Source organism: Pseudophaeobacter profundi, assembly GCF_029697505.1.
Lineage (GTDB): Bacteria > Pseudomonadota > Alphaproteobacteria > Rhodobacterales > Rhodobacteraceae > Pseudophaeobacter > Pseudophaeobacter profundi.
Genome location: NZ_JARJEF010000005.1, coordinates 112617 through 168412 on the forward strand (window position 1 = coordinate 112617; position 55796 = coordinate 168412).

A 55796-nucleotide genomic window follows, 5' to 3' on the forward strand; every position below is an offset into this window, starting at 1 on the left:
TTCGCCGTAGCCGGATTGACCCGATGTTGGAGGATGTCGAAGACGGGTTTTATGCTGCAGGGGATGCGCTGTCCGAACGGCGCAGCCGTCTGCGGCGGTGGTTTTCCAGCTGGCGCAATTAGCCTGTTGGCGGCCCTGACCGGGAATGAGCGTTTGCCGCATTCCTTTGCAGCCACGAGACGGGCTTTGCCTATTTGATTCCGTCTGTCCTAGACACTGAAATCCGACACCCACCTTTGCGCGACCTGTTTTAGTCGGAAAACAGGTGCGGGCTATTGGCCAGGGTCTGTGCTGTTTCAATCGGCAGGCCGAAGACCTCGGCCAATTGGCTGGCGTTGATCTCGGCACTGTCTGACTGGCGTATCAGGTGGTAATTGGCGAAACCGGCGTCGCGCAGGCGGTCGGCTTCGTAGAGGATGTCATTGCGAATGGTCGGCAGCAGCCGCTTCAGCGCCTGTTGTGGCGTGTGTTCCCCCGCAAGGCCAACCCGGTGCGCATGGCCAATCAGATAGTCATCGGAAAAGTCGCATTCGATCTGCAGCGTGCGGGTGGTAGAGCGATCACTGTTGAAGTCATTCATCAGATCCAGCGCGGTCGGATCCAAGCAAATGACCAGCTGGTTGGTTTCAAAATACTCAAACAGCATCCGCATCAAGGCGCGCCGATGCCGTGTGCGCTTGCTCAGAGAGGCCTGAATGCCACCCAGATCCGGCAGCGGTGTTGCCTCTTCGTGGAACAGATAGTCAATGGCGGCAATATCGGTGTGTTGCCGCAGCTGGGCGATCAGCCGTTTGGCGACGTGCCATTTTTTGCAGACCACGATGATCAGCTCGCGCTCGCGCCCGAGAGAGCTTTCTTTTTCCCAAAACCGGGTGGCAAAGCGGCGCCCAATACGGCCGCGCTGCACCAGGAATTTATAGAGATTGCGTCCCTCGTTTGAGACTTGGAAATCAACGCCTTGGGCCGCATAGAGCCGCCCAAGGCGCAGTTTCAGCTCTTTGGCGTCTGGGCTGATTTTACGGGCAAACAGAAAATCCTGGCTCAGCAGCAGATCGTAGTGATCATTGTAGAAATTCACCGGCATGCCGTAATCAGTAAACATCAGAAATGTCAGTGTACGGCTGTCGATTTCAGTATTGGGAACCAGATGTCGTACCAGAGTCTGGAAAAAGGTCTCATCCGGGATCCAGGTGCGCTGGAAAAAGCGCACCACGTCTTTTCGCCGCTTCACAAAGTCAAAGATGGCTTCAACCGTGCGCCGCCTTAGACACCACCACTGGCTGCCAATCTGCACCTGAATGTCAGCCGGTATTTGTCGCTGTAGCCCCAGCTTCTGTTGCAGGGTGAGGCTGGCGTAGAACAGGGCCTTGTGTTTGCGTTCGTTCAGAAAATGGCGATAAATCAGCCGCTCTTCCTTCAGGCCGGTTTTGATCCAGTCGCTTTCGAAGAAATCAAAGCTCTCGACAAAGTCGCAGTCCTGTTGATCCAGAAAGCCATGGGCGTATTCTGCTGTTTTGATCGCCATGCAGTCGCCGGACAGCATGTAGAAATGGGTGGCGCGCGGAAAGCTATCGAGGGCGCTGTACAGGGCGTTCAGGGTGGCTTGCACCAGCGACCATTCTCCCCAGCCGCATTTGACGCGGGTCTTGGCAAAACAGACGTTCGGGTTGCCTGACAGGGCCTTGCGAATGCTTGCATAGTCTTCTGCACTGGCGCTGCGGTCAAAATGGATGGACATGTAGTCGCCCACCGCGGTGAGCTGCTCTGCCTGCAGGATGATCGCCTCTGGATCCTTATGGCAGAGCAAAATATACGCAATTCTTGCCATTTTGGAGACGATGCATCCTGAAGTGAGTTGATTGTTCCCTTGATAAAGGGGCAAGGCCATTGAATAAACCAGATTATTTTAATTTTATCTGTAGATATTGAGTGTACAGGTTCCGCTGCACAAAAGGAGGAAGGCGATATGGGATACCCAGGTACCTGGATGACCGAGTCCGAGAGCGTCATTTATCGCGTGGTGCCGAAATGCGCCTGTTCGACCATTGGCCAGATCCTCTACTATTCTGACCATGGCGCTTTTTTTGACGGTGACATCCATGATGCGCAGAGTGGACTGCACAAATGGGCGCTAGAGCACAGCAAGGATCCGATCAGCCGCAAGGTGCGGGACAATAGCAGCTATGCTTTTACCTGCGTGCGCAACCCCTATACCCGAGTGCTCAGCTCGTTTTTTGACAAGATCTGCGGCATTCAGCGCAACGGTAAACGCTATCGCGGCAATCTGGTGCCAAAGTTGACCTATGAATATGGCATCGAGGTTGGCGGCGCGGACGGCAAGCAAGAATTCGACCAGATCAAGAGCTTCCGGCGGTTTTTGCTCTTTGTGCGTGACAGTATCCGGTTTCGCCGCCCGATGGACCCGGATATCCACTGGTCCGCGATGTCGGGCCATGTCTCGACCTATGTCGGTAATGGTGGGCGCTACAACAAGATCTTCTGGACCGAGGATTTCAACAGCGGCATGCAGGATGTGCTGGACGCGATTGAAACGCCGCATAGGGTTGATCTGGCAAATATTCCCCGCTTCAACGAAAGCGAAGGCCATGGACCCAAGCGGGCGCACCCGGTTGCAGACTATTTTGACGATCTATCGATGCACCTGATCTATGAGATCTATAAACGCGACTTTGATCTGTTCCGATATGATTTTGAGAATCCGGGCAACAAGATGCCCATTGGCGAAATTGACCTCGACGAGATCCACGCCAAGCTTGCGGAATAGCAGGCGTAAAACAGGCGGCAAACAGGGAGGGGGCGCTCCCGCCCGTCCGGCGGGCCTTGAAAAGGCCCTTGTCCCGTTGGGCCCGGCGCCACGCCAAGGCGTGGCGCGGTTGCGCCAGATGGTAGGGTGTCTCTTTGAACTTGCGAAAACGTCCGGGTCAAGGGCGGCAAAGCCGCCGCGCGATAGCGCGGTTTACCCTTGAGGCGGTCGTTTTATCTAATACTTGATAGGGCGCGTTTGGGGCATACCTGCCCCTAAACCGCTTCTCAGCAGATCTTTTTATTATTGCTCCTGGCGGGCAGGCTGGGGCGGGGTATTTTTTCCAGTTTGGGTGGCGGCAGGCCCCGCGCCGGGCTTTGCCCGGAGCGGGGCCCAAGCTCGCGGAGGGTTTTGCCATCAGGCAAAAGCCGACAGAGAGGGCGGGAGCGCTACGTTGCAGCAGCTACACTTGGCTGCAAAGCCCCCCCCAATATTCAAGATATAGAAGGGGGGGGGCGAATTTGCGGTGCGGTTAGCCGTCGTAGTCTTCCGGTAGTTCGCGCACCGCGCCTTTGGCGGCTGATGTGGCCAGCATGCCATAGGCTTTCAGCGCCTTGGAGACCTTGCGCTTGCGTGGTTTGGCGGGCTTCCAGCCGACCGCATCCTGTGCAGCGCGCCGGGCGGCCAGAACCTCGTCCGAGACCGCCAGATGGATTGTGCGGTTGGGAATGTCGATCTCGATCTTGTCGCCCATTTCAACCAGCCCGATCGCGCCGCCTTCGGCCGCTTCAGGGGAGGCGTGACCAATGGAGAGGCCAGAGGTCCCGCCGGAAAACCGTCCATCGGTCAGCAAGGCGCAGTCTTTGCCCAGACCTTTGGATTTCAGGTAGGAAGTCGGATAGAGCATTTCCTGCATCCCCGGACCACCGCGCGGGCCTTCATAGCGGATCACCACCACGTCGCCCGCCTTGACCTTGCCGGTCAGAATATCGCTGACAGCCTGATCCTGGCTTTCGCAGACATAGGCAGACCCGGTGAATTTGAGGATCGAGGCATCCACACCGGCGGTTTTGACGATACAGCCATCCAGCGCGATATTACCAAACAGAACCGCAAGACCACCATCCTGGCTAAAGGCGTGTTCCTTGCTGCGGATCACGCCGCCTTCACGGTCGATATCCACCTCTTTATAGCGGTTTTCGGTGGAAAACGCCTGGGTGGTGCGCACACCGCCGGGGGCGGCTTTGAACAATTGCTCGGCCTCGGGGTTATTGGCGACCTTGATGTCCCATTTGGCAATCGCTTCGCCCATAGAGGCGGAATGCACTGTGCTGCAATCATTGTGCAACAGGCCTGCGCGGGACAGTTCGCCAAGGATTGAAAAGATGCCGCCGGCCCGGTGTACGTCTTCCATGTGGACGTTTTCGATATTGGGCGCCACCTTGCACAGACAGGGGACATTGCGGCTCAGCCTGTCGATGTCATCCATGGTGAATTTGACTTCGCCCTCATGGGCAATCGCCAGCAGGTGCAGCACCGTATTGGTAGACCCGCCCATGGCGATATCCAGGCTCATGGCGTTTTCAAAGGCCTCAAAGCGGGCGATTTCCCGTGGCAACAGGCCTGGTTCATTGCCCTCGTAGTGGCGTTTGGTTATCTCGACGATCTTGCGGCCGGCCTCCAGGAACAGATGCTTGCGGTCCGCGTGGGTCGCCAGGGTAGAGCCATTGCCAGGCAGCGCCAGGCCCAGGGCTTCGGCCAGGCAGTTCATCGAATTGGCGGTGAACATGCCAGAGCAGGACCCGCAGGTTGGGCAGGCGTTTTCTTCGATATGCTGGACCTGTTCATCCGTCATGGTTTCGCTGGCGGCGGCAACCATGGCATCGACCAGGTCGATCTTTTTCATGTCGAGATCGGCTATGTCGATCTTGCCGGCCTCCATCGGGCCGCCAGAAACAAAGATCACCGGGATGTTCAGGCGCATGGCGGCCATCATCATCCCCGGGGTGATCTTGTCGCAGTTGGAAATGCAAACCATGGCATCGGCACAGTGGGCGTTGACCATATATTCCACCGAATCCGCGATCACCTCGCGTGAGGGCAGCGAATAGAGCATGCCATCATGCCCCATGGCGATGCCGTCATCCACCGCGATGGTGTTGAATTCCTTGGCGACACCGCCGGCCGATTCGACTTCGCGGGCGACCATCTGGCCCAGATCCTTCAGGTGCACGTGGCCGGGCACAAACTGGGTGAAAGAATTGACGATAGCGATGATTGGCTTGCCAAAATCATCGTCTTGCATGCCGGTGGCACGCCACAATCCGCGGGCGCCGGCCATATTGCGGCCATGGGTAGAGGTTCTGGATCGGTACATTGGCATCTGGCTGTTTCCCTTGTCTTTGCCCTCAGACACACGATTTGCGCAACAAACGCAATATCTGCGGACGTGTTTTGGTTCTATTAACCCGGCGCGGGGGCGTCGGGGGTGTTTTGGTCGGCCGTTTGCGCAGGCGGCGGCGTTTGGCTAGGGCGGGTTCTGTCTTAGCCAGTTGGCGGGGCCGGGAGGTGGGGCTGTGTGGCGGTCTGAGCGGTTGGCTGTGCAGTTAGTGGTGCCTGCACCGGGCGGCGATGCAAAAGGCTGTTTACTAGTAGCCCAAACAGCAGCGCCCAAAAGGCGGCGCCAATGCCCCAAAAGCTGATGCCAGAGACTGCGGTCATAAAGGTGATCAGCGCGGCCTCGCGTCCATCTGCACCCTGCAGGGCCTGCGACAGACTGTTGCCGATGGTCGATAGCAGGGCGAGCCCGGCAACCCCGGCGATCAGGGCCTTGGGCGCAATCAGGAACAGGCTGATCACTGTTGCGCCGCCCAGGCCCACCAGACAGTAGAACACACCTGCACTGGCACTGGCCAGATAGCGGGTCCGTGGATCGTCGTCCGCCTCGGGGCCGGCACATATGGCGGCGGTGATGGCGGCAAAGTTGAAGGCAAAGCCGCCAAAAGGTGCCAGGATTAGTGTGGCGATTCCGGTCACGGTCAGGCCGGCTGACACCGGCGGAGTATAGCCGGCCGCGCGCAGGGTGACGACGCCAGGCATGTTCTGCGAGCACATCGTCACGATATAAAGCGGCAGCCCAACCCCAAGCATCACCGGCAGAGAGAAACTGGGTGGTACCGCTTCGGGCATGTGCAGGCTGGTGTCCAGCTGGGCGAGATCGCCAAAACTACCGGCAGCGGCAGCCCAAAGCGCACCAACCAGCAAGACCCCAAGCATGGTGTAGCGGGCAAACCACAGCCGACCGGCCAGAAAGGCGAGCCCCATGCTGGCCACCAGGGCGGTATCCTTATTGAGCGCGAGAAAGGCCGAGAGCCCAAAATTGAACAGAATTCCCGCCAAAAGCGCATTGGCGATGCTGTCCGGGATCAGCCGCGCCAGGCGTTCGAACCAGCCACTGATGCCTGTAAGAGTCAGCAACAGCCCGCAGAACAGAAAGGCACCAACCGCCTGGCTGATGGAGACATCCTTGAGCCCGATCGCCAGCAGTGCCGCACCGGGGGTGGACCATGCGGTCAGTACGGGCATGCGAAACCACAGTGACAGGATCAGGCTGGTCAGTCCCATGCCCAGCCCCAGCGCCATCAGCCAGCTGTTTGCCTGCGCCTGACTGGCGCCGAGGCTTTCAATCGCTTGAAAGATGATGGCAACGGAACTGGTGTACCCCACCAGAACCGCAATCGCGCCGGCCGCCAGATGCGATAGCTTGAGCTGTGAGAGCATTGGGGGGTTTCCTTCCGGGATGCGCGCGGTAGAGTGGTGTGCGTTATAGCGCACGATGTATTTTGCCCAAGATAGGCCTTGTGCGCTATAACGCACAAGAGAAATTTTCAGCCGCGGTCTCTGCGGCGCGATGGAGCACGCAACATGACCGAGGATGCTATTGCGATTAACCTGCGCCAGATCCGCAGGCGGGCAGGGATAAGCCTGTCCAAAGCGGCAGAGACAACCGGGGTCAGCAAGGCAATGCTCGGCCAGATCGAGCGCGGCGAATCCAGCCCGACCATCGCCACCCTGTGGAAAATCGCCAAGGGCTTTCACCTGCCGCTTTCTGCTCTGATTGCCCCGATGCCAGAGCCGCAGAAGGTACGCAGTGCCGGGTTTCAAACGGTGCAGTTTCCCGGCAGCATCGCGGTGAAGATCGTCTTTCCCTTTGAGCCCAGCCTCGGCGCAGAAACCTTTCAGATCAGCCTGACGGCCGGGCAAAGCCATGCCTCGCAGCCACATGAGGCGGGCGTCACAGAAGAGGTTTTTGTCCTGCAGGGTGAGATGGAGGTCCTGCGGGATGGTCAATGGGTTGCCCTGCAACAGGGAGAGGGGCTGCGCTTTCAGGCGGATCAGCCGCATGGCTATCGCGGTGGCGCATCAGGCGCGGTTTTCCTGAATATGCACCACTATCCCCACCATGTGGGCGGGTTTGCCCCCCCGACAACAGCGTAACGGCGCCAGAACGCGGGCGATGGCGGCGAGAGTCATCTTGCACCTGCCCGCGCCTGCGCTTACATCTGCCCATCATGGCCCAGACGAAATCAGACCCGAACTATAAAGTGATTGCCGAAAACCGCCGCGCGCGGTTTGACTACGCCATCGAGGATGACGTGGAATGTGGCATCGTGCTTGAAGGCTCGGAAGTGAAGGCGTTGCGTGAAGGCGGCACCAATATCGCCGAAAGCTATGCGACGGTCGAAGATGGCGAGCTGTGGCTGGTGAATTCCTACGTGCCGCCCTATTCTCAGGCCAAGATGTTCAAACATGTTGAACGTCGCCGCCGCAAGCTGCTGGTTTCGCGCAAGCAGTTGTCCGATATGTGGAACGCGACCCAGCGCAAGGGCATGACCCTGGTGCCCATCGTGATGTATTTCAATCATAAGGGCCGCGCCAAGCTCAAGATCGGCATCGCCAAGGGCAAGAAGGCGCATGACAAGCGCGCCTCTGAGGCAAAGCGTGATTGGTCACGCCAGAAAAGCCGCCTGCTGAAGGATCACGGCTAATTCCCGACCAGCGCGTTGCCGCGACCTCTGGGGCGCTGAACAGATATCCCGTTTCCGAAACTTCGAAGATTGAATGCTGTCTCTGGCCGCCCGGACGCGGGGGGATTGGGCCGTGCTGTGGCCTGGAATATCGCGCTGCGTGAAAAGGGCTTGTGTATTCCGAGTGTTTTTGTCAGATAAGACGCGGCCCAGTCAGATTGATCCTGCGTGATCCCGCCCGGCCTGTCTCGTTTTGCCAAAATGTGCCACCCGTCCAGAGGATCCTGTCATGACACGCCCCCAGAGCATTGCCGCCGCACCGCAATCACCAAAACAGCCGGACCAGCCTGCAGGACCGAACGACAGGCTGCCGCTGGTCTTTTGCGATCTGGATGATTTTGAACAGGGGCTGCTACCCGTTATGCGCCATTTCATGATCAGCCTGGCTGAACCTGAGCGCCAGACCTGGCAGTTCGCCTATCAGATTGCCGCGCAGCGCTGGGGAGAGACCCTGGGCCTGCCTGTGGCGCAGGCGCTGCTGGCGCTGGTGCAGCAGACCAGGCAGGCGCGCCATCACCGCTTTGAATGCCTTGATCCGCTGGATCTTGAAGACCGCAGCCATATAAGCCGGGATGAGCAGGCCTTGTTGCAGATGCTGCATCACATGCGCCGGGACGAAACCCCCCGAGCCCGCGCAGCGCTGGCCAATTTGACTGGTGGCACCATGGACCCGAATGTCATCCGCGCGGGCCTGTCCTTTGCCGCCCGCTTCCCGGCCGGGAACATGGCTGCAAAAGACAGGCCCAGCCGTCCCAGCCTGCGGCTGGTGCGTTAGGGGCGGGGGATCGAAGATTTGTCGCGATAGATTGTTGCGTTCCCGCCCGGCCTCTCTTGCGACTCCCATCGGCGGGTAGTACGCAGGGACAAAGGCATGTGCGGGGAGGCTTTTATGCGCGACGATCCAAAAACCCTTGTATCAACCGAGTGGCTGGCAGCCCATCTGCAGGACCCGGACCTGCGGGTGCTGGATGGCTCATGGTATCTGCCGCAGGAAGGGCGCGACGCAAAGGCGGAATATGACGCGGCTCATATTCCCAATGCGCGCTTTTTTGATATCGACGATATCTCGGATCACCGGTCAGATCTGCCACATATGGTGCCGCCAGTCGAAAAGTTCATGTCCCGTTTGCGCGCCATGGGCGTGGGTGACGGGCATCAGGTGGTGGTCTATGATGGCGCCGGGCTTAAATCTGCGGCGCGGGTTTGGTGGCTGTTCCGCCTGATGGGGCAGGCCAACGTTGCGGTTCTGGATGGTGGTCTGCCAAAATGGGTGGCCGAGGGCCGCGAGACCGAAGATCTGCCACCGGTTATCCGCGACCGGCACATGACGGTGCGGGTGCAAAATCATTTGGTGCGGGATGTGACGCAGGTGTCCTCTGCCGCCAAGCTGGGCGATCACGAAATCATCGACGCCCGCGCCGCGGCGCGCTTTCGTGGCGATGTGCCCGAACCCCGCGAAGGGCTGCGCGCCGGGCATATTCCGGGCTCCAAAAACACACCTTTCACTGATTTGCTCGCCTCTGATGCCACGATGAAAGCGCCGGAAGAGCTGCGCGCCGTTTTCACGGCGGCGGGCGTTGATCTGAACAAACCTGCCATTACCACCTGCGGGTCGGGCGTGACCGCCGCCGTCCTGAGCCTCGCCCTAGAGCGGATCGGCAAGACCGATCATGCGCTTTATGATGGCTCATGGTCGGAGTGGGGCGCGTTTCCCACCCTTCCCGTTGCAACCGGAGAGACCTGATGTTTGAGACCCTAAAGCCGCAGCCTGCGGATAAAATTCTCGCCCTGATGCAGATGTTTCGCGAAGATCCGCGCGACAACAAGATCGACCTTGGTGTTGGCGTCTACAAAAATGCCGAGGGCCAGACCCCGGTGATGCGGGCGATCAAGGCGGCAGAGCACAAGCTCTGGGAGGAGCAGACCAGCAAATCCTATGTCGCTCTGGCTGGCGACCCTGCCTATAGCGATGCGATGATCAAACTGATCCTCGGCGATGCTGTGGCGCGTGACACTGTCGCGGCAGCGGCGACCCCCGGTGGGACCGGCGCGGTGCGCCAGGCCTTTGAGATGATCAAGATGGCCAACCCATCAGCCAAGGTGCATGTCTCGGATCCGACCTGGCCCAACCATGTGTCGATCCTGCAATATGTGGGCATCGAAGCTGTCAGCTATCGCTATTTCGATCGCGAAACCCGTGGCGTGAACTTTGATGGCATGATCGAAGATCTGAAACAGGCGGCCAAGGGCGATGTGATCCTGCTGCATGGGTGCTGTCACAACCCCACCGGTGCCAATCTGAATGCGACGCAGTGGCAAGCGGTGATCGCGCTGATGAATGAACGCGGCCTGATCCCGATGATCGATATTGCCTATCAGGGCTTTGGCGATGGTCTGGAAGAAGACGCGCGGGGTGTGCGCATGGTGGCTGCCGGCTGCCCCGAGGTGCTGATCGCGGCCAGCTGTTCCAAGAACTTTGGCATCTACCGGGAACGTACCGGGCTGCTGATGGCGCTGTCGCAGGATAAGGGCGCGCAGGCGCTGAACCAGGGCACCCTGGCGTTTTTGAACCGGCAGAACTATTCGTTCCCGCCGGATCATGGCGCGCGTCTGGTGACGATGATCCTGAACGATGAGGCCCTGCGCGCCGATTGGGCCGCCGAGCTGGAAGAGATCCGCCTCGGCATGTTGGGGCTGCGTACCGATCTGGCCGCAGAATTGCAGCGCCTTTCCGGGTCTGACCGCTTTGGCTTCCTGGCGCAGCACCGCGGCATGTTCTCGCTCTTGGGGACCACCCCTGATCTGGTCGAGAAAATGCGCGTCGACAATGGCATCTACATGGTGGGCGACAGCCGGATGAATATTGCGGGGCTGAATTCCGCAACCATTCCGAGGCTGGCCAAGGCGATCATAGACGCCGGCGTCTGACCCCAAAGACCTGACAACCCATAGACTGAAAGCGCGCCCTTTGCGGCGCGCTTTTTGCTGCTTAACGAGATGCTGAATTTGAATGGCCGAAGAGGTGGAAAAAAACGCGCCCCCTGAGGGACGCGTTTCTGTAATCTTTCAGGATTTCCTGACGGCTTAGCCTGCCTTGAACTCGGGGTAGGCTTCCATGCCCAGCTCTGCCATGTCGAGACCGTTGATCTCATCTTCTTCGCTGACGCGGATGCCCATGGTGGACTTCAGGACCAACCAGACAATGCCGGAGACGATGAAGGTGAAGGCACCGATGGCAACAAAGCCGGTGATCTGGGTGATGAACGAAGTGTCCGCAGTATAAAAGGGAACCGCGAAGGTGCCCCAGAGACCGGCAACCAGGTGCACCGGAATGGCGCCAACCACGTCATCGATCTGCAGCTTGTCCAGCAGTGGCACAACAAAGACCACGATCAGACCACCCACGGCACCAATCCACAGAGCGCCAAACAGGGTTGGGTCGAGCGGGCCGGCTGTGATGGAAACCAGACCGGCCAGCGCGCCGTTCAGCGTCATGGTAAGGTCGGGCTTTTTGAACATCACCTGGGTCAGGATCAGAGCAGTGACCGCACCGGACGCAGCCGCCATATTGGTGTTGGCAAAGATGCGCGAAATATCAGTGATATCGCCCACGGTGCCCATCGCCAGTTGCGAACCACCGTTAAAGCCGAACCAACCGAGCCACAGAATAAAGGTACCCAGGGTCGCCAGGGCCAGGTTGGAACCCGGCATCGGCACAACCTTGCCGCCTTTGTATTTACCAATACGGGGGCCAAGGATCAGGGCGCCGGCCAGGGCTGCAAAGCCACCTGCCGCGTGTACCAGGGTAGAGCCAGCGAAGTCAGAGAAGCCCATTTCCGACAGGAAGCCGCCGCCCCACTGCCAGGAGGCCTCGATAGGGTAGATCACGCCGGTCAGGACGGCGACAAAAATCAGGAAGGGCCAGAGCTTGATGCGTTCCGCCAGGGTGCCCGAAACGATCGAGGCAGTGGTCGCGCAGAACATCAACTGGAAGAAAAAGTCAGAGCCGACCGAAGCATAGTCCAGCGAAGCATCCGCTGCGGCCAGGCCGACGGGTTCCAGCGAGGTCGGAGCAAAGGCCCCCAGCAGGCCGGGAATGGACCAGGCATCGCCGGGGTACATCAGGTTAAAACCAACCAGCCAGTACATAATGGCGGCAATCGAGAACAGCGCGATGTTCTTGGTCAGCTGCATGGTGACGTTCTTGGAGCGTACCAGACCGGCTTCGAGCATGGCAAAACCAGCTGCCATCCAGAACACCATAAAGCCACCAATCAGGAACAGCAGCGTGGTAAAGATATAGGGCGTGATATCCGCAGGGGCTGCGGCTGCGGCCTCATCCGCCAGGGCCAGGCCCGGCAGTGTCGTCAGCGCAAGGGCCGACAAGGAAAGAGAGAGTTTACGCATCAGTAGTCCTCCAAATGCGGCGCTTAAAGCGCGTCTTGATTGGTTTCGCCGGTACGCACCCGCATGGCCTGCGCAACATCGAGAACAAAGATCTTGCCGTCACCGATCTTGCCGGTTCGGGCAGTGCTGGCGATGGTTTCGACCACCTGATCGGCCATACTGGCAGGCACCACGATTTCCAGCTTCAGCTTGGGTACAAAGTTCACTTCGTACTCGGCACCGCGATAGATTTCGGTATGGCCCGCCTGGGCACCAAAGCCTTTGACTTCAGAGACCATCAACCCCGAGACGCCGATGCCTGTCAGGGCTTCTCGGACGTCCTCCAGCTTGAAGGGTTTGATGGCAGCTATGATCATTTTCATTTCGACATCCTTTCTGGAGGGCGCCTGTCACCTGGGTTGATTGTGTCATCCAGGGCCAAAAGGCGGGCACCCGCATCATTGCCAATGCAGAAAAGCCAAGGGGCCGCGTTGGGGGAACCGAAGGGGCGCTGTGGTATCGCTCCATCTGGTATCGCGGCTAAAAAAAGAGCGGATTATTGCCTGTTCGCCCGCAATTTGAGCAGTTCGCGAAGGCAAATTCCCCGCAAACCCCCTCTCTACAATGCGCCGCGAAGCGGGTAGAGTGGTTAAAACGGGCAAACCGGGCAGGATTATCGAGATGGCGCAAGGAACAGGGCGTAGGCCACTGGTGGCAGAGAAACGCTATGCAAAGAACGGCTCCAAGGGGGCTGCCAGGCGGCCAGCGGGCCAGTCTGGCGGCGGGCTTTGGGCGCGGCTTTTTGGTAAACCAAAGCCGCGTGCGCGGCCAAAGCCCGGCTCCAAACCGGGTTCAGCCACCAGAAAAGGTGCGCCGCGCAGGGCTGTTCGCAGTCGGAAACCCCGTGGCCTGATTGGGACTTTGCTGGCGCCGTTTCGCTGGATCCTGCGCCTGGTCTGGGGCTTTACCTGGCGGGTTGGGATGGTTGTCGTCACGCTGGTTGCCCTGGCGGTGGGCTACCAGACCTCGCAGCTGCCGCCTGTGGCGGATCTGTTGGATGGGCGCGCGCGTGGCTCTGTCACTTTGCTGGACAATACCGGCGAGGTCTTTGCCTGGCGCGGCGATCAATTTGGTGGCGTGGTAACGGCGCAGACGGTTTCGCCCAATCTAAAGAACGCTATTGTCGCCACCGAGGACAAGCGGTTTTACCGCCACTTTGGGATCTCGCCGCGTGGTGTGGCCTCGGCGGTGCGCATCAACCTCAGCGAAGGGCGCGGGCCGCTCTCGGGGCATGGTGGGTCTACCATTACCCAGCAGACCGCTAAACTGCTCTGTCTGGGGCGGGTCTATGATCCGGACGACTGGGAGAGCGAGGCCGCCTATGAGAATGATTGCCGCCAGGGGTCGCTGTGGCGCAAGGCAACCGAGGCAGTCTACGCCCTGGCGATGGAAGTTAAGTACAGCAAGGATGAGATCCTCTCTATCTATATGAACCGTGCCTATATGGGCGGTGGTGCCTATGGGGCCGAGGCGGCGGCGCAGCGCTATTTTGGAAAATCTGCCAACCAGCTGAGTGCCGCCGAAGGTGCCATGCTGGCTGGGTTGCTAACCGCGCCGTCCTCTCTGGCACCGACCAATAATCTGCAGCGTTCGCAGGATCGCGCCGCAACGGTCCTGCGTCTGATGGAGGAACAGGGCTACCTGACCACCGCCGAGGCCCGGTCTGGACAACAGGCCCCGGCAGAGCTGAGCGAGGCCGCCGAGGCCCGCGCGGGTGGCTATTTTGCCGATTGGATCATGGATAGTGTGCCCAATTACTTTGGGGCCCAGACAACCGAAGATGTGGTGATCCGCACCACCATCGATCAGCGGCTGCAAACCGCCGCAGAACAGGCGATGAAGCACGTCTTTGAAAACAAGGTGCGCGAAGGTTCCAAGGCGCAGGCCGCCATTGTTGTGATGAGCGCAGATGGCGCGGTGCGGGCCATGGTTGGCGGGCGCAGAACCCGTGTGTCTGGCGTGTTCAACCGGGCGACCCAGGCGAAGCGGCAGACCGGATCTGCCTTCAAGCCTTTTGTTTATGCCACCGCGTTGGAGCTGGGCTATTCGCCACTCGATGTGTTGCTGGATGCAGAATACTGCATGACGGTGCCCGGCTCGGGCGAATGGTGCCCGAAGAACTATACCCGAAAATACTATGGCGAAGTGACCCTGGCGCGGGCGTTGCGGGATTCGCTGAACATTCCGGCGGTCAAGCTGTCAGAGGCAGTCGGTCGTGACCGCGTGCGCCGTGTCGCGACGGATTTTGGGATCGACAATGACATGGCCGAAGGCCCGGCGCTGGCGCTTGGGGCCTCGGAAAGCACCCTGCTGGAAATGACCGGGGCCTATGCGGGCATTCTCAATGGTGGATCTTCGGTGACACCCTATGGCGTCGCAGAGCTGCGCCTGGTGACAGATGACGTTCCCTTGATGGGCCGTAGTGGCGGCATGGGCGAGCGGGTGATCCGCACCGAGGCTGCGCAACAACTTGTCTGGATGATGGAAAAGGTCATCGCCGAAGGCACCGGTCGCCGTGCCCAGATCCCCGGTTGGCAGGTGGCTGGGAAGTCTGGCACCACCCAGGCGGCACGGGATGCCTGGTTCATCGGCTTTACCGCCGACTATGTGGCTGGCGTCTGGATGGGCTATGATGACAATACCCCCTTGCGCGGCGTGACCGGTGGTGGCCTGCCGGCGGAGATCTGGCAAGAAACCATGGTGCGGGTGCATGAGGGGCTGACCCCGACGCCATTGCCGATGCTGGCACCAGCGCCGATTGCGCCACCGGTTGAAACGACGCGGCGGCGAAACCAGATTCAGCCAGGACGAGAGCTGGGCCGAGCCGTGGATGGTCTGCTGCGGGATATCTTTGGCCGCAACTAGCCCTGGCAGCAGACCCGGAAAAACAATAGGCTCCCCGAGGGGAGCCTTTTTTATGTAGTGTCAGTCTGATGCGGCCACAGAGGGCGCGGGCGATTAGCTCTGGCGCTTCAATTCTGCAATCATTGCATCGATATCGCCCTTGTTGCTGTCCAGAATGGCGCCAATCTCGGTACGTTCCGTCAGCAGCAGGTTCACTCCTTCGATATACATGTTAAAGAAGAGCTCCTTGCCGGAGCGATCAGAGACCAGGAAGGTCACCTCAAACGGGGCCTGGCCCTGCAGCCGTGCAATGGTGCTGACTTCGTACCATTTCTTGACCCGCTTTACGCCTTTTACTTCCAGGCTGCCGCCGATGAATTCGCGGAAGCGCTTGCCGTATTTGCGCGAGATATAGCCCTGAAACGCCTTGGAGAAGGCGCGCTTTTGCCCGGAAGAGGCACGACGGGCATCCACCCCAAGCGCATAGGCCGCAATATAGGAAGTGTCGCTGAACTTTTTGAAAATGCGCTCAAAATCGCGGAACATGGCATTTTCGGATTTGCCGGATGCGATGACTGTATTGATGTCGGTGACCAGGCTGTTGATCAAATTGCTGGCACCGGCTTCATTCAGCGCCCAGAGCGGGGTGGCTGGGACAAGGGCGGCACTGGCGGTCAGGCCGGTCAGAAAACTACGGCGATGCATCATTTAAAATCCTTCGGTATCTAGTTCAAAGGGATCGATCTCACTGATCTCTGCGGTTTCGCCCAGCTGGAACCGGCGGTTTTGCAGGTACAGCAGGCGCGCTTGGGCATAGCTGTCAGCGCTTTCGTAAAGAATCGAATCCACAGTATCTGAATATGTGCCACGGTCGCCCATGCGGCGCACTATCTCTGCATAGACCGAGATGTTATCGGCGGGATTGTTCCGAGCATAGCCTACGGGGTTTGTGAAGAAATCGACCAGAATGCCGGTTGCATCCCGCGCGGTCGAGGGGCCGTAAAACGGCAGTTCGACATAGGCGCCTTCCCCCATGCCCCAAACCGCGAGTGTCTCGCCAAAATCGGTATCGACCTCAGGCATGCCAAAATCAGAGGCGGGGTTGGCAAGGCCAAGAAAGCCAATCGTGGAGTTCATGGCAAAACGCGCCAGGGCCTGACCGGCCATCTTTGGGTTGCCTTGCAGCAGGGCGTTGACTGCCTGCCCCGGCATCGACAGGTTTTCGGCGAAATAGGAAAAGCTGTTGACCATCGGTGGCGGTACGATGGCGACATAGCCCTTAGAGGCGGGGCGGAAGGCAAAGCGGTCAACCGCAAGGTTCAGGCTGTGGACCGACCTATTGGTGCGCTCGTAGGGGTCAAAGACCTCTCCTGCGGCTTTTGCTTCAGGGCTTTGGGTGGCGCAACCTGCCGTTGACAAGACCAGGGCAACAAGCGCAAAGACATAACGCGTTTTGATTAAAATTCGCATTCGAGTAGAGATCCACTTGGGGCGTAGTTAAAAAGGCACGAGCCGTCTATTTAGAGAAAAACCCCCAGCTTCCCAATTCGACAGCAATTTGTTTGTACGTTTGTGGCAGATACGGAACAGGTTTCCGGGTAAACGTCGTTGCCCAGAGGTCTAATGCGTCGCAGGGCAATTGAACAGGTAGTGCACAGGCAAGATGGAAAATAAAACGTTCCAGCCGGGCTATGAAGAGCTCATCTCCTGCCGTCGTCGCAGTCGCAGCCTGTATTGGGCCGTTGGGGTTTTCAGCTTTTTTGTGAATCTGCTGATGCTTACCGGTCCGCTCTATATGATGCAGGTCTATGACCGGGTCCTGGGGAGCGGCTCTGAGGCAACCTTGGTGGCGCTGTCGCTGTTGGTTCTGTTTCTTTACGGAATGATGGGCCTGCTGGATTATGTTCGTGGCCGGGTGCTGGCGCGAATCGGTGCGCGGTTTCAGGCGCAACTGGATCGGCGGGTCTTTGATGCCATGGTGCGCCGCTCGGCGGTGGCGCAGGATCCGGTTGCCCAGACAGGTACCACCGATCTAGAGGCAGTCCAGCGTTTCATGTCCTCGCCGGTGCTGGGGGCGGCCTTTGATCTGCCCTGGACGCCGTTCTTTTTGGCGGGGATTGCCCTGTTTCACCCCTGGCTTGGGATGTTGGCCCTGGGCGGCGGAGCGGTTCTGGTCGCGGTTGCCTTGCTCAACCAACTGTTCAGTCGTGCGCCGCTGCAACAGGCGGCGCTGTCGTCGCACCGGGCCAATCTGTCCTCCGAGGAAATCCGCAGCGAAGCAGAGATGATCCAATCCATGGGGATGCGCGGGGCGGCGTTTCAGCGCTGGCAAAAGATCCGCAAAGAGGCGCTGAAGGATACCTTGGCAGCCAATGATACCGGCGGCGGGTTTACCACCCTGACCAAAACGCTGCGGCTTTTCCTGCAATCGGCGATGCTGGGGCTTGGTGCCTATCTGGCGCTGCAGGGTGAGGTCTCGCCCGGGGCGATGATTGCCGGCTCTGTCCTGATGGGGCGGGCGCTGGCCCCGATCGAGTTGGGTCTTGGTCAATGGGCCATGGTTCAGCGGGCGATCAAGGGCTGGCATGCGCTGGCCGAGCTGCTGACCAAAGTCCCGGTAGAAGCGGCGCGCACCGAACTGCCCCGGCCCCGCGCAGATCTAGAGGTGCAGGCGCTGGCTGTGGTCCCCCCCGGTGACAGTCGCGCCCAGTTGCGCAATATCAGCTTTCGGGTGCAACCGGGGCAGGCGATTGGTGTCATTGGTCCGTCTGGCTGTGGCAAATCAACATTGGCCAAGGCGCTAACCGGGGCCTGGCGTCCGGCAGCGGGAACCATCCGGCTGGATGGCGCGGCGCTGGATCAATATGATCCAGATGTGCTGGGGCGTCATTTTGGCTATTTGCCGCAGCGGGTGCAGCTGTTTGAAGGCACCATTGCCCAGAACATTGCCCGCCTTGCCGATACGCCAGATGCTGAAAAGGTGGTCACCGCGGCCAAGAAGGCCGCTGCCCATGATATGATCGTCAACCTGCCCGAAGGTTATGATACCCGGATCTCGGCCGGCGGTGGGCGATTGTCTGGCGGGCAGATGCAGCGGGTGGCATTGGCGCGGGCGCTCTATGATGCGCCGGTCATTGTGATCCTGGATGAACCGAATTCCAATCTCGACAACGAAGGCTCCATCGCGCTGAATCAGGCGATCAAATCTCTGAAGGCGGCGGGGCAGTCGGTGCTTATCATGGCGCATCGTCCGGCGGCGATCCAGGAATGTGACATGCTGCTTGTGATCGACAAGGGCAGCCAGGCCGCCTTTGGTCCGAAAGACAAGGTTCTGCAGGATATGGTGGCGAACCATCAGACCATCCGCCAGTCTTCTGGTGCGGGGGGGGTACGATGAACCATGACGCCGCACAAACCGATGCCGAATGGTCAGCCCGCCGCCCGCTTTGGCTGGGAGTCTGGGGGCTTGTGATCCTGCTAGGCGGCTTTGGCACCTGGGCGGTGATGTCCTCGATTGCTGGGGCGGTTGTTGCCTCGGGGCGGATTGAAGTCGATCAAAATCGCCAGGTGGTGCAGCATCTGGATGGCGGTATCGTTGCTGAAATCCTGGTGGAGGAAGGCGACAGCGTCGCGCGTGGCGAGATGCTCTTGCGGCTGGACGCCAAAGAACTGCGCTCGCAACTGGCCATCACCGAGGGCCAATTGTTTGAGATGATGGCGCGGCGCGGGCGCCTTGAGGCCGAGCGCGACGGCGCCGCCGGGATCAGTTTTGCCGCAGAGCTGCTGACGCTGGCGCAGGCGCGCCCGGCGGTGGCGGATCTGGTCGAGGGCCAGCGCCGCCTGTTTGTGGCGCGCGGCGAATCCATCGCGCGCGAGATCGAACAGCTGGGCAAGCGCAGTGCGCAGACGCGAGATCAGATTACCGGGGTCAAAGCGCAGCAGAGCTCGATGGAGTTGCAGCTGGAACTGATCGCTGAAGAGTTGAAAAATCAGGTGACCCTGCTGGAACGTGGATTGGCCCAGGCGGGAACGGTGCTCAACCTGCGCCGTACCCAAGCGGACCTGAGCGGTCGTCTGGGGGAACTCATCGCCACCGAGGCCCAGGCCTTGGGGCGCATCACCGAAACCGAGATCGAGATCCTGAAACTGGGCTCTGCCCGGCGCGAAGAGGCCATTACCCAGCTGCGTGACCTGCGCTATCAGGAGCTGGAACTGGCCGAGAACCGCGCGACCCTGCTGGAACGACTGGACCGGCTGGATATCACCGCGCCTGTTTCGGGGGTTGTCTATGATATGCAGGTGCACACGCCGCGCTCTGTTATTCGGGCGGCGGATCCGGTGCTCTTTCTGGTGCCGCAGGACCGGCCACTGGTGATTGCCGCGCAGGTGGCGCCCACCGATATCGACCAGATCTATGTCGGCCAGGATGTGACCCTGCGGTTTTCGGCTCTGGACCAGCGCAATACGCCGGATCTGTTTGGCACGGTGACGCAGGTTTCGGCGGACGCCTTTGAGGACGAAGGCACAGGGGTGTCCTATTACCGGGCCGAGATTGAGCTGAACCCCGGTGAGGTCCAGCGCCTGCCAGCCGGTGCGGTCCTGATCCCTGGCATGCCGGTAGAAAGCTACATCCGCACCCAGGACCGATCACCGATGGCCTATCTGGTGAAGCCGCTGGCTGATTATTTTGTCAAAGCCTTCCGCGAGGACTGACGCAAGACGCAAGGCGGCTTGTTGCGTTTTTTCCCTTTTCGGCAGCGCCCATCGGCGCTAGCGTCGCCGCGAAACATGGCCGTTGAAGGAGCGTGGCAATGAACATCGAAGCGAAACTGAAAGATCTGGGTGTTACCCTGCCAGAGGCGCCGGCTCCGGCGGCCAATTACGTGCCCTATGTCGTTGCTGGCGACATGGTCTATGTCTCGGGGCAGATTTCCTCTGACGAAAACGGACTGATTACCGGCACCCTGGGCGCTGACATGGATGTGGCGGCGGGGCAGCTGGCGGCCAAGCGCTGTGCCATTTCCCTTCTGGCGCAGTTGAAAGCCGCCTGTGGTGGTGATCTCGACCGTCTGGTGCAGGTTGTGAAACTGGGGGCGTTTGTCAATTCCACCGCCGATTTCACTCAGCAGCCGCAGGTTGTGAACGGGGCCTCTGATTTTCTTGTGGCAGCGCTAGGCGATGCCGGGCGTCATGCGCGCGCCGCGGTGAGTGCGCCATCGTTGCCGATGGGTGTCGCCGTTGAAATTGATGCGGTGTTCCAGATCAAATGAAACCAGAGCTGCCTGCCGCGTTCCTGACGTTGCCTGTCGCGCATCGGGCGCTGCACGATCTACGGCATGGCCGCCCGGAAAACAGCCGTGCAGCTATTCGGGCTGCGATGGCGGCGGGCTATGCCATTGAAATTGATCTGCAGGCAGCCAGTGATGGCTGCCCGATGGTGTTTCACGATGACCTGCTGGATCGGGTGACACCAGCCCAGGGCCGGGTGCGCGACCGCAGCCGGGCCGAGCTGGAGGCGATCCCGCTAAGCGGCGGCAATGGCGAAACCATTCCCACCCTGCAAGAGGTGCTGGACCTGGTTGCGGGGCAGGTGCCCTTGCTGATCGAGATCAAGGATCAGGATGGCCAGCTTGGTGCCAACACCGGTGCGTTGGAAGCGGCCACCGCCCGCGCCCTGACCGGTTATGCCGGACCGGTGGCGGTGATGTCCTTTAATCCGCATGCCGTTGCGGCGCTGGCCAAATATGCGCCCGACATCCCCCGTGGTCTGGTGACCAGCGCCTATGATCCCAAAGACTGGGAGGGTCTGCCTGTGGATGTCTGCGATCGCCTGCGCGAGATCCCCGACTTTGACAGCAGCCAGGCCTGTTTCATCAGCCATGAGGTCGGCGATCTGTCGCGCGAACGGGTGCAGGCGCTGCGGGTCGCCGGGGTTCCGGTTCTGGCCTGGACGCTGAAAACGCCCGAGGCAGAAGCCGAGGCGCGCAAATGGGTCGATAATATTACCTTCGAGCAATATCTTTCGCCGCTGCCGGGTTGATCCGCCCAAGACATTGACCAAATAAGAGCAGGGCAGGGAGAGCAAATGGACCAAGAACCGGTTGAAATTCGCGTGCTTGCCTCGTTGTCGCAGATCGCGCCAGAAGCCTGGGATGCCTGTGCTTGCCCCGAAAGCGTCGGCGGGCAACGTGCTGTTGATCCCTTTACCACCTATCGGTTTCTTGCCGCACTAGAGCAAAGCGGCTCTGTCGGGGCAGGCACGGGCTGGCAGCCGCAATATCTGACCGCCTATAGTGGTGGACAGCTGATCGCCTGCGCACCGCTTTACGCCAAATCCCACAGCCAGGGCGAATATATCTTTGATCACAACTGGGCCCATGCCTATGAGCAGGCTGGCGGGCGCTACTACCCCAAGCTGCAGATCGCGGTGCCCTTTACCCCCGCCACCGGGCGGCGGCTGCTGGTGCGTCCCGGTTTTGAGCGGATCGGCCAGTCGGCGCTGGTGCAGGGGGCGGTGCAGCTGGCGCGCGACAATCAGTTGTCCTCGCTGCATCTGACCTTTTGCACCGAAGCAGAGGCCGAGTCGGGTAAGCAAATGGGGCTGCTGCGGCGCACCAGTCAGCAATTTCACTGGGTCAATGACGGCTACCCCGATTTTGACGGGTTTCTGGCGGCGCTGTCATCGCGCAAGCGCAAGATGATCCGCAAGGAACGGGCCCAGGCGCAGGGCTTTGGTGGCACCATCCGCAGCTATACCGGCGATCAGATCCGGCCCGAACACTGGGATGCCTTCTGGGCGTTTTATCAAGACACCGGCAGCCGGAAATGGGGCACGCCCTATCTGACGCGGGATTTCTTTTCGATCCTGCAGGACACCATGGTGGAAGACATGCATCTGGTCCTGGCCGAGCGGGAGGGCGCGTTTGTTGCCGGGGCGCTGAATTTTATCGGGCGTGATGCGCTTTTTGGCCGATACTGGGGCTGTTTGGAACATCACCCCTGCCTGCATTTTGAAATGTGTTACTATCAAGCGATTGAGTTTGCCATCGCGCAGCGGTTGCAGCGGGTCGAGGCCGGCGCGCAGGGAGACCACAAGCTGGCGCGCGGCTATCTTCCGGTTGAAACCCATAGCCTGCACTGGCTGGGGGATCCCGGTTTCGCCGAAGCCGTCAGTCGCTATCTCGATGCAGAACGCGATGCCATCGCTGAAGAAATCGAAGTGCTGACCAGCTATGGCCCGTTTCGGCGCGCCAATGTGGAGGAACAGGAATGAACGAAAAACTATCAGACGCCACCCGAGGGCCTTTGCTGGATCCGTTGTTTCAAAACGGATGGGAGATGGTCGAGGGCCGCGATGCCATCACCAAGACCTTTGAATTTGACAGTTTTGTCGAGGCCTTTGGCTGGATGACCCGTGCGGCCCTTTGGGCCGAAAAATGGAACCATCACCCAGAGTGGAGCAACATCTACAACCGGGTGGTGGTGGTGCTGACCACCCATGATGTGGGGGGGATTTCAGCGCAGGATGCCAAACTGGCGCGCAAGATGGAAAGCCTGGCCTGAAGGGGCGTCCCCCATGCCATGGGCTGCGCAGGGGTGGCATCCCTCGCGCAGCCAGAAGGCCGGGTTAGCCCATTGCGTCCAGCAGGCCTTCACCAGCCGAGAGTTCGCACTGGCCAGGGTTTTCTTCCATGTTCAGCACGCTGACCACGCCGTCTTCAACCAGCATGGCATAGCGCAGCGAGCGGCCGATCAACCCGGCAGGGGGCGCATCAAACCGCATGCCGATGGCATCGGTGAAGCTGCTCTCGGCATCGGCCAGCATGGTAATCCCTGCAGCGGTGGCGCCAGTGGCTTCGCCCCAGGCCTGCATCACAAAGGGATCATTGGCCGAGATGCAGATGATTTCATCCACGCCCTTGGCCATGAACTGATCCTTGGTGCGAATAAAGCTGGGCACATGGGCTGAATGGCAGGTGGGGGTAAAGGCTCCGGGCACCGCAAAGATTGCAACTTTCCGTCCCTTGACCTTGTCGGTGATCTTCACTTGTTCCGGGCCTTCGGCGCCCATCTGGGTCAGCGTGGCGTCGGGCAGTTTCTCTCCGGCAGAAATCATTGCGGCTTTCCTCTGTTGTGGTGATTGCGTTTTGGTTCTTGGCCCCTGTAGGGTCACCGCGACAAGAGACCAGAATATCTGCGAAAGGCAAAGGGTGAAATGAGCCATATCGTTGTAATCGGTGCAGGGCAGGCCGGATCGTCCCTGGTGGCAAAGCTGCGCAATGATGGGTTTGACGGGGATATCACCCTGATTGGTGCCGAAACTGCCCTGCCTTATCAGCGGCCTCCCCTGTCCAAGGCCTATCTGCTGGGGGAGCTTGCGCTGGAACGGCTGTTTCTGCGCCCTGAGAGTTTTTATAGCGACAACAACATCACACTGCGTCTGGGCTGTCGGGTGACGGCAATCGATCCTGCGGCCAAAACCGTTTCCATCGGGGATGAAGTGATTGCCTATGATCAGCTGGCCCTTACCACCGGGTCCGACCCACGGCATCTGCCTGCTGCCATTGGCGGCGACCTTGGCGGCGTCTTTGTGGTGCGTAGCCTGGCGGATGTGGATGCAATGGCGCCGCATGTGGTCGAGGGTAAGCGGGCGCTGATCGTCGGTGGCGGCTATATCGGGCTAGAGGCGGCTGCGGTCTGCGCCAAGCGCGGCGTCAAGGTCACTCTGGTAGAGATGGCCGAGCGCATTCTGCAACGTGTTGCCGCGCCGGAAACATCCGACTATTTTCGCGACCTGCACGAAAACCATGGTGTCGATATTCTGGAAGGGGTCGGGCTGCAACAGTTGCACGGGGCTGCGGGCAAGGTCAGCCGGGCAGAGCTGAGCAACGGTTCCGTGCTGGATGTTGATTTTGTCGTTGTTGGCGCAGGCATCACGCCGAGCACCCAACTGGCCGAGATGGCCGGGCTGGCGCTGGATAACGGCATCAAGACCGATGCGCAGGGGCGGACCTCTGATCCGGCGATCTGGTCGGCGGGCGATTGTGCTTCTTTCCCCTACAAGGGGGGGCGCATCCGATTGGAAAGCGTGCCCAATGCCATTGATCAGGCCGAAGTGGTGGCGCAAAATATGATGGGCGCTGCCAAGACCTATGTTGCGACGCCCTGGTTCTGGTCTGATCAATATGATGTCAAACTGCAGATTGCCGGGTTGAACACCGGTTATGATTCAGTGGTGACGCGGGCTGGTGAGGGGCGCACAACCTCATTCTGGTATTACCGGGGCGATCAGTTGGTTGCGGTGGATGCGATGAATGATCCACGCGCCTATATGGTTGGCAAGCGGTTGATTGACATGGGCAAAACCGCTGACAAAGCGGTGGTGGCAGATCCCGCGGCAGACTTGAAGCCGCTGCTGAAAGCATGAGGATCATCGCAGGTGATTTTCGCGGGCGCGCACTGACCGCGCTGGGCAAGGGCGATGCGGGCGCGCATCTGCGCCCCACCACCGACCGGGTGCGCGAAAGCCTGTTTAACGTGCTGGCGCATCAGGTCGATTTCGCGGGCATGCGGGTGCTGGATCTTTTTGCCGGCACTGGCGCGCTGGGGCTAGAGGCCCTGTCGCGCGGGGCCGAGAGCGTGACATTTGTCGATGATGGTCGGGTGTCGCAGGGATTGATCCGCAAGAATATCACGCTGTGCCGCGCTGCAGATCAATGTAGCTTGATCAGTCGCAATGCGCTGAAATTGGGTGCAAACCCGGATGCGCCCTTTGATGTGGTGTTCCTTGATCCGCCCTATGGCAAGGGCCTGGGGGAAAAGGCGCTGCAGGTGGCCGAAGCCGGTGGCTGGATCGCCGAGGATGCGCTGATCATCTGGGAAGAAAACGCGCCGATGTCGCCGCCTGCGGGCTATGATTTACGGGATGCCCGCAAATATGGTGATAGCCATATCACCCTGATGCTGCGCAGAATGGTAGTGTAAAGCAGCAGGCCGGGCCAGGACGGGCAGGCGCTGTGACAGGACCGTATCAATATGCCCACAACCTTTCCGACGCCAAAACTGATTATCTTTGATTGTGACGGCGTCTTGGTCGATAGCGAGCGGGTCTCTAACCAGGCGTTGATCGACAATCTTGCACGGCACGGGCTGCATCTGACGCTAGAGCGATCGTTGGAATTGTTTGTCGGTGGCACCATGCCAGGGGTGATGCAGCGGGCCATCGCCCTGGGGGCTGATTTGCACGTGGACTGGGTGGACGAAATATATCGCGAAATCTATGCGGCCTTGGAAACGGGTGTGGCGCTGATGCCGGGCGTGGCGGATCTGCTGGCCCGGCTGGAGGAGCAGCGCATCCCAATCTGCGTGGCGTCCAATGGCAGCGAGGACAAGATGCGCATCACCCTGGGGCAGAACGGGCTGTGGGAACGGTTTCATCCCAGCGCGATGTTCTCGGCGCATTCCTTGGGCGTGTCCAAGCCCGATCCGGGGCTGTTTCTGGCGGCGGCCAGCCATTTTGGTGTCCAGGCACGAGACTGTCTGGTGATTGAGGATAGCGCAACCGGCGCCCTGGCGGCAGCGCGCGCCGGGATGCGCTGTCTGGGCTTTGTCCCAGACGGGGACGGCCGGACCCTTGCAGCGCAGGGCGGCGAGATCTTTACCGATATGGCACAGGTTCCGGCGCTGATCGGCCTGTGATCCGACGGCACCAGAAAACAGCAAAGCCCCAACCACAACAGTCGGGGCCTTGCGATGGGGCGCACAGGGCGCTGTGTCAGCCGTAGGTCGGGTGAAACTTGCCGCCGGGCGACAGTGTAAAGATGTCAAACCCATCTGCGGTTACGCCGATGGAATGTTCAAACTGCGCGGTCAGCGATTTGTCGCGGGTGACGGCGGTCCATTCATCGGCCAGGATCTTGGTTTCCGGGCGGCCCAGATTGATCATGGGTTCGATGGTGAAGAACATGCCCTCTTCCAGTGTGGGGCCTGTGCCGGGGCGGCCATAGTGCAGCACGTTGGGCGGTGCATGAAAGACCTGCCCCAGGCCATGACCGCAGAAATCGCGTACCACGCTCATGCGCTGGCTTTCGGCGTAGGACTGGATGGCATGGCCAATATCGCCAAAGGTATTGCCGGGCTTTACCGCTTCGATCCCCTTCATCAGGCTGTCATGGGTGACCTGGATCAGGCGTTCGGCCTTGCGCGACAGTTTGCCGGCCACAAACATCCGTGAGGTATCACCAAACCAGCCATCGACAATCACGGTGACATCAATGTTGAGAATATCGCCGTCTTTCAGCTTTTTCTCGCTTGGGATGCCGTGGCAGACCACGTGGTTCACCGAGATGCAGCTGGCGTGCTGATAGCCCTTGTATCCTATGGTGGCGGATTTTGCACCGGCCTCTTCGACCATATTGGTGATGATGCGGTCGATTTCCCCGGTGGTCTGACCGGGCACAACATACACGGCGATGTCATCAAGGATCTGCGCGGCCAGCTTTCCGGCCACATGCATGCCGGCAAAATCGGCCTCTTGGTAAATGCGAATGCCGTCTTTGGTGGTGCGGCCGTCTTTTGATCTCATCAAGCTGGGCTCCGTAGGCTCGTGTCTTGCAGGGCTATGTAAGCGGATTTGGTGAAAAGAACCAGAGGGCGCGCGGCAAATCCGAAATCTGCGGCCAAATCCTGCAGCCAGTTTGTAAGAACACTTGGCAAAAGCCAAGGGACCAGGTGGCGGGCGGTCTGGTCACGCAGTTTGTTCAGACGCCGGGCAGTGCCTTGCCGATGGTGATGGCCTGCGGGGAAATCTCGGTGGCGTAGATCAGCCGTTCCACCCCTGCCGCCTGGGCGCGCTTGAAGGTTGCCGCATAGGCCGGATCGATATCTGCCGCTAGGGCGAACCGGTCGCAATCGGTGCGCTGTACCAGATAGAACATCACGGCGCGATAGCCTTGGTTAGCCATGTTTGCCAGTTCGTTCAGATGTTTGGTGCCGCGCGCCGTGACGCTGTCGGGGAACTCTGCCAGCCCCGGTTGGCGCGACAGGGTGACGCTTTTGACCTCGACATAACAATCGGGCAGACCGGGCTGGGACAGCAGAAAGTCTATCCGGCTGTTATCGCCATATTTTACTTCGGGGCGCACCGTCTTGTAGGCGGCTAACGCGGGGATTTCGCCAGCCATCAGGGCGGCCTTCAGGGCACGATTAGGCACCGAGGTATCAACGCCGGTAAAAGTCCCATCATCATGCTCCACCAGCCGCCAGCCGTATTTCAGCTTTTTCTTTGGATCATCATTGGGTTCCAGCCAGACCACCATGCCCGGTTCGGCCAGCCCCATCATAGAGCCGGGGTTGGCGCAGTGGGCGGTGATTTCGCGACCATCCGCCAGGCGGCAATCGGCAAGAAAGCGTTTGTAACGACGCAGCAGGGTGGCGCGGATCAGCGGTGTGGTAAAGTCCATGCGCCTTTGGGTAACGCAGGCGGCGGGGATGTCAATCTATCACGGGAAAACTATCAGTAGGCCGGGTGGATCTGCACCGGGTCTTTGCGGGCAATTCGGCGCAATTGCCGACTGGGGCAGGATGGCGTCTTGCTCTCAAGGCAGGAGAAGCTATCCTGCAGAACAGGCCAGACTCAGAGCCGCAACATGGAGCGAACGAATGCCCAACCCCAGTGCAGCGATGCTGGTCATCGGAGATGAAATCCTGTCCGGGCGCACCCGCGATACCAACACACATTTTCTCGCCACCGAACTGACCAAGCAGGGCATCGACCTGAAGGAAGTGCGCGTGGTCAGCGACGAGGCATCGGCAATTGTTGCGGCAGTTCAGGCGCTTAGCGCTGGATACGATCACGTGTTCACCAGCGGCGGCATTGGGCCCACCCACGATGATATTACCGCCGACTGTATTGCCCAGGCCTTTGAGGCGCATCTGGATGTGCGCGAGGATGCCCGCGCGATCCTGGCGGCCCATTATGCCAACTCTGGCCAGGAGTTGAACGCCGCCCGCCTGCGCATGGCGCGGATCCCTGACGGCGCGCTTCTCATTGACAACCCGGTGTCTTCGGCGCCGGGGTTCAGCCTGGGCAATGTGCATGTGATGGCCGGGGTGCCAATGGTGTTTCAGGCCATGGTGGCCAGCGTGCTGCCAGGGCTGAGCGGCGGCGCGCCGCTCTTGTCGCAGAGCCTGCGCCTGATGCGCGGTGAGGGCGATATCGCGGCCTTCCTGTCGGATCTCGCGGCGCGCCACAGTGATGTTTCGATCGGGTGCTATCCGTTTCAGCATAATGGGGCCTATGGTGCCAATGTGGTGATCCGGGGGCAGGAGGGCGCGGCAGTTGATGCCGCCATGAGCGAACTGGCACAGGAGATGGGCCTATGACCGAAGCATCGGCTGATGCTGACAGGGATGCCCTGACAGATCCCAAATACTACGAGGTGGTCGAGGCCACCTGGCCGCCTGCGAGCAAACGCCGCCTGGGTCCTGTTACGCTGCGCGAAGGGCAGGAGGCAGGCAGCCGGGTTTCGGCCGCCAGCGTCGAGGGTCCGGCCACTGAGGCCGAGATTACAGAGGCAGAACAGGCGATGCGTGCCATGGGGCAAAGCTGCCTTTTCATGATCCGCGATGGCCAGGCAGAGCTGGACGCCCAACTGGCGGATCGTGGCTATGCGATCAAGGATCCGGTCAACCTCTGGACCTGCCCGATTTCCCTGTTGACGCAGGTTGAAATCCCCCGCGTCACCACCTTTGCGCTTTGGTCGCCGTTGGAAATCCAGCGCGAGATCTGGATTTCCGGCGGGATCGGGATGGAACGGCAGGCGGTGATGGAGCGGGTATCCGGCCCCAAGGCTGCCTTGCTGGGGCGCTATGATGACAAGCCGGCCGGCGCCGGGTTTGTTGCGGTGCATGATGATGTGGCCATGGTGCATGCGCTTGAAATCCTGCCCCACCAGCGCCGCCGTGGCATGGGGGTCTGGATGATGCGGCAGGCCGGGTTCTGGGCCGCCGAGGCTGGCGCGCAGGAAATGGCGGTGCTCTGCACCAAAGCCAATACCGGCGCAAACAAGCTCTACGCATCCCTCGGCATGACCTGCTGCGGACAGTATCACTATCGCCATTTGCCAACAGGAGAGTAATTGACCATGACCGAGGAAACCGCCCCCACCGCACTGGACCTGCCGCCGCTAGATCCGCTGCCTGCTGGCATGCAGAAATATTTCAATGTCTGCCAGGATAAGCTGGGCATGGTGCCCAATGTGCTGCGCGCCCATTCTTTTGATGAAAACAAACTGAATACATTCAGTGCGCTCTATAACGAGCTAATGCTGGGTGACAGCGCATTAAGCAAGCTGGAGCGCGAGATGATCGCGGTGGTGGTTTCGGCCGTAAACAGCTGTTTTTATTGTCTCGCAGCCCATGGCGCGGCGGTGCGCCAACTGTCGGGCGACCCCAAGCTGGGGGAAATGCTGGTGATGAATTACCGGGTGGCCCCGCTGGACGCCCGGCAGCGGGCGATGCTGGATTTTGCCGTCAAGGTGACCAAGGCCAGCGCCGAGATCGAAGAAAGCGACCGTGCCGCCCTGCGCCAGGTTGGTTTCACGGATCGTGATATCTGGGACATTGCCAATGTGACCGGTTTTTATAACATGTCCAATCGGGTTGCCTCAGCCACGGGGATGGCGCCGAACGACGCCTATCACGCCCAGTCTAGATGACATCTGGCCAGATCACGCCAGGCCAGGCTGGCTTTGGCCCGTCAAAGCAACGCCCTGTCGGCCTTGTGTCCCTTGTTCTTGCTGCTGTGCTGGGCGGGGGGCTTTGGGTGGTGGCACCCCCGGTTCTGGCAGAGGGCGACGCGGCAGTGGCAGAGATGGATTTGCAACTGCCCGCAGGGGCCAGCCTCAGATCGCGGCGGGAAACGGCATTGGGCAGCTATGCCCTGCCGATAGGCCCCTATTCCGAGCAGGGCATCCCGCAGCGCCTGGCCGAAGGACGAATTCTGCGGCGTAGTTGGCAGCTGGAAGGTGAAGCCACGGTGCTGCAGGTGCTGGATCTTTTGCGCAGCCAACTGGTGGCGCAGGGCTACGAGATCCTGTTCCAATGCGCCGCGCGCCAGTGCGGCGGTTTTGATTTCCGCTTTGGCATCGAGGTGATGCCAGCCCCTGATATGGTGGTCAGCCTGTCGGACTATCACTTTCTGGCCGCGCAGATCCCGGACAGCCCCGAACCGCAGCTGGTTTCCGTTCTGGTGTCGCACAGTGGTGAGGCCAGCTATATTCAGCTGATCGAACTTGGCCCGCCAACCGAACCACCGCTGGCGGTTGCAGGCGCAGAACAACCCGCGCCCAAGGCGCCCCTGCAGCTGCGGCAGCAATTGTTGCAACAGGGTCATGCGGTGCTCAAGGGGATGGCCTTTAATACCGGGGCGGTCACCCTGGGGCAGGGCGCAGGTCCCAGCCTGGAACGGCTGGTGGCATTCTTGACAGGCCAGCCAGAGGCCAGAATTCTGATTGTCGGCCATACGGATACGGTTGGCGGGCTGGCGGATAATGTCGCGCTATCGCAACGCCGTGCTGCATCGGTGAAAGAGGCCCTGGTGCAGGAATACGGTATTGAGGCTGATCGCATTGAGGCCGCAGGTGCCGGCTATATGGCGCCTCTGGCCAGCAATCTGACGGTTGAGGGGCGCGAGACAAACCGCCGGGTCGAAGTGGTGCTGCTGTCCAACTAGGCTGGGCCCGACTGCCCCTGCTGCTGCGGCGGGCTGAAGGTGGCACAGCCCCTGCCTGGGCAGGGGCTGTTGCACGCTGGGCGCTGCCAAGGGAAACGTCAGATCCCGCCCGGCAATTTGTCCCCGATGTCGGCAAGCTATCTCGCCATACGGGGCCTAGTTCGACTGGGACCAGTTCATTGCGTCCTTGTCGGCAAAGGCATGTGCCAGAAAATCAATGAAGGCGCGCACTTTGGGCTGGGTAAACTTTCCGGGCGGGTAGACCGCATATATGCCCTGGGTTTCCATTGGCAGGCTGGGCATGACGTCTTCGACCAATCCTTCGGCCATCGCCTCGGAATAGAGATAGCTGGGCAGATAGGCGATCCCAAGCCCGGAAATCGCCGCGTTAAGCAGGGATTGTCCGTCATTCACCGATAGCCAGCCGGAGGTGCGCACCTGGCGTTTTTCGCCGGATGGCGCAGTGATTTTCCAGACATTGCCGCTGGACTGGTTGGAATAATGCAAAAGCTTGTGACTGTTCAGATCGTCAATCTTTTGCGGGCGGCCAAATTGTTCCAGATAGCTGGGCGAGGCGATCATGCGCTTGTTGGTTTCAGTCAGCTTGCGTGCCTTCAGGGAGCTGTCTTCCAGCTCGCCAATCCGAAGGGCCATGTCGAACCCTTCCGAGATCAGCTCGACATAGCGGTTGTTGAGAACCATGTTGACGGTGATATCGGGAAAATCGCGCAGAAAGTTGGACAGAACCGGCGACAGGTGATTGACGCCAAAATCGGTGGCCACTGAAATACGCAGCAGGCCTGATGGCGCGGATTGCATGGAAGAGACCAGGGCGTCGGCTTCTCCGGCATCATTCAGCACCCGGCGGGCACGATCATAATAGGCGAGACCAATTTCTGTTGGCGATACCCGTCGGGTGGTGCGGTTCAGCAGTCGTGCACCCAATCGGGTTTCGAGGCTGGAGACATGTTTGGAAACGGCGGATTTGGAAATCCCCATCTTTTTTGCCGCATCCGTGAACCCGCCTTGGTCCACGACATTGGCAAAGGCCTCCATTTCGGTCAGTCGATCCATTTGCGGGGTCCTTGTTGTGCATTCTCTGAGCCTTGGTTTGGCGCCGAATTCTGGCAAGAACGCGGCGGGGGTGGGATAATTGCAGGGTTTTTGCCGGATCGTTTGCATTGTGGAAACGGTGGCGACCGGTTGGGGCATGGGCAGTACATGGCTTACACAACCGCTTAGCTGCGCAGTGGGGCATGATCAGGCTGCAGGCCCTGCGGAGATAGGGGGCTGCGTAGATTAAAATGTGAACGAAAAGGTAGGAGTATTCGTCCAGTTGTGCCCAAGAAGTAGGCGGAAAATAACTGAATCTATACCTGTCCCCGGCACAGTAGTTCCCAACTGGACATCATGGTCCCGGCACTAATTCTTGAGGGTAAGCTAAATGCATCGTTTCTCTTTGCGGACACAGATTTTTATTTTGGGGGGCATCTTTGTCGTAATGCTTTCTGCAATTGCGGCAACATCCTGGCTGGTTAGCAATCGTTTGACCGATAGCATCTATCAATCCCGCGTGGTGGTGGCACAACTCAAGAGCCTCGATGACATGAAGGAAGATATCGAGCAGGGTCTGGCGGATCTGCTGGCGTATACCGGGGGCGATGCCAAGGGACTTGCCGGGCTGCGTGGCAACATCGAAGAGGTGGTTGCGGAGGTCGCCGCCGCCGAAGGTCGTTTCGTTTCAGTCTCTATCGAGAGCGCAAAGCAGCAAGATGTCTTTGATGCGGTAATGGCGCTGCAGCCCACTCTGGATGGGTTTGCAGCCACAACCGCACGGCTGGAACAGGCCGAACCAGAGGCCCGCCGCGATATTGCATATGGTGAGATTATTCCTGCGATCTCTTCGTTGCGTGATGGGGTTGATGTGCTGCAAGACACGATGGGGCAACGCAAGCAGCTGGTTGAGGATCATATCACGGCCTTGATCGCGCGCAGTGAGGCGATTCAATTGGGGACCAGTCTGGCGGCGATGATTGGCTCTCTGGTCATGGCGCTGGTCTTTGGTCAGTTGCTCAGCCGTCCGGTGGTTGAGGCTGCAAATGCGGTCAGCCGATTGGCCGAGGAAGACTATAGCAGCGAGATCGAAGATACCCACCGGCGTGATGAGTTGGGCGCAATTGCCCGCAATCTTGCTGCGCTGCGCGACAGGCTGGGCGAGGCGCAGACCATCGAGGTGCGCAATCAGGAAGAAAACAAGCGCCGGGTAGAGCTTTTTCAGACCCTCAGCAGTGCTATGGCGCATCTGAAATCTGGCGATATGCAGCAGCGTATCACCGCAGGAGACTGGAGCGATCTGGGCGAGAGCTATGAGATGCTTTGCATTGATTTCAATGATCTGGCCAATGCCATCGGTGGGTTGGTTGATGAATTGCGCACCAGCTCCCGTGCAGTAGACGAAAATGCACGTGGCCTGTCGACCATGTCTGATGAGATGTCACACCGGGCAGAGACTCAGGCCGCAACCCTGGAAGAATCTGCTGCTGCACTTGAACAGCTGTCAGCCAGCGTTCAATCCGCTGCAGAACAGGCCCAGGCCGCAGATCAGCAGGCCGCCGAAGGCCGCAGACGTGCCGAACAGGGCGGTGAGGTGATGCAAGAGGCGATGCAGGCGATGACTTCGATTGCGGAATCGTCGGAAAGCATCAGCAAGATCATCACCGTAATTGACGATATAGCCTTTCAAACCAGCCTTCTGGCGTTGAATGCAGGGGTAGAGGCCGCCCGCGCAGGTGAGGCCGGTCGCGGCTTTGCTGTTGTTGCCTCGGAAGTGCGTAGCCTGGCCCATTTGGCAGCGAAATCTGCCAGTGACATCAAGGGGCTGGTCACCAACAGTTCGACGCAAGTGTCCGAAGGCGAGCGCCTGGTGCAGGCCACCAGTGAAACTCTGGCTCAGATCGTTGAGAGTGTGACTAGCGTTTCTGGCTTGGTATCTTCCATAGCGTCTTCTGCGACGGAACAGGCGTCGGGTCTGCGCGAAATCAACGTTGGCGTTGCCCAGCTGGACAAGGTCACCCAAGAAAATGCAGCCATGGTTCAAGATACCAGCAACGCCAGTCAGACGATGCGGAACGAAGCCTCGCGGCTGACGGATCTGTTGCAAAAGTTTGCCGGCGAATCAGGGGGCGACAAGCCCGAACGCCTGATCGCCTGATCTTGCCACCACTGGAAACAAAATGGGGGCACCGCGCCAGTATGCGGTGCCCCCGCCTTATGTTGCGGGGCTTGTTGTCCGCGTTACAGCGTGGCTGCCAGGCGAGTGCCCTGATTGATTGCGCGTTTGGCATCCAGCTCGGCAGCAACATCGGCACCGCCGATGACATGGCAGGAAACTCCCTTGGCCTCTAGCGCATCCGCAAGGCTGCGGTCGGGCACCTGCCCGGCACAAAGTACATAGGTTTCAGCGGCGATCACCGTGGGGTTTTCCCGCGCCTCGCCAAAGCTGACATGCAGGCCCTCGTCGTCGATGCGTTCATAGTTGACGCCGCCGACAAAGTTTACCCCCTTCATTTTCAGCGTTGCACGGTGGATCCAGCCGGTGGTCTTGCCAAGCCCCTTGCCATGGGCCTGCTTCTTTCGCTGCAACAGGGTGATGTCGCGGGCTGGTGCCTCGGGCTGTGGTCCTTCGGGGGCGAGGCCGGCGCGGTGTTCTGCCGGGTCGGTAACGCCCCATTCCTTCATCCACAAGGGCAGGTCTTTGGTTGGGCTGGTGCCTTCGTGCAGCAGGTATTCGCTGACGTCAAAGCCAATGCCGCCAGCGCCAATCACCGCAACCGTCTTGCCGACGGGTTTCTTGTGGCGCAGCACGTCGATGTAGCTCAGCACTTCGGGCCGGTCCTGGCCAGGAATGGTCGGGTCGCGGGGAATGACACCGGTGGCAATGATCACCTCATCAAATCCGGTCAGATCATCAGCTGTGACGCTGCGCCCCAGTTTCAGGGTGATCCCGGCCTCGGACACCATGGTGCGATACCAATCTACAAACCCCCAGAACTCTTCCTTGCCGGGCACCTGTTTTGCCATGTTGAGCTGGCCGCCGATTTCATCTGCCCTGTCAAAGAGGGTGACCCGGTGGCCGCGCTCGGCCGCCGCCAGCGCGGTTGACAACCCGGCAGGACCGGCGCCCACAATCGCCACGGATTTGATGACATCCGCCTTGCCAAGCACCAGCTCGGTCTCGTGGCAGGCCATGGGGTTGACCAGGCATGAGGTCAGCTTGCCGCCAAAAGTATGGTCGAGGCAGGCCTGATTGCAGCCGATGCAGGGAGCAATCTGATTGCCCTTGCCGGCCTTGGCCTTGGCAACAAAATGCGCATCCGCCAACATCGGTCGCGCCATTGACACCATATCGGCGCAGCCGGTGGCCAGCACCTCTTCGCCCACTTCCGGCGTGTTGATCCGGTTCGAGGTGATCACCGGGATCGAGACCTTGCCCATCAGTTTCTTGGTGACCCAGGCAAAGGCCGCGCGCGGAACGGATGTGGCGATTGTTGGAATGCGCGCTTCGTGCCAGCCGATGCCAGTATTTATTATGGTAGCGCCGGCCTTTTCAACCTCTTGCGCCAGTTGCACCACCTCATCATGGGTGGACCCATTTGGCACCAGGTCGATCATCGACAGGCGATAGATGATGATGAAATCACGGCCCACGGCTTCGCGGGTGCGGCGGACCACTTCGATGGGCAGGCGCATGCGGTTTTCATAGGATCCGCCCCAGCGGTCGGCGCGCTTGTTGGTATGGGTGACCAGGAACTGGTTGAGAAAATAACCCTCGGAGCCCATGATCTCCACCCCGTCATAGCCCGCTTGCTGGGCAAGCACGGCCGCATTGACGATATCGGCGATTTGCTTCTCGATGCCTGCTTCGTCCAGCTCATGTGGCGGAAAGGGGGAGATTGGCGATTTCACCGGGCTGGGGGCAACGCATTTTGGCCCATAGGAATAGCGGCCTGCGTGCAGGATCTGCATGGCGATCTTGCCGCCAGCCTCATGCACGCGCTGGGTGACAATGGCGTGGTTGGCAGCGTCTTCTTCCGTGGTCATCATTGCCGCGCCGGGCAGGACAGAACCTTCAAGGTTGGGGCCAATGCCGCCGGTGACCATCAGCGCGACATCGCCGCGGGCACGTTCCGCGTAGAATTCGGCCACCCGGTTCCAGTCCTTGGTTTCTTCCAGCCCCGTGTGCATAGAGCCCATAAGCACGCGGTTCTTTAGTGTGGTAAATCCAAGATCCAGCGGCGCCAGAAGATTTGGGTACGCAGTCATGACACTCTCCCTTGCAGTTGCGGTGAAATTGCCCTGCGGGCGGGCGCTTGTCACGCCTCAACGCGGCGTCACCCCCTTGCCTGCCCCGGCGACACCGGGTCTAAAGGGGCGAAATCACTTTCCTGCATCGGCACCTTCGAACGCCGCCCCTAGCCAAGGACCCCCAGATGACGCCGCAAGAGATCGCAAAGCTGCCCTACCGCCCCAATGTCGGTATCATGCTTATCAATGCCAAGAATGAGGTTTTTGTGGCGCAGCGCAAAGACCGGTTTCAGGATGCCTGGCAAATGCCGCAAGGTGGGATCGACCGGGGCGAAGACGCCCGCCTTGCGGCCCTGCGGGAGCTGGAAGAAGAAACCGGAGTGACCCAGGATCTGGTTGAAATCATCGCCGAAAGCGACGGTTGGCTGCCCTATGAACTGCCGCATGACGTGGTGCCAAAGTTCTGGGGCGGCAAGTATCGCGGCCAGGAACAGAAATGGTATCTGATGCGCTTTCTTGGCCGTGACGAGCAGATCAATATCGAGACCGAGCACCCCGAATTTTCGGCTTGGTGCTGGCAGCCGGTGGATCAGCTGGTGGAAAAGATCGTCCCCTTCAAACGCGAGGTCTATGCCCGCGTTGTTCAGGAATTTGAGGCGCATCTGTAAGCGCCCCATATCCTGGTGGGGCACTAGGGCTGCGGTGCGGTTTTGGCACGAAAGAGGCGTAGCTTCGTCTGCCCCAGCCAAAGGCTGAACAGGGTCAGCGCCGCGCCTGCGATTTGCAGCGGGGTCAGGTGTTCCGCCAGGATGATCCAGCCCAAGAGCACCGCGGACAGAGGGCTGAGCACGCCCAGCAGGGAGACCTTGGCAGGTTCAATCCGCGACAAGCCGCGAAACCACAAGATATAGGTCAGTGCGCCGCCAACCAGGCTCATGTAGGCCAGGCCGATCACATTGGCACTGGTGAAACTGGGAACGGTGTCCAGCCCGAACAGGGCAAAGGGGATCAGCAGCAGCCCGCCGGCGGTCAGCTGCCAGGCGGTAAAGGTAAGCGGTGGCACCGGCGGCTGCCATTTGCGGGTCAAGACCACACCCGCTGCCATCGAGGCCGCGCCGCCCAATCCTGCCAGAATACCCCAGAGATCAAGGGTTGCCGCCGGAGACAGCACCAGAAGCGCCACGCCGACAATGCTAAGTCCTGCAGCGAGCAACGCGGCGGGGCGGATGGGGGTGTTCAACATATAGGCCGAGAAGAACACCACCAGAAGCGGCTGCGCTGCGCCCAGCGTTGCGGCAACTCCGCCGGGCAGACGATAGGCAGACACAAACAACAGGGTCCAGAACAGCGAAAAGTTCAGGGCCCCCAGTACCAAGAGCCGGGGGATCCAGTTCAGCGGTGGCAATTGCCGCACGACAAGCAGCAGTAACAGCCCGGCGGGCAGGGCCCTCAGCAGCGCCACCAACAGCGGGGACTGGCCGGGCAGTAGGCTGGTGGTGACGATGTAGCTGCTGCCCCAGATAGCCGGGGCAAGCGCGGTAAGGATGAGATCCAGTCTGGGCATTGGGGGCTCCTGCGAGTTATCTTGATGTCGAGATAATTGATTTTATCTTGACGTCAAGATAAAAGATGCCCAGAGATCGATCATGGACCATGTAGATTTTATCACTGACCAATGGGCGCAAGAGCGGCCCGACCTGGATGTCAGCGCCATGGCGATCATCGGACGGGTGGCCCGGCTGTACCTTGCCTATCAAGAGGGGATGCAGGTGACCTTTGGCCGGTTTGGTCTGAATGCGGCGAAATTTGATGTGCTTGCCACGCTGCGCCGCTCTGGCGCGCCATATCGGCTGTCACCGGGGGCTTTGCTGTCTGCAACGATGGTGGCCTCGGGGACCATGACCAACCGCATTGCCCGGCTAGAGGCCGACGGCCTAGTGCTGCGCCAGATCAATCCGGGTGACAGTCGCAGTTTTCTGATTGAACTCAGCCCCGAGGGGCTGGCCCTGATTGACCAGGTGGTCGAAGAACATGTGGCCACGCAAGAGCGCCTGCTTGCGGCGATGTCCCAAGACGAACGCAGCACATTTAAGACTTTGCTGTCCCGGGCGCTGGTTGCTGCGGAACAGGCCTAACGCGCTGGCTAGGCCTGTTCCGCAGGCATCTTGGGGTTACAGAAGCCCTGCGTCGCGCAGAAGTTCCGTCATATTGGCCTCTGGCCGCGGGCCGATATGGCTGATGACTTCGGCGGCGCAGAGGTTGCCGATCTTGGCGCAGGTTTCCAGATCACGCTCGGTCGCCAGGCCAAACAAGAAACCAGCGGCAAATTGATCGCCTGCGCCGGTTGCATCCACAGGCACCACGGTTTTTACCGGTACATCCAGGCGCGTCTCGCCGCTGATCACAGTGACGCCATCGCCTGATCGGGTGCAGATCACCAGCGGACAGATCGCGCTGGTCTTGGCCAGGGCCGTCTCCAGATCATCGGTTTCAAACAGAGATTTGATTTCGTCCTGATTGCCGATGACAAAATCCAGATCATGTTCGATCAGTTGCAGGAAATCTGCGCGGTGGCGTTCAACACAAAACGGATCCGAGATGGCAATGCCGGATTTGCCGCCGCTCTTGCGGCAATCGCGCGCCGCTTCCAAAAAGGCTGACTTGCCCTTGTCTTTGTCAAAGAGATAGCCTTCCAGAAACATGATCTGGGCATTGCCGGCCACCGCGTCGGGCACATCGGCGCTGCTCAGCTCGGAAGAGATACCAAGATAGGTGTTCATCGACCGTTCCCCATCGGGGGAGACAAAGATCATCGAGCGCGAGGTCGGCAGCTCTCCTCCGGTGACTGGCGGATTGACGAAATCGACGCCCTCTTCATTCATCGCATTGGCATAGAAATGTCCCAGGGCATCGTCGTGTACCCGGCCAATAAAGGCCGCATCCAGGCCCAGGGTGCCGGCGCCAGCGATGGTATTTGCGACGGATCCACCTGGCGTCTGTACCCGACCTTCCATCGCGCCATAAAGCACCTCGCCCCGCTCCCGCTCGATCAGCTGCATGATGCCTTTCTCAATGCCCATATGGGCCAAAAAACTGTCATCGCTTTGCGAGATTACGTCGACAACAGCATTGCCGATGCCAACGATCTGGTAGGTTTTCATAGGTTCTTGTCCTCATATTGACAGAGATCGCGGATCAGACAGGTGCCGCAAAGCGGTTTGCGTGCTTTGCAGTGATAGCGGCCATGCAGGATCAGCCAATGATGTGCATGTTGCTGAAAGTCAGCGGGAATATTATCTTCGACGGCGCGTTCCACCGCATCGACGTCCTTGCCTGGCGCAATGCCGGACCGGTTGCCAACGCGAAAGATATGGGTGTCCACCGCCTGGGCAGGCTGATGCCACCACATGTTCAGCACTACATTGGCGGTCTTGCGGCCAACTCCCGGCAGCGACTGCAGTGCGGCGCGCGAATTTGGCACCTCACCGCCGTAGTCATCTACCAAAATCTGGCTGAGCTTGATGACGTTCTTGGCTTTTTGCCGAAACAGGCCAATGGTCTTGATATGTTCGGTGACGCCTTCCAGTCCCAGATCCAGCATTTTCTGCGGAGTGTCCGCGATTTTGAACAGGGCGCGGGTGGCTTTGTTGACGCCAGCATCGGTTGCCTGCGCCGACAGGGCCACAGCCACCACCAACGTATAGACATTGACATGCTCCAGCTCGCCCTTTGGCTCTGGTTCTGCTGCCTGAAACCGCGAGAATATCTCGCGGATGGTATGATAATCGAGTTGTTTTGCCATCGCGGGTCTTAATGCCTTTTGGCGTGGCCCTGCGCAAACAAAAAAGGCGTACAGGGTTTCGAAGTCCTTGCCTTGCAACGGTCTGGCCTGCGATTTTGTGCTTCGCGCAGGTTTCGGGTCGCCGGGGTTGGTGGCCAGCCGCTATGCTGGGGCAGAAGGCGACAGGGGAAAGCAGATGACCATCCAGCCAAACGAAGAAAGCTATCACTATGGTGTGATGCGCCGCGCCATCGAATTGATTGATGCCGGTGGCGATGAACTGCCCCTGGAAGATCTGGCGCGGCAGATGGGGATGAGCCCGGCGCATTTTCAGCGCCTGTTTTCGGCCTGGGTGGGGGTCTCTCCCAAACGCTATCAACAATATCTGCGGCTGGGTCATGCCAAGACCCTGTTGCGCGACCGCTTTTCCACCCTTGATACCGCCCATGCGGTTGGGCTGTCGGGATCTGGCCGGTTGCACGATCTGTTTCTGCGCTGGGAAGCCATGAGCCCGGGCGAATACGCCCGCAAAGGCGCCGGGTTGGAGATCCTGTGGGGCTGGTTTGACAGCCCCTTTGGGCTGGCCCTGGTGATGGGCACTGACAAGGGCATCTGCGGGCTGGGTTTTGCGGCGGAAACCGGGGCAGAGCCAACCCTTGCAGATCTGCGCGGGCGCTGGCCGCAGGCCCGCTTTGTCGAAGACCCCACGGCGCTGCGCCCGCTGGTGGATACGGCCTTTGCCCAGAAGGGCGAAACCAAGCTGCATCTGATTGGCGCACCACTGCAGATAAAGGTCTGGGAGGCGCTGCTAGCGATCCCCGACGGCCATGTTACCAGCTATTCGGAAATTGCCAGGTCCATTGGCGCTCCCAAAGCCGTGCGCGCCGTTGGCACTGCCGTTGGCCGTAATCCGGTCAGCTGGTTGATACCCTGCCATCGCGCCCTGAAGAAATCCGGTGAACTGGGCGGCTATCATTGGGGGCAGCCAGTGAAACGCGCGATCCTGGCCTATGAAAGCGCTCGCAGCGAGGATACGGCCCGTCCCCGCATGCCCGCGCAGAGCTGAAAGCGCGGCACTTGCGCAGGTTTCCGCCCAGATTCCTGCTAGGGAGGTTGAGCCAATTGCCACCAGGCATGATATAACGGCGTGATGGCGCAAACCCTGTGTCAATTGAGCAGAAAAATAGGTGTCGAAATGACCATTTTGAAAATTTCCAGCGCGGGCCTTCTGGCCGTGACCCTTGGGCTCTCGGCCTGCACCGATACGGGCGATATCCGTCAGCCCGGCAATAAAGAGCGCACTGGCTTGATCGCGGGGGCGCTTGTGGGGGCCGGTCTTGCGGGGATTTCCAATTCCAGCAACAAGGGCGCGGCTGTGGCGGGCGGTGCTGTCGCCGGGGCGCTGGTCGGCGGCCTGATCGGCAACCAGCTGGACAAGCAAGAGGCAGAGCTGCGCCAGAACCTGTCCAATTCTGGCATCAGCATCGTCAATACTGGCGATCGGCTGATCGTTTCCCTGCCCAATGATCTGACCTTTGCCACCGATAGTTCGGCCATTTCCCCCGCCGTTCAGGGCGATCTGCGTCAGGTTTCGCAGAGCCTGGTGAAATATCCCAACAGCGCGGTGCAGGTGATTGGCCATACTGATAGCGACGGTGACGCGACCTATAACCAGGCCCTGTCAGAGCGGCGGGCAAATACCGTGGCCGATCAGGTGCAGGCGGGCGGCGTGCCCTATAACCGGCTGCAGATCTTTGGCCGCGGCGAAGAGCAGCCGGTGGCCAGCAATCTGACGACCGAGGGCAAGGCGCAGAACCGCCGGGTTGAAATTGTCATTGTCCCCACCTCTGGGTGAACCCGCGCCTTTGGGCGAGGGGCTGAAAGCCCAAGCGAGGGGTCGCATGTGATGCGGCCCTTTTTCATTGCCCTTTCTGCAGTTGCGCAGGTGCTGCCCGACGCTAAGATGGCTTCATGACTGACAAACAAGCTCCCGCCGCGCCGCCAGGCGCCGAAGATTTTCCAGGGACAGCGCAGATCCTGTGCGCCTGTGATGTGATGGATCCAGCCCGTGCCGCCGCATTGCAGGTGGCACTGGGCCTGACGCCGGACATCACATCCGGGTCCGCGCTGCCGCCGTTCTTTCATCAACTGTATTTCTGGACCCCCGTCGCGCCAGAGCAGCTGGGCAGGGATGGGCATCCGGGGCGCGGCGCATCCGGGTTGATCCCGGACCTTGGCCTGCCCCGGCGTATGTGGGCAGGGGGGCGCTTGCGTTTTGAACGCCCGCTGCTGGCCGGACAAGAGGCGGAAAAACGTTCCTGCGTTGAACACGTGGGGCGCAAACAGGGGCGCACTGGCTCGCTGGGTTTTGTCACGCTGCGGCATGAGATCTGGCAGGCAGGGGTACTGTGCGTGCAGGAATGGCACGATCTCGTCTACCGCGAAGACCCGGATCCATCCGCTGCCAAACCAGTCCCACCGCAGGCGCGTGCCGATGAAGAGGTGGCTCGCAGCGTGCAGTTCAGCTCGACCCTGTTGTTTCGCTATTCAGCTCTGACCTTCAATGGCCACCGGATCCACTATGATCAGGACTATGCCCGCGACGTGGAAGGCTATGCCGGATTGGTGGTGCATGGTCCGCTTTTGGCACAGCAGTTGATGCTTTTGGCAGAGGATCTGATGGGGCCGTTGGCAGAGTTCTCATTCCGTGCCACCGCGCCATTGATGCATTTCGAAGAGGCGACCCTGTGCTGCAACGGGACAGACCTGTGGGTGCGGGCACCGGATGGGCGCCAATGCATGCAGGCCAGTGCGGTCCCGGCCAGTGCTGTTGGATAAGGCTGCCGGACAGCGCCTACAGATTATCGCTGACGGCAAAGCCTGCCGGGATTGCATCCACCCCATCCAGCATCAGATCTGCCATGACGCTGGCGACCTTTGGGGCCATGCCAAAGCCAATCTTAAAGCCGCCATTGGCGATGAAATGTCCGGGTCGATCCGGCCATTGCCCCAGCATGGGGGCGCGGCTCTTGGCTCTGGGGCGCAGCCCGGCCCAGCGTTCGATCACGGCCGCATCTGCCAGCACCGGAACTGCCGCCCGCGCCCGTGCGATCACCGCATCGAGCTGGGCATCGGTGCTGGTCGGGTCGTCATAATCGCGCTCGCTGGTTGATCCTATCGCCACCGTGCCATCCGCATGCGGGATGATATGCAGCCCATCCGCATAGAGCTGGGGCACCGCACCCGCATCATAGCGCAGCAGTGCCGCCTGCCCCTTGACCCCATTGCCCAGGGGGCGGTCAAAGGCGATGTTCAATTCTTGCAGCCCTGCATGGCCCTTGGCATGCAGCACCAGCCCGGCATCGGGGGCATCGCGCAGGATGGGAACTCTATGCGCGGTCAGTGCCGCCACCAGCGCGGCGCAGGATTGGCGCGGATGCAGCCGACCGCTCAGACTGTCCTGTACCACCAGGCCGGTGGGGCTGGGCGGGCACCAGGGGCCCAGGTCCGTGACCGGACGGACCTGCCATTGCGCCTGCCCTTGCCAGAGATCCTTGGCCGAAATGGCGCGCTGATGGGCCAGCTCTACCGCGCGCGCGTCCTTCAGCGGCTGCAGCCGACCGCAGCGCCCATAGCCAGCCGAGAGATGGCCTGCGGCCTCGACCTCGGCCCAGAACGTGGTGGCCATCAGCAGGCTTTCCAGCTGAAACTGTTTCTTTGGGTTCCAGTTCTCTGGCACATGTGGGGCCAGCGCCCCTACGATCCCACCGCTGGCCCCGGCGCCGGGGCCTTGCGGGTCGACCACCTGAACGCGGGCACCGCGCTGGGTGCAGGCCCAGGCAATCGCCAGCCCAAAGGCGCCAGCGCCGCGCACTGTGATATCTGCCATTGCCATTTTTCCGACCTTTCGCCAGTGTCACGCCAGCTGCACGGAGCTGCGATTCAGCGCGCACCAGCTTCAGATATCACTTAGGGGAAAATGGCATGACAGACCAGCAGGCCCGGCTCAGCTGGCGGGACGAACGTATTCCCGTCTCGGATCAGTTTGATGACCCCTATTTTTCGATACACAACGGGCTGGCTGAAACCGCCCATGTCTTTTTGGGCGGCAATGATCTGCCAGCGCGGTTTGCGCCGGATTTCCATGTCGCGGAACTGGGCTTTGGCACCGGGCTGAACATGCTGGCGACTTGGCGCGCCTGGGAAGAAAGCGGCCAGAGCGGCGCGCTGCGCTTTACCAGTTTCGAGGCCTATCCCATGCTGCCTGCGGATATGGCGCGGGCCCTGGCGGCTTTTCCCGAAATTGCCCCCTGGGCCAGCCGTTTCCTGGATCATTGGCAGGGCAGCGGTCGCTGTGATCTTGGCACGCTGAGGCTGGAAATGATCAAGGGCGACGCCCGCAGGTCGCTGCCAGAGTGGACAGGACGGGCAAATGCTTGGTTTCTGGATGGGTTCTCTCCGGCGAAAAACCCAGAGTTGTGGCAAGAGGATCTGCTGCAACAGGTGGCCAAGCATACAGCAGCTGGTGGATCGCTGGCCACCTATACGGCGGCAGGCTTTGTGCGGCGCGGACTGGAGACGGCAGGCTTCAGCGTGACACGGGTGCCAGGATTTGGCCGCAAAAGACATATGACAAAGGCAACGCTTGCATGAGCACAATCGCAACGGACCCCAAACCGCAGAGCAACAATGTGCCAGCGGGCATTCTGCTGATGATTGCCGCCACGATTGTTTTTGCCCTGCAGGATGGCATGTCCCGCCATCTGGCGGGCACTTATAACACCTATATGGTGGTCATGGTGCGGTATTGGTTTTTTGCCGCCTTTGTCCTGTGCCTGGCCCTGCGTGCGCCCGGCGGCATTCGCGCGGTTGCCCGTACCCGCCAACTGGGTTTGCAGGTGTTTCGCGGGGTGCTTCTCGTGGCGGAGATATGCATTGCTGTCTATGGCTTTACCCTGTTGGGCCTGGTGGAAAGCCAAGCGGTCTTTATCTGCTATCCGCTCTTGGTGGCGGCGCTAAGCGGCCCGGTCCTGGGCGAAACCGTCGGCTGGCGTCGTTGGGCCGCGATCGGGGTGGGGCTGATTGGGGTCCTGATCATTCTGCAGCCGGGGGGCGGGGTCTTCAACCCGGCGGCGGTCATTCCCTTTGTCGCGGCCCTGATGTTTGCGCTTTATGGGTTGATCACCCGCTATGTCGCGCGCCAGGACAGCACCGCCACCAGCTTTTTCTGGACCGGAACCGCTGGCATGGTCTTTATGACCTCGATCGGGGTCTGGTTCTGGGAACCGATGAGCCAGCAAGACTGGCTCTGGATGGCGCTGCTCTGCGTCTCTGGGGTTGCGGGCCATTGGTTGTTGATCAAATGCTACGAGATGGCCGAGGCCAGCGCGGTGCAGCCCTTTGCCTATTTTCACCTGATCTGGGCCGCGATCCTTGGGGTCAGCATCTTTGGCGAAGTTATTCGCCTCAATGTGGCCACCGGCGCGGCCCTGATCATGGTGGCAGGCCTATTCACCCTTTGGCGCGAAAGCCGCAAGGCTCGCGCCTGATAGCTCTTGTGAGAAGGGGATGGGCAGCGGGGTTTTGCCCAGCCGGGCGCGATAGACGGGCAGGCTCTCGGTGACGCGCATCACGTAGTTGCGCGTCTCGTTAAAGGGGATGTGCTCGATCCAATCAATGATATCAGGGTCGCCGTCACGCGGATCGCCGTAGCGTTCCATCCAGGCGGTGGGGCGATGGGGGCCGGCGTTATACCCGGCGGCCATCAGCACCACATTGCCATTGAACCTGCCTGCCAGCCCAGCAAGGTACTGGCTGCCCAGTCTGGCGTTATAATCCCATTCTGCGGTCAGGCGGCTGGTGTTGTGTTTGTCCAGAATGTCCAGTTCGCCTGCCACCAGCTTGGCCGTGGCAGGCATCACCTGCATCAATCCGCGCGCCCCGGCATGGCTGATGACCCTTGGGTCAAACTCGCTCTCACGGCGGGCGATGGCCAGGGTCATTTCCGGTGCCATTGGCAGAGTTTTTGTCGCAACCGGGTGCAGCGGATAATAGGCCCCGTGCAGTTCTATGCCGACCTGCGCTGCACGCTTGGCAATCATCACTGCTAGATGGGGTTCGTTGATATCCACCGCCATCTGGCCCAATTGACGCGCCTGATCGGCGGGCAGGCTTTCCACCTGATGGGTGAAAAAACGCTCTGCCAGGGAAAGGTCGCCCGCCTGCATCAGCAGAAATCCAGCCTCGATAACGGAGGAGCCCATAAACGCAGCGCTGCGCCAGGGAGGCTGTTGCGGTGGCGCAGCAAGCGCCGGATCAAAGCCGCGCCCCAGAGCCTGCGCTGCCAAAAGCCCATAGAATGAACTCTGATAATTGGCGGCCTTGGCATAGGCCGCATGCGCCTTGTCCACCTTGCCTTGGGCCGCATGGGCGCGTCCCAGCCAATAGCCGCCACGCCCGACAGAAATCGGTGTCTCAACCGAGGCCAGGAAACGTTCAAAATGATAGGCTGCCAATTCGGCATCCTTGAGTTTGCGCAGTGCAATATAACCGGCCAGCCATTCGCAATCGGAATAACCATAGCCCGCGTCAGGCGCGGCAAAATGATGCGCTGCCAGTTGATAGGCCCGCTCGTTTTCGCCATCGCGCATCAATTGACGGGCCAGATCGCGGCGCCGACGCAGCCATTTTTCCGGCTGCCCCAGGGCCTCGGCGCTGGTACTGCGATCCATCATCAAGGTAATCGCGTCCTCTTGCCGCCGTTTTTGATCGCGCCAGGCAAAGCGATCATAGGCCAGGCCCGGATCGCCTTGCTGCTGGGCGGGGATGGCTTCGATCTTGGCATCAACCCCGGCGGCCTGCTTTTGCAGGGCAATGCGGGCCTCTGCCAGGGCGCGTGGCCCCTCTGCGACCAGGGGCAACATGCGACTGGCGCTGACATCATGGCCATCCCACAACAGCTGACTGATCCGTGCCGCGTGATGTGGTTGCAACAGCGCGGCGTGATCGGCCAGATAGGCGGTCTGGGTTTCCTCGCTCATCGGCATTTTCTGCCAGGCGCGGATCAGCTCTGCCTCGCCCTCCGCCTGATTGCCCTTGGCAAAATGCGCCCGCGCCAGGCTGGCGGCCCCTTCCGGTGTCTGGGGGGGCTGATCGGCAAAAAATGCGCGCACCCGGGCGTGGGATTTCTCGATGATCAGCTCTTCGTTGCGCCGCCGCAGATAGGGCAGGCCGGGCCAGTCAGGACGGCGCACCAGAAATGCCTCCACATCCGCCGCCGTGCCTTCCTTGGCCCGCAGCCGGTGCCATTCAACGATGTCATGCGCCACCGTGGTCTGCATCCCAACGGCAGTCAGGGCCTCTGGCCATTTCTCCGCACGGACCAACTCCAATGCGCGCTGCAAGGGGGTTGCCTGAGCTTTTGTAACAGATCCAAAGGAAAGGATCAGCGATATCATGAGGAGAATGCGTGTCATGGCTTGCTTTTATAGTAGATCCGAGGATAGAGCCATTGACGATAATCCGTGTGTGGTTGGGATCAACTCGAAAACCAATCACGCGTACACTGATGGCGGGCCTCCGCCTGCCAGACCCAACTCAAAGGGAGCGCACCCATGTTTAAAGGCTCTATGCCAGCCCTCGTCACCCCGTTGCAAAACGGCGCGTTGGATCTGGATGCGCTTAAACGCTTGGTAGACTGGCACATTGCTGAAGGCTCCAGCGGGCTTGTCCCGGTTGGAACCACCGGTGAAAGCCCGACGCTCACCCATGAAGAACACGAGGCAGTGATCGCCGAGGTGGTCAAGGCCGCCGCAGGCCGGGTGCCGGTAATCGCCGGTGCCGGCTCCAACAACACGGTTGAGACGATTCGCTTCGTTGAATTTGCACACAAGGTCGGCGCAGACGCGGCGCTGGTGGTCACCCCCTACTACAACAAGCCAACACAGCGCGGGTTGCTGGCGCATTTTCAGGCGGCTCATGACTGCGCCGATGTACCGATCATCATTTACAACATCCCCGGCCGTTCCGTCGTCGATATGACGCCCGCCACCATGGGCACCCTAGCAAAACTGCCTCGGATCATCGGTGTCAAGGATGCCACAGGCGATATCGCGCGGGTCAGCCAGCAGCGCGCTTCTTGTGGGGCCGATTTTGTGCAGCTCTCGGGCGAAGATGCCACTGCGCTGGGCTTTAACGCCCATGGTGGTGTTGGCTGTATTTCGGTCACCGCCAACGTGGCGCCACGCCTCTGTGCAGAATTTCAGGCAGCAACGCTCGCTGGTGATTATTCCAAGGCACTTGAATATCAGGATAAACTGATGCCCCTGCATGAGGCGATCTTTATTGAGCCGGGCCTTGTTGGTGCCAAATATGGCCTCAGCAAGCTCGGCCTGTGCAGCGAAGACGTCCGCTCGCCCCTGACTGGCCTGGAAGATGCCACCAAGGCCGCAATCGACGCTGCCATGGTGCACGCCGGCCTGCTGTAAGTCTCAGCCCGGATTATTCTTAAATAGAACAGGCCCTGCAGCTCTGCAGGGCCTGTTTCGTTTGCGCAGTCCCCAGTACCGCGACCCCATCTTCATCTTACGCAAAATACCTCGGGGTGAATGCGCCGTAGGCGCAGAGGGGTTGACCCCTAAAGGTATCGTCTATGATCATCCCGCTTGAATTTGGGGCGCAGTCAAAGCGCCGTTCAGGTGTTGCGTCTTGTCTGGCATGCGGGGCTTGCAGATCCGCTGCAGCCTCCCAACTTTGATCGCTGACGCCTTTGGCGAGGGCCACATGAGGGGTTATGGATGCTGCAGGCGCAGGTTTACCAGCGCGATCAGACTGTGTCCCTGGTTCATGCTGGCAATGGTTTCTTCCATTGCCTGCATGGGATTTATCCGATCAGGGGTAGTGCTGCGGGGCTGCGCCTAGCGTTTGCCGTAATACAGGCCAACCACATGTTCGGCCTGGGCAAAGAATAGCCAACGAGACACCGCAACCCCGCCCATATGGGCCACGACGGCTAGGGCTGCCATCAGATGTTTCACCAGGGTGGACTCGACCGGCAGCACGAGCAACAGAACCGGCAGGATAAAGCCGATAACCAGTGCAATGGCGCGCAGTTTTTGCGCGTGTTTGCGCCCGACTACATGGACAAATTCGCGCAGCAGATAGTTGCTGCCCGTATGGGGCGGCTCAAACGCACGCAGGGTTGCGCCGGCTCCGCCCAGCCCGGTGGCACTGGCCATGGTAGTGCCAGAGGCAGCAAAGGCCTTGTCGCCCTGCCACCAGTAGGCCAGCTGTATCGCTGCGGCCGTCAGCAAGAGCCAGGTGGCGAGGCTCTCTTGCCCAGCCAGCAGCGCTCCCCCGGCAAGAGAAAAGCTGAGGAACATCACCGGTGTCAGCGGCATGTTCCAACGTGGAATGGTCTTGAGCTGGGTGTAGATCATTGAGGTGGTAAAGACCGTGCCGAGGCTGAGCCCTGCGCCGATCATGCCCAGAACAGGCCAGTGGTTTTCAAAAAAGACAGCACCAATGGCATAGAGCCCCATCACCAGCAGCGCCGCCACGGCGCATATGCCTTCGCGGCTGAGCCAGCTTGTACGCCATTGGCCAAAGGCTTTGAGCGCGCGTTCAGGGCGGCCAAGATGGAAGGTCGAGGCCAGCAAGCCGCCAACCGCCAGCCCGTAGGCAATGGCGTAAAAGACAAAGGCCACCCAACCGGTAACTCCGGGATAGCCTAGCCCCAGAAAGGCCAGCAGGCCAAAGCCAAGGCCGGACAGGGTGGTGAAAAGAATGACAGATGGTGCCGGATGCATCAGGCGTTCCCTCCTGGAAGTTTGTCCAGCGCCTTGTCCAGCCAGCCCAAGAAGCCGCCGGGATCTTCTATCGCGGGGGCCAGCAGCGGTGCAAGAATGTCGACTTGATCCTCCAGTGTGTCCTTGGGGCGCGGCGGCAGATATTTGTTCACCGGCTTGGTGCCCATTTCTGGCATCAGATCCATGCCGCCGCGCTCAACCACCAACTGGCTGACCGCGCTGTCTGGGTCTCCAAGATCGCCAAAGTGGCGTGCCCCGGCAGGGCAGGTGCGCACACAGGAGGGCACGCGGTCCACTTCCGGCAGGTTTTCATTGTAGATACGGTCGACGCAAAGGGTACATTTCTTCATCACCCCGGCGGCCAGGTCGAGTTCGCGTGCGCCGTAAGGGCAGGACCAGGCGCATAGCCCGCAGCCGATGCAGTCGCTTTCGTTGACCAATACAATGCCGTCCTCAACCCGTTTGTAGCTGGCGCCGGTGGGGCAGACGGTGACGCAGGGGGCGTCTTCGCAGTGCAGGCAGGATTTGGGGAAATGGATCAGCTGCGCGGCCGGGTTGGGCTGTGTCGGTGACGCGACAGGTTGCACCTCGAAACTGTGAACCCGGTTGAGGAAGGTGCCGACAGGGTCGGCGCCATAGGCATCCTGATCTGACAGCGGCGCGCCATAGTTTTCGGTGTTCCAGCCTTTGCAGGAAATCACGCAGGCATGGCAGCCAACGCAGGTGTCCAGGTCGATGACCAGGCCCATCTTGCGGGTGGTCGTGGTCGGGAGTTCAGTCATCAGAACAGGCCTTCGGTTTTGGGCTGGGACGGACCGGGGCGCTGCCCCGGACCCCGGGATATTTGTGGCCAAATGAAGGGGCGGGGAGCCAGAGAAGGAGCTTGGTCATTTTCCCACCTTCCATGCCAGATTTTTGGGGCCGGTGCCGGCAGGAGATTTGATCGACGCCAGTGTCGGCTGGCTTTCGGTGAAATCCTGTGGTGCGCCGGCTTTTTCGATTTTCACCTTGAGGTCGAACCAGGCGGCCTGGCCGGTAATGGGATCGCTGTTGGCCCAGCGCAGCCCGTCGCCTTTGGCGGGCATGAGCTCGTGGATAAGGTGGTTGAGCAGGAAGCCCTTGGTGGCTTCGGGGGCGTCTTCCTGCAGGCCCCAGGTACCTTTGCGTTTGCCGATGGCGTTCCAGGTCCAGACCGTGTTGTCGTTGAGCGCGGCCATTTCCATCACCGGCACAGTGATTTCACCATTGGGAGAGGAGACGCGGGCCCAGTCGCCATCCGCCAAACCGTGCTGCCGCATCAGTTTTGTCGGCAGATAGAGCGGGTTGTGCCCATGCAGCTGGCGGAGCCAGGCGTTTTGACTGCCCCAGGAGTGATACATCGCCATGGGGCGTTGGGTCAGGGCGTTGACGGTGAAACCCTCGTTGCCCTGCTGGTCGGTCTGATACCAGATCGGCAGCGGGTCCATGGTGTCTTTGATGCGCTGACGCAGGTGTTCCGGGGGCTGGCGTTCACCGTGGCCTTCGGCGGCCAGCTGGAATTTGCGCATTGGCTCTACATAGAGTTGAAACAGATAGGGCTGGGGGCTGTCATACAGCCCAAGGTCCACCGCCCAGTCCTGATAGGCCATGTTCCAGGGTTTGAAGTAGCTGGCCTCGGTGGGGATATGTTCGACAAAGAAGCCGCCGTTTTTGATGTAGTTGTCCAGCTGCTGCGGGTTTGGCGCACCGCGTCCGGATTTGTCGCCATCGGGGCCTCGAAAACCTGCCAGCGGGCCGATGCCGGGTTTACGCTCGTGGTTGATGATATAATCGGCGTAGTCCTGCCATTTGGCGCTGCCGTCCTCATGGGTGAAGCCGGGCAGTTTCATTTTGTTGGCCAATTGCACCAGCACAGTCTGAAACCCCCGCACGTCCCGGTCAGGTTCGATCACTGGCCAGCGGATTGCGTCGGCGGCGCCGTCGGCTTCGCAGATCGGACGATCCAGCATGGAAATACAGTCGTGGCGTTCCAGATAGGTGGTGTCCGGCAGGATCAGATCGGCATAGGCCACCATTTCCGAAGAATAGGCATCGGAATAGATAATGCGGGGGATCTTGTAGTCGCCGTCGGCGTCCTTGTCTGTCAGCATCTCGATCACGCCGCCGGTATTCATCGAGGAGTTCCACGACATATTGGCCATATACATGAACAGGGTGTCGATCTTGTAGGGGTCGCCTGCATGGGCGTTGGAGATCACCATATGCATCAGCCCGTGGCTGGACATCGGGTTTTCCCAGGTGAAGGCCTTGTCGATGCGCGCCGGGCTGCCATCACTTTTCAGCGCCAGATGTTCGGGGCCATGCACAAAGCCCAGGTGCGGGCCATCCAGCGGTTTGTTGGGGGTGACGCGACAATGGGGGGGCGGGTGGGCCTCAACCGGTTTGGGATAGGGGGGTTTGAAGCGAAAGCCGCCGGGGGCCTCGACCGTGCCAAGCAGGATCTGCAAGACATGCAGGGCGCGACAGGTCTGAAAGCCGTTGGCATGGGCTGAGACACCGCGCATGGCATGCATGGCCACGGGGCGACCGATCATCTTGTCGTGTTTTTCGCCGCGAAAATCCGTCCATTCCTGGTCCAGCTCAAAGGCTTCGTCAAAGGCGACGCGGGCCAGTTCGGCGGCGATGGCACGGATGCGTTTGGCCGGGATGCCGCAACGCTCGGCCACGGCTTCGGGGGCGTATTCGTCTTTCAGGTAACGCTGGGCCATCAGTTGGAAGACCGAGACATGGGTGACATCACCCATCTTGAAACTGCCGCCCAGGTCGGGGCGCACGCCGTGCATGTTAAAAGGGGCCAGTTTGCCGGACTTGCGGTTGATCACCAGCGGGGTGCCGTGGTCGTCGCGCAGGAACAGGCCCTTGTCTGGTGAATTGGGGTCCTGGTTCACCAGCACCGGCGCATTGGTGTAGCGGCTGAGGTAATCGAGATCGATCTTGCCGGCCTTCATCAGCTCATGCACCAGCGCCAGAATGAACAACCCGTCGGTGCCGGGGGTGATGCCAACCCAGTCATCTGCGATGGCGTTATAGCCCGAGCGGATTGGATTGACGCCGATCACCCGCGCGCCGCGGGCCTTGATTTTGCCGAGGCCCATTTTGATCGGGTTGCTGTCGTGATCTTCGGCCACGCCAAACAGCATGAACAATTTGGTGTGGTCCCAGTCGGGCTGGCCGAACTCCCAAAAGGCACCGCCCATGGTATAGATGCCGGCCGTCGCCATATTGACCGAGCAGAAGCCGCCATGTGCTGCGTAGTTACAGGTGCCAAAGTTTTGCGCCCAGAAGCCGGTGAAAGACTGCGACTGATCCCGGCCAGTGAAAAAGGCCAGCTTGGAGGGATCATCGCGGCGGATCGGCTCCAGCCAGCCCGCGGCGATCTCCAGCGCCTCGTCCCAGGAGATTTCCTCAAACTCGCCTGATCCGCGCGGCCCCACCCGTTTCAGCGGTGCGCGCAGTCGCGAGGGGGCGTTGTGCTGCATGATCCCGGCGGAGCCCTTGGCACAAAGTACGCCTTTGTTGACCGGATGATCGCGGTTGCCTTCGATATAGGCGACCTCTTTCTTGCCATCCTCATTGGTCTTCATATGGACATTGATGCCACAGCGACAGGCGCACATGTAGCAGGTGGTCTGGCGGATTTCGTCTGATACCTTGGGGGATGTCTCCACCTGGGGTTGCTGGAATGTCATCTGGCCTCCCTTAACCTGTTGGCTTGCCTGTGTGCAGGCTTGTCTGAGTATCGGATCAGGTCAGAACCATGATCCCCGCCAGGATAAACCCGGCAATAAAGAGTGTTTCAATGATCAGCAGGGCAATGGCGGCGCCTCCGACGGCCAGCACCTGTTTCAGGTTGCTTTTCATGCCCACCGCCGCAATCGCGGTCAGCAACAGCCAGCGTGAGGCCTGGCTTAGGAAGCTGCTTACCGCAGCGGGGACCAGCCCGGCAGAGCTGAGCCCGGCGAGCAGCAGAAAGGCGATGACAAAGCCGGGCAGCAGCGGCGGGCGGGGGCCGTCTGCGGGTAGCTTTGCATAGGCGCGGATCAGCAAAGAGGCGACCAGAACAATGGGGGCCAGCATGGCCACCCGGATCAGCTTGACCAGGGTGGCGCTGTCGCCGGTCTGTTCTGAAATGGAAAAGCCGGCACCGACCACCTGGGCGACATCGTGGATGGTGCCGCCCAGGAAAACACCGGCCTGATTGGCGTCTAGTTCCAGAAGGTTGACCAGAATGGGATAGGCTATCATCGCAATGGTCGACAAGACCGTCACCCCCATCACGGTGAAGATCAGCCGCTCCTCCGAGCGCTCATCCCGGGGCAGGATGGCGCTGATGGCCATGGCCGCCGAGGCACCGCAGATGGCGACGGAACCCGCAGTTAACAGGGCAAACCGCCATTTGTGGCCAAAGGCACGGGCCACCAGCAAACCAAAGCAGATGGTGGCCACAACGCCCCCCGCCACCAGGGCGATCAACTGCCAGCCCAGCCCCATCATCACCCCCATCGAGACCCGCACCCCCAGAAAGGCGATGCCAAGGCGCAGCAATGTGCGGGCCGAAAAGGCGATCCCTGGAACGGTCTTGCCCTCTTCTCCCAGAAAGCTGACGGCAATGCCCAGCAGCAGTGCCAGCAACATTGCAGGGGTGTCATAGTGTTCGGCAAGAAACTGTGCCGTGACCGCAACGATGATCGAGACCGCAACGCCGGGAAACAGTTCCTTCGCATGGCTGCGCAGGGCCTGGGCTGTCAGCGTTATGCGGGTGGGCAGGGCGGTGTCAGTCAAGGCAGGGCTTTCGCGGCAGAGCTGCAAAACGCAGGCGTGGAATTTCAGTCGTCATTTGCGCATACCCCACGATGCAAAGCAATTTTTCTATTTCACCATCAAAAACAGGAAGCGCGTTCCGATTATGTGGAGGAATCAGGGCGTTTGTCTTTCGCGTCATTGCTGCGCCTCGATCAGGGTGCGGGCATCCATGGCGATCTGGCGTTCTTCCTCGGCGGGGATGATCCAGGCGGCTGGTGTATCGGCTTGGCGCGTCAGGCAGGCGGCGTTTTGAGCGTTGCGCTCTGGGTCGATGGCACAGCCAAGCCAGGCAAAGCCATCCAGAATGCGGGCGCGGATGTTGCGGGCGTTCTCGCCGATACCGCCGGTAAAGGCGATGGCATCACAGCCGCCCATGGCGCCAATCAGGCTGTGGCCATGGCGGATGGCCCAGTAACAAAAATGATCAATGGCAAAATCCGCCGCTGCCGTGCCCGCTTGTTCCAGTGCCCGCATATCCGACAGGCCGCCAGACAGGCCGGCAAGGCCGGAGTGGCTGTTCAGCAGAAGCTTGGTTTCGCGCAGGCCGATTTCTTCCACCAGGCGCAGGGTCGCATTGGGATCAAGCGTGCCGACACGCGTGCCCATGGTCAGCCCTTCTAGCGGCGAATATCCCATGGTTGTGGCGACGGATTGACCCGCATGGATGGCGCAGATGGATGCCCCATTGCCCAGGTGAAAGGCAAGCAGCCGCGAGGGGAGCGGCCGCCCCGAGATTTCTGGCAGGCGGCGGCAGAGGGCGGCGTAGGACAGCCCGTGAAAACCGTAGCGACGCAGCCCCAGAGCCTCTGCCTTCGGGGGCAGGGCGTAGCGCTGCGCCACCTCGGGGGCGGTGGCGTGAAAGGCGGTGTCGAAACTGGCATATTGCGCCAGATCGGGGGCCAGGTGGTCCAGTGCATCAATCGCCGCAAGCGCATGTGGATTGTGCAGAGGTGCCAATGGTACGCAGGCGTTGATCCCGGCCCGCACCGCGTCTGTGATAGGCGTGGGGCGGGTAAGGCTGGTGCCGCCATGGACCACCCGATGCGCCACCGCCCGCAGGCTGGCCGGGCCGGTGCCTGCCTCGCTAAGCTCTTGCAGAACCGCCGCCAGCGCGGCGCTGTGATCCGGCAGATCCAAGGCCCTGTCGGTGTTTGCGATCCGCAGATGCCCCCCGCCGCCAATGCCCTCG

At 60.3% G+C, this 55796-nt stretch carries 52 protein-coding genes (2 of these 52 cut by a window edge); 30 read left to right on the plus strand and 22 right to left on the minus strand.

The features are described from left to right. Window positions 1–122 carry the 3' end of a DUF1523 family protein gene (locus P2081_RS10285; protein ID WP_278922778.1) on the plus strand. It extends 520 nt beyond the left edge of the window, so 122 of the gene's 642 nt are visible here — the last part of the coding sequence; the start codon falls outside the window, past its left edge; it ends in the stop codon at window positions 120–122. Between the two features lie 128 nt (window positions 123–250). On the opposite strand, the gene P2081_RS10290 is transcribed toward P2081_RS10285, so the two are convergent. After that, window positions 251–1828: a DUF5928 domain-containing protein gene (locus P2081_RS10290; RefSeq protein ID WP_278922779.1), complete on the minus strand. Its 1578-nt coding sequence runs from the start codon at window positions 1826–1828 to the stop codon at window positions 251–253. A 138-nt stretch (window positions 1829–1966) separates the two neighbouring features. Here P2081_RS10290 and P2081_RS10295 point away from each other — a divergent pair, with 138 nt between their 5' ends. Further along, window positions 1967–2785, plus strand: a complete 819-nt coding sequence (locus P2081_RS10295; RefSeq protein ID WP_278922780.1) for a sulfotransferase family protein — start codon at window positions 1967–1969, stop codon at window positions 2783–2785. A gap of 511 nt (window positions 2786–3296) precedes the next feature. Here P2081_RS10295 and ilvD read toward each other — a convergent pair. Together ilvD and P2081_RS10305 are read right to left on the minus strand one after the other, a co-directional pair. Continuing rightward, window positions 3297–5147, minus strand: coding sequence for a dihydroxy-acid dehydratase (gene ilvD / locus P2081_RS10300; RefSeq protein ID WP_278922781.1), 1851 nt, complete (start codon window positions 5145–5147; stop codon window positions 3297–3299). Window positions 5148–5308: 161 nt separating this feature from the next. Next, window positions 5309–6544, minus strand: coding sequence for a benzoate/H(+) symporter BenE family transporter (locus tag P2081_RS10305; RefSeq protein WP_278922782.1), 1236 nt, complete (start codon window positions 6542–6544; stop codon window positions 5309–5311). 144 nt (window positions 6545–6688) lie between these two features. On the opposite strand from P2081_RS10305, the gene P2081_RS10310 reads away from it, so the two are divergent. The 5 genes from P2081_RS10310 (at window position 6689) to P2081_RS10330 (ending at window position 10779) form a co-directional block, all read left to right on the plus strand. Beyond that, window positions 6689–7261: a helix-turn-helix domain-containing protein gene (locus tag P2081_RS10310; protein WP_278922783.1), complete on the plus strand. Its 573-nt coding sequence runs from the start codon at window positions 6689–6691 to the stop codon at window positions 7259–7261. 74 nt (window positions 7262–7335) lie between these two features. Next, window positions 7336–7812, plus strand: coding sequence for an SsrA-binding protein SmpB (gene smpB / locus P2081_RS10315; RefSeq protein WP_278922784.1), 477 nt, complete (start codon window positions 7336–7338; stop codon window positions 7810–7812). Between the two features lie 268 nt (window positions 7813–8080). Beyond that, window positions 8081–8626, plus strand: coding sequence for a hypothetical protein (locus P2081_RS10320; protein ID WP_278922785.1), 546 nt, complete (start codon window positions 8081–8083; stop codon window positions 8624–8626). 114 nt (window positions 8627–8740) lie between these two features. Further along, window positions 8741–9595, plus strand: a complete 855-nt coding sequence (gene sseA / locus P2081_RS10325) for a 3-mercaptopyruvate sulfurtransferase (protein ID WP_278922786.1) — start codon at window positions 8741–8743, stop codon at window positions 9593–9595. Beyond that, window positions 9595–10779 carry an amino acid aminotransferase gene (locus P2081_RS10330; RefSeq protein ID WP_278922787.1) on the plus strand — a complete coding sequence of 395 codons (1185 nt, stop codon included), beginning with the start codon at window positions 9595–9597 and terminating at the stop codon, window positions 10777–10779. Before sseA ends, P2081_RS10330 begins: the two co-directional genes overlap by 1 nt. A 156-nt stretch (window positions 10780–10935) precedes the next feature. Here P2081_RS10330 and P2081_RS10335 read toward each other — a convergent pair whose 3' ends face one another. Together P2081_RS10335 and P2081_RS10340 are read right to left on the minus strand one after the other, a co-directional pair. Beyond that, window positions 10936–12258, minus strand: coding sequence for an ammonium transporter (locus P2081_RS10335; protein ID WP_278922788.1), 1323 nt, complete (start codon window positions 12256–12258; stop codon window positions 10936–10938). Window positions 12259–12281: 23 nt separating this feature from the next. After that, entirely contained in the window at window positions 12282–12620 is a 339-nt protein-coding gene (locus P2081_RS10340; protein WP_278922789.1) for a P-II family nitrogen regulator, read from the minus strand. A 298-nt stretch (window positions 12621–12918) separates the two neighbouring features. Between P2081_RS10340 and P2081_RS10345 the strand changes: the two genes are divergently transcribed. Beyond that, the gene (locus P2081_RS10345) at window positions 12919–15162 is read left to right on the plus strand and encodes a transglycosylase domain-containing protein (protein ID WP_278922790.1); all 2244 of its coding nucleotides are present in this window, start codon (window positions 12919–12921) and stop codon (window positions 15160–15162) included. A 93-nt stretch (window positions 15163–15255) separates the two neighbouring features. Here P2081_RS10345 and P2081_RS10350 read toward each other — a convergent pair whose 3' ends face one another. Then, entirely contained in the window at window positions 15256–15846 is a 591-nt protein-coding gene (locus tag P2081_RS10350) for an MlaC/ttg2D family ABC transporter substrate-binding protein (protein ID WP_278922905.1), read from the minus strand. Between the two features lie 3 nt (window positions 15847–15849). Beyond that, window positions 15850–16611 carry an MlaA family lipoprotein gene (locus tag P2081_RS10355; protein WP_278922791.1) on the minus strand — a complete coding sequence of 254 codons (762 nt, stop codon included), beginning with the start codon at window positions 16609–16611 and terminating at the stop codon, window positions 15850–15852. A gap of 193 nt (window positions 16612–16804) precedes the next feature. On the opposite strand from P2081_RS10355, the gene P2081_RS10360 reads away from it, so the two are divergent. The 6 genes from P2081_RS10360 (at window position 16805) to P2081_RS10385 (ending at window position 22704) form a co-directional block, all read left to right on the plus strand. Further along, the gene (locus tag P2081_RS10360; RefSeq protein WP_278922792.1) at window positions 16805–18538 is read left to right on the plus strand and encodes a type I secretion system permease/ATPase; all 1734 of its coding nucleotides are present in this window, start codon (window positions 16805–16807) and stop codon (window positions 18536–18538) included. Further along, on the plus strand, window positions 18535–19854 hold the full coding sequence (locus tag P2081_RS10365) for an HlyD family type I secretion periplasmic adaptor subunit (protein WP_278922793.1): 1320 nt from the start codon (window positions 18535–18537) through the stop codon (window positions 19852–19854). The genes P2081_RS10360 and P2081_RS10365 overlap by 4 nt, the downstream gene beginning before the upstream one ends. A gap of 98 nt (window positions 19855–19952) precedes the next feature. After that, window positions 19953–20411 (plus strand): RidA family protein, encoded by a 459-nt coding sequence (locus P2081_RS10370; protein ID WP_278922794.1) that lies wholly within the window; start codon window positions 19953–19955, stop codon window positions 20409–20411. Continuing rightward, entirely contained in the window at window positions 20408–21181 is a 774-nt protein-coding gene (locus tag P2081_RS10375; RefSeq protein WP_278922795.1) for a glycerophosphodiester phosphodiesterase family protein, read from the plus strand. The genes P2081_RS10370 and P2081_RS10375 overlap by 4 nt, the downstream gene beginning before the upstream one ends. A gap of 45 nt (window positions 21182–21226) precedes the next feature. After that, window positions 21227–22414, plus strand: a complete 1188-nt coding sequence (locus tag P2081_RS10380) for a GNAT family N-acetyltransferase (protein ID WP_278922796.1) — start codon at window positions 21227–21229, stop codon at window positions 22412–22414. Further along, on the plus strand, window positions 22411–22704 hold the full coding sequence (locus tag P2081_RS10385; RefSeq protein ID WP_278922797.1) for a 4a-hydroxytetrahydrobiopterin dehydratase: 294 nt from the start codon (window positions 22411–22413) through the stop codon (window positions 22702–22704). Before P2081_RS10380 ends, P2081_RS10385 begins: the two co-directional genes overlap by 4 nt. A 64-nt stretch (window positions 22705–22768) precedes the next feature. Here P2081_RS10385 and P2081_RS10390 read toward each other — a convergent pair whose 3' ends face one another. After that, window positions 22769–23257 carry a peroxiredoxin gene (locus P2081_RS10390; RefSeq protein ID WP_278922798.1) on the minus strand — a complete coding sequence of 163 codons (489 nt, stop codon included), beginning with the start codon at window positions 23255–23257 and terminating at the stop codon, window positions 22769–22771. Window positions 23258–23356: 99 nt separating this feature from the next. Here P2081_RS10390 and P2081_RS10395 point away from each other — a divergent pair, with 99 nt between their 5' ends. The 3 genes from P2081_RS10395 to P2081_RS10405 are packed head-to-tail and all read left to right on the plus strand — an operon-like array spanning window position 23357 to window position 25839. Further along, window positions 23357–24568 (plus strand): NAD(P)/FAD-dependent oxidoreductase, encoded by a 1212-nt coding sequence (locus tag P2081_RS10395; protein ID WP_278922799.1) that lies wholly within the window; start codon window positions 23357–23359, stop codon window positions 24566–24568. Next, the gene (rsmD, locus tag P2081_RS10400; RefSeq protein WP_278922800.1) at window positions 24565–25125 is read left to right on the plus strand and encodes a 16S rRNA (guanine(966)-N(2))-methyltransferase RsmD; all 561 of its coding nucleotides are present in this window, start codon (window positions 24565–24567) and stop codon (window positions 25123–25125) included. Before P2081_RS10395 ends, rsmD begins: the two co-directional genes overlap by 4 nt. A gap of 51 nt (window positions 25126–25176) precedes the next feature. Then, the gene (locus P2081_RS10405; RefSeq protein WP_278922801.1) at window positions 25177–25839 is read left to right on the plus strand and encodes an HAD family hydrolase; all 663 of its coding nucleotides are present in this window, start codon (window positions 25177–25179) and stop codon (window positions 25837–25839) included. A 76-nt stretch (window positions 25840–25915) separates the two neighbouring features. Here P2081_RS10405 and map read toward each other — a convergent pair whose 3' ends face one another. Both map and sfsA read right to left on the minus strand, forming a co-directional pair. Continuing rightward, complete coding sequence (gene map, locus P2081_RS10410) at window positions 25916–26725, minus strand: type I methionyl aminopeptidase (RefSeq protein ID WP_278922802.1); 810 nt, start codon at window positions 26723–26725, stop codon at window positions 25916–25918. A gap of 175 nt (window positions 26726–26900) precedes the next feature. Continuing rightward, a complete protein-coding gene (gene sfsA, locus P2081_RS10415) occupies window positions 26901–27602 on the minus strand; it encodes a DNA/RNA nuclease SfsA (protein ID WP_278922803.1) in 702 nt (233 codons plus the stop codon). 199 nt (window positions 27603–27801) lie between these two features. On the opposite strand from sfsA, the gene P2081_RS10420 reads away from it, so the two are divergent. The 4 genes from P2081_RS10420 to P2081_RS10435 are packed head-to-tail and all read left to right on the plus strand — an operon-like array spanning window position 27802 to window position 30874. Then, window positions 27802–28524, plus strand: a complete 723-nt coding sequence (locus P2081_RS10420; RefSeq protein ID WP_232402851.1) for a competence/damage-inducible protein A — start codon at window positions 27802–27804, stop codon at window positions 28522–28524. After that, the gene (locus tag P2081_RS10425; protein WP_278922804.1) at window positions 28521–29279 is read left to right on the plus strand and encodes a GNAT family N-acetyltransferase; all 759 of its coding nucleotides are present in this window, start codon (window positions 28521–28523) and stop codon (window positions 29277–29279) included. The genes P2081_RS10420 and P2081_RS10425 overlap by 4 nt, the downstream gene beginning before the upstream one ends. A 6-nt stretch (window positions 29280–29285) precedes the next feature. Beyond that, on the plus strand, window positions 29286–29858 hold the full coding sequence (locus P2081_RS10430; RefSeq protein ID WP_278922805.1) for a peroxidase-related enzyme: 573 nt from the start codon (window positions 29286–29288) through the stop codon (window positions 29856–29858). Beyond that, complete coding sequence (locus tag P2081_RS10435) at window positions 29855–30874, plus strand: OmpA family protein (protein WP_278922806.1); 1020 nt, start codon at window positions 29855–29857, stop codon at window positions 30872–30874. The genes P2081_RS10430 and P2081_RS10435 overlap by 4 nt, the downstream gene beginning before the upstream one ends. 156 nt (window positions 30875–31030) lie before the next feature. Here P2081_RS10435 and P2081_RS10440 read toward each other — a convergent pair whose 3' ends face one another. Beyond that, window positions 31031–31948: a LysR family transcriptional regulator gene (locus P2081_RS10440; RefSeq protein ID WP_278922807.1), complete on the minus strand. Its 918-nt coding sequence runs from the start codon at window positions 31946–31948 to the stop codon at window positions 31031–31033. Window positions 31949–32420: 472 nt separating this feature from the next. Between P2081_RS10440 and P2081_RS10445 the strand changes: the two genes are divergently transcribed. Next, window positions 32421–34085: a methyl-accepting chemotaxis protein gene (locus P2081_RS10445; RefSeq protein ID WP_278922808.1), complete on the plus strand. Its 1665-nt coding sequence runs from the start codon at window positions 32421–32423 to the stop codon at window positions 34083–34085. 83 nt (window positions 34086–34168) lie between these two features. Here the strand turns inward: P2081_RS10445 and P2081_RS10450 are convergent, their stop codons facing one another. Next, window positions 34169–36196, minus strand: a complete 2028-nt coding sequence (locus P2081_RS10450) for an NADPH-dependent 2,4-dienoyl-CoA reductase (RefSeq protein ID WP_278922809.1) — start codon at window positions 36194–36196, stop codon at window positions 34169–34171. Window positions 36197–36363: 167 nt separating this feature from the next. Between P2081_RS10450 and P2081_RS10455 the strand changes: the two genes are divergently transcribed. Next, the gene (locus tag P2081_RS10455) at window positions 36364–36846 is read left to right on the plus strand and encodes an RNA pyrophosphohydrolase (protein WP_278922810.1); all 483 of its coding nucleotides are present in this window, start codon (window positions 36364–36366) and stop codon (window positions 36844–36846) included. Window positions 36847–36869: 23 nt separating this feature from the next. Here the strand turns inward: P2081_RS10455 and P2081_RS10460 are convergent, their stop codons facing one another. Beyond that, on the minus strand, window positions 36870–37742 hold the full coding sequence (locus P2081_RS10460) for an EamA family transporter (protein ID WP_278922811.1): 873 nt from the start codon (window positions 37740–37742) through the stop codon (window positions 36870–36872). A gap of 82 nt (window positions 37743–37824) precedes the next feature. On the opposite strand from P2081_RS10460, the gene P2081_RS10465 reads away from it, so the two are divergent. Further along, window positions 37825–38313: a MarR family winged helix-turn-helix transcriptional regulator gene (locus P2081_RS10465; RefSeq protein WP_278922812.1), complete on the plus strand. Its 489-nt coding sequence runs from the start codon at window positions 37825–37827 to the stop codon at window positions 38311–38313. Between the two features lie 36 nt (window positions 38314–38349). On the opposite strand, the gene P2081_RS10470 is transcribed toward P2081_RS10465, so the two are convergent. Both P2081_RS10470 and nth read right to left on the minus strand, forming a co-directional pair. Further along, window positions 38350–39339: an adenosine kinase gene (locus P2081_RS10470; RefSeq protein WP_278922813.1), complete on the minus strand. Its 990-nt coding sequence runs from the start codon at window positions 39337–39339 to the stop codon at window positions 38350–38352. Continuing rightward, window positions 39336–39980 (minus strand): endonuclease III, encoded by a 645-nt coding sequence (nth, locus tag P2081_RS10475; RefSeq protein WP_278922814.1) that lies wholly within the window; start codon window positions 39978–39980, stop codon window positions 39336–39338. Before nth ends, P2081_RS10470 begins: the two co-directional genes overlap by 4 nt. A 175-nt stretch (window positions 39981–40155) precedes the next feature. Here nth and P2081_RS10480 point away from each other — a divergent pair, with 175 nt between their 5' ends. The 3 genes from P2081_RS10480 (at window position 40156) to P2081_RS10490 (ending at window position 42797) form a co-directional block, all read left to right on the plus strand. After that, a complete protein-coding gene (locus P2081_RS10480) occupies window positions 40156–41025 on the plus strand; it encodes a bifunctional transcriptional activator/DNA repair enzyme AdaA (protein WP_278922815.1) in 870 nt (289 codons plus the stop codon). A gap of 129 nt (window positions 41026–41154) precedes the next feature. Further along, window positions 41155–41814, plus strand: coding sequence for a YiaD family glycine zipper/OmpA-like lipoprotein (locus P2081_RS10485; RefSeq protein WP_278922816.1), 660 nt, complete (start codon window positions 41155–41157; stop codon window positions 41812–41814). A 200-nt stretch (window positions 41815–42014) separates the two neighbouring features. Next, window positions 42015–42797 carry an HTD2 family dehydratase gene (locus tag P2081_RS10490; RefSeq protein WP_278922906.1) on the plus strand — a complete coding sequence of 261 codons (783 nt, stop codon included), beginning with the start codon at window positions 42015–42017 and terminating at the stop codon, window positions 42795–42797. Between the two features lie 16 nt (window positions 42798–42813). Here P2081_RS10490 and P2081_RS10495 read toward each other — a convergent pair whose 3' ends face one another. Further along, on the minus strand, window positions 42814–43854 hold the full coding sequence (locus tag P2081_RS10495; protein WP_278922817.1) for an NAD(P)/FAD-dependent oxidoreductase: 1041 nt from the start codon (window positions 43852–43854) through the stop codon (window positions 42814–42816). An 89-nt stretch (window positions 43855–43943) separates the two neighbouring features. On the opposite strand from P2081_RS10495, the gene mnmC2 reads away from it, so the two are divergent. Next, entirely contained in the window at window positions 43944–44612 is a 669-nt protein-coding gene (gene mnmC2 / locus P2081_RS10500; protein ID WP_278922818.1) for a tRNA (5-methylaminomethyl-2-thiouridine)(34)-methyltransferase MnmC2, read from the plus strand. Beyond that, a complete protein-coding gene (locus tag P2081_RS10505) occupies window positions 44609–45508 on the plus strand; it encodes a DMT family transporter (RefSeq protein WP_278922819.1) in 900 nt (299 codons plus the stop codon). Before mnmC2 ends, P2081_RS10505 begins: the two co-directional genes overlap by 4 nt. On the opposite strand, the gene P2081_RS10510 is transcribed toward P2081_RS10505, so the two are convergent. Then, entirely contained in the window at window positions 45467–47434 is a 1968-nt protein-coding gene (locus P2081_RS10510) for a lytic transglycosylase domain-containing protein (RefSeq protein WP_278922820.1), read from the minus strand. The genes P2081_RS10505 and P2081_RS10510 overlap by 42 nt on opposite strands. 138 nt (window positions 47435–47572) lie before the next feature. Between P2081_RS10510 and dapA the strand changes: the two genes are divergently transcribed. Further along, the gene (gene dapA, locus P2081_RS10515; RefSeq protein ID WP_278922821.1) at window positions 47573–48445 is read left to right on the plus strand and encodes a 4-hydroxy-tetrahydrodipicolinate synthase; all 873 of its coding nucleotides are present in this window, start codon (window positions 47573–47575) and stop codon (window positions 48443–48445) included. Window positions 48446–48874: 429 nt separating this feature from the next. Here dapA and P2081_RS10520 read toward each other — a convergent pair whose 3' ends face one another. From P2081_RS10520 to P2081_RS10540, 5 genes are all read right to left on the minus strand, one after another. Further along, window positions 48875–49765, minus strand: a complete 891-nt coding sequence (locus P2081_RS10520; protein ID WP_278922822.1) for a dimethyl sulfoxide reductase anchor subunit family protein — start codon at window positions 49763–49765, stop codon at window positions 48875–48877. Beyond that, the gene (locus tag P2081_RS10525; RefSeq protein WP_278922823.1) at window positions 49765–50547 is read right to left on the minus strand and encodes a 4Fe-4S dicluster domain-containing protein; all 783 of its coding nucleotides are present in this window, start codon (window positions 50545–50547) and stop codon (window positions 49765–49767) included. Before P2081_RS10525 ends, P2081_RS10520 begins: the two co-directional genes overlap by 1 nt. A 105-nt stretch (window positions 50548–50652) precedes the next feature. Then, window positions 50653–53493: a molybdopterin oxidoreductase family protein gene (locus P2081_RS10530; RefSeq protein ID WP_278922824.1), complete on the minus strand. Its 2841-nt coding sequence runs from the start codon at window positions 53491–53493 to the stop codon at window positions 50653–50655. A gap of 55 nt (window positions 53494–53548) precedes the next feature. Next, complete coding sequence (locus P2081_RS10535; protein ID WP_278922907.1) at window positions 53549–54538, minus strand: YeiH family protein; 990 nt, start codon at window positions 54536–54538, stop codon at window positions 53549–53551. A gap of 204 nt (window positions 54539–54742) precedes the next feature. Then, window positions 54743–55796 carry the 3' portion of an acetate/propionate family kinase gene (locus tag P2081_RS10540; RefSeq protein ID WP_278922825.1) on the minus strand. It continues 101 nt past the right edge of the window, so the window shows 1054 of its 1155 coding nt (coding positions 102–1155); its start codon lies beyond the right edge, outside the window — the gene reads right to left on this strand; its stop codon occupies window positions 54743–54745.

Excerpts from the sequence above, each read along its gene's own strand:
- dapA (WP_278922821.1), top strand. The coding sequence starts at position 47,573 with ATGTTTAAAGGCTCTATGCCAGCCCTCGTCACCCCGTTGCAAAACGGC.
- map (WP_278922802.1), bottom strand. The coding sequence starts at position 26,725 with ATGAGATCAAAAGACGGCCGCACCACCAAAGACGGCATTCGCATTTAC.
- P2081_RS10440 (WP_278922807.1), bottom strand. The coding sequence starts at position 31,948 with ATGGATCGACTGACCGAAATGGAGGCCTTTGCCAATGTCGTGGACCAA.
- P2081_RS10365 (WP_278922793.1), top strand. The coding sequence starts at position 18,535 with ATGAACCATGACGCCGCACAAACCGATGCCGAATGGTCAGCCCGCCGC.
- P2081_RS10385 (WP_278922797.1), top strand. The coding sequence starts at position 22,411 with ATGAACGAAAAACTATCAGACGCCACCCGAGGGCCTTTGCTGGATCCG.
- P2081_RS10420 (WP_232402851.1), top strand. The coding sequence starts at position 27,802 with ATGCCCAACCCCAGTGCAGCGATGCTGGTCATCGGAGATGAAATCCTG.
- P2081_RS10480 (WP_278922815.1), top strand. The coding sequence starts at position 40,156 with ATGACCATCCAGCCAAACGAAGAAAGCTATCACTATGGTGTGATGCGC.
- P2081_RS10320 (WP_278922785.1), top strand. The coding sequence starts at position 8,081 with ATGACACGCCCCCAGAGCATTGCCGCCGCACCGCAATCACCAAAACAG.
- P2081_RS10470 (WP_278922813.1), bottom strand. The coding sequence starts at position 39,339 with ATGAAAACCTACCAGATCGTTGGCATCGGCAATGCTGTTGTCGACGTA.
- P2081_RS10505 (WP_278922819.1), top strand. The coding sequence starts at position 44,609 with ATGAGCACAATCGCAACGGACCCCAAACCGCAGAGCAACAATGTGCCA.
- P2081_RS10350 (WP_278922905.1), bottom strand. The coding sequence starts at position 15,846 with ATGCATCGCCGTAGTTTTCTGACCGGCCTGACCGCCAGTGCCGCCCTT.
- P2081_RS10290 (WP_278922779.1), bottom strand. The coding sequence starts at position 1,828 with ATGGCAAGAATTGCGTATATTTTGCTCTGCCATAAGGATCCAGAGGCG.
- sfsA (WP_278922803.1), bottom strand. The coding sequence starts at position 27,602 with ATGGACTTTACCACACCGCTGATCCGCGCCACCCTGCTGCGTCGTTAC.
- P2081_RS10395 (WP_278922799.1), top strand. The coding sequence starts at position 23,357 with ATGAGCCATATCGTTGTAATCGGTGCAGGGCAGGCCGGATCGTCCCTG.
- rsmD (WP_278922800.1), top strand. The coding sequence starts at position 24,565 with ATGAGGATCATCGCAGGTGATTTTCGCGGGCGCGCACTGACCGCGCTG.
- P2081_RS10380 (WP_278922796.1), top strand. The coding sequence starts at position 21,227 with ATGGACCAAGAACCGGTTGAAATTCGCGTGCTTGCCTCGTTGTCGCAG.
- P2081_RS10425 (WP_278922804.1), top strand. The coding sequence starts at position 28,521 with ATGACCGAAGCATCGGCTGATGCTGACAGGGATGCCCTGACAGATCCC.
- P2081_RS10520 (WP_278922822.1), bottom strand. The coding sequence starts at position 49,765 with ATGCATCCGGCACCATCTGTCATTCTTTTCACCACCCTGTCCGGCCTT.
- P2081_RS10330 (WP_278922787.1), top strand. The coding sequence starts at position 9,595 with ATGTTTGAGACCCTAAAGCCGCAGCCTGCGGATAAAATTCTCGCCCTG.
- P2081_RS10530 (WP_278922824.1), bottom strand. The coding sequence starts at position 53,493 with ATGACATTCCAGCAACCCCAGGTGGAGACATCCCCCAAGGTATCAGAC.
- P2081_RS10335 (WP_278922788.1), bottom strand. The coding sequence starts at position 12,258 with ATGCGTAAACTCTCTCTTTCCTTGTCGGCCCTTGCGCTGACGACACTG.
- P2081_RS10495 (WP_278922817.1), bottom strand. The coding sequence starts at position 43,854 with ATGGCAATGGCAGATATCACAGTGCGCGGCGCTGGCGCCTTTGGGCTG.
- P2081_RS10430 (WP_278922805.1), top strand. The coding sequence starts at position 29,286 with ATGACCGAGGAAACCGCCCCCACCGCACTGGACCTGCCGCCGCTAGAT.
- P2081_RS10295 (WP_278922780.1), top strand. The coding sequence starts at position 1,967 with ATGGGATACCCAGGTACCTGGATGACCGAGTCCGAGAGCGTCATTTAT.
- P2081_RS10340 (WP_278922789.1), bottom strand. The coding sequence starts at position 12,620 with ATGAAAATGATCATAGCTGCCATCAAACCCTTCAAGCTGGAGGACGTC.
- P2081_RS10485 (WP_278922816.1), top strand. The coding sequence starts at position 41,155 with ATGACCATTTTGAAAATTTCCAGCGCGGGCCTTCTGGCCGTGACCCTT.
- P2081_RS10305 (WP_278922782.1), bottom strand. The coding sequence starts at position 6,544 with ATGCTCTCACAGCTCAAGCTATCGCATCTGGCGGCCGGCGCGATTGCG.
- P2081_RS10455 (WP_278922810.1), top strand. The coding sequence starts at position 36,364 with ATGACGCCGCAAGAGATCGCAAAGCTGCCCTACCGCCCCAATGTCGGT.
- ilvD (WP_278922781.1), bottom strand. The coding sequence starts at position 5,147 with ATGCCAATGTACCGATCCAGAACCTCTACCCATGGCCGCAATATGGCC.
- P2081_RS10345 (WP_278922790.1), top strand. The coding sequence starts at position 12,919 with ATGGCGCAAGGAACAGGGCGTAGGCCACTGGTGGCAGAGAAACGCTAT.
- P2081_RS10355 (WP_278922791.1), bottom strand. The coding sequence starts at position 16,611 with ATGCGAATTTTAATCAAAACGCGTTATGTCTTTGCGCTTGTTGCCCTG.
- P2081_RS10490 (WP_278922906.1), top strand. The coding sequence starts at position 42,015 with ATGGATCCAGCCCGTGCCGCCGCATTGCAGGTGGCACTGGGCCTGACG.
- mnmC2 (WP_278922818.1), top strand. The coding sequence starts at position 43,944 with ATGACAGACCAGCAGGCCCGGCTCAGCTGGCGGGACGAACGTATTCCC.
- P2081_RS10310 (WP_278922783.1), top strand. The coding sequence starts at position 6,689 with ATGACCGAGGATGCTATTGCGATTAACCTGCGCCAGATCCGCAGGCGG.
- nth (WP_278922814.1), bottom strand. The coding sequence starts at position 39,980 with ATGGCAAAACAACTCGATTATCATACCATCCGCGAGATATTCTCGCGG.
- sseA (WP_278922786.1), top strand. The coding sequence starts at position 8,741 with ATGCGCGACGATCCAAAAACCCTTGTATCAACCGAGTGGCTGGCAGCC.
- P2081_RS10525 (WP_278922823.1), bottom strand. The coding sequence starts at position 50,547 with ATGACTGAACTCCCGACCACGACCACCCGCAAGATGGGCCTGGTCATC.
- P2081_RS10510 (WP_278922820.1), bottom strand. The coding sequence starts at position 47,434 with ATGACACGCATTCTCCTCATGATATCGCTGATCCTTTCCTTTGGATCT.
- P2081_RS10460 (WP_278922811.1), bottom strand. The coding sequence starts at position 37,742 with ATGCCCAGACTGGATCTCATCCTTACCGCGCTTGCCCCGGCTATCTGG.
- P2081_RS10360 (WP_278922792.1), top strand. The coding sequence starts at position 16,805 with ATGGAAAATAAAACGTTCCAGCCGGGCTATGAAGAGCTCATCTCCTGC.
- P2081_RS10405 (WP_278922801.1), top strand. The coding sequence starts at position 25,177 with ATGCCCACAACCTTTCCGACGCCAAAACTGATTATCTTTGATTGTGAC.
- P2081_RS10375 (WP_278922795.1), top strand. The coding sequence starts at position 20,408 with ATGAAACCAGAGCTGCCTGCCGCGTTCCTGACGTTGCCTGTCGCGCAT.
- P2081_RS10450 (WP_278922809.1), bottom strand. The coding sequence starts at position 36,196 with ATGACTGCGTACCCAAATCTTCTGGCGCCGCTGGATCTTGGATTTACC.
- smpB (WP_278922784.1), top strand. The coding sequence starts at position 7,336 with ATGGCCCAGACGAAATCAGACCCGAACTATAAAGTGATTGCCGAAAAC.
- P2081_RS10390 (WP_278922798.1), bottom strand. The coding sequence starts at position 23,257 with ATGATTTCTGCCGGAGAGAAACTGCCCGACGCCACGCTGACCCAGATG.
- P2081_RS10370 (WP_278922794.1), top strand. The coding sequence starts at position 19,953 with ATGAACATCGAAGCGAAACTGAAAGATCTGGGTGTTACCCTGCCAGAG.
- P2081_RS10435 (WP_278922806.1), top strand. The coding sequence starts at position 29,855 with ATGACATCTGGCCAGATCACGCCAGGCCAGGCTGGCTTTGGCCCGTCA.
- P2081_RS10465 (WP_278922812.1), top strand. The coding sequence starts at position 37,825 with ATGGACCATGTAGATTTTATCACTGACCAATGGGCGCAAGAGCGGCCC.